General features: G+C 66.6%; 48 protein-coding genes (1 of these 48 cut by a window edge). 20 read left to right on the top strand and 28 right to left on the bottom strand.

Annotation, left to right across the window (positions count from 1 at the left end; translation table 11 throughout):
- The first annotated feature begins 503 nt into the window (after positions 1-503).
- Positions 504-1,478, top strand: coding sequence for an MBL fold metallo-hydrolase (locus G370_RS0110960; RefSeq protein WP_019660637.1), 975 nt, complete (start codon positions 504-506; stop codon positions 1,476-1,478).
- 98 nt (positions 1,479-1,576) lie between these two features.
- Here G370_RS0110960 and yihA read toward each other — a convergent pair whose 3' ends face one another.
- The gene (yihA, locus tag G370_RS0110965; protein ID WP_005411022.1) at positions 1,577-2,179 is read right to left on the bottom strand and encodes a ribosome biogenesis GTP-binding protein YihA/YsxC; all 603 of its coding nucleotides are present in this window, start codon (positions 2,177-2,179) and stop codon (positions 1,577-1,579) included.
- Between the two features lie 156 nt (positions 2,180-2,335).
- On the opposite strand from yihA, the gene G370_RS0110970 reads away from it, so the two are divergent.
- The 4 genes from G370_RS0110970 to G370_RS0110985 all read left to right on the top strand — a co-directional run bounded on the left by G370_RS0110970 (position 2,336) and on the right by G370_RS0110985 (position 5,621).
- A complete protein-coding gene (locus G370_RS0110970; protein WP_019660638.1) occupies positions 2,336-3,136 on the top strand; it encodes a c-type cytochrome in 801 nt (266 codons plus the stop codon).
- A gap of 105 nt (positions 3,137-3,241) precedes the next feature.
- Positions 3,242-3,892, top strand: coding sequence for a thiol:disulfide interchange protein DsbA/DsbL (locus G370_RS0110975; protein ID WP_019660639.1), 651 nt, complete (start codon positions 3,242-3,244; stop codon positions 3,890-3,892).
- Between the two features lie 107 nt (positions 3,893-3,999).
- Positions 4,000-4,830, top strand: a complete 831-nt coding sequence (locus G370_RS0110980) for a thiol:disulfide interchange protein DsbA/DsbL (protein WP_019660640.1) — start codon at positions 4,000-4,002, stop codon at positions 4,828-4,830.
- Positions 4,831-4,883: 53 nt separating this feature from the next.
- Positions 4,884-5,621 (top strand): endonuclease/exonuclease/phosphatase family protein, encoded by a 738-nt coding sequence (locus G370_RS0110985; RefSeq protein ID WP_005411026.1) that lies wholly within the window; start codon positions 4,884-4,886, stop codon positions 5,619-5,621.
- A 111-nt stretch (positions 5,622-5,732) separates the two neighbouring features.
- On the opposite strand, the gene G370_RS0110990 is transcribed toward G370_RS0110985, so the two are convergent.
- Entirely contained in the window at positions 5,733-6,602 is an 870-nt protein-coding gene (locus tag G370_RS0110990; RefSeq protein ID WP_026347087.1) for an EamA family transporter, read from the bottom strand.
- 72 nt (positions 6,603-6,674) lie between these two features.
- Between G370_RS0110990 and G370_RS0110995 the strand changes: the two genes are divergently transcribed.
- From G370_RS0110995 to fhuE, 3 genes are all read left to right on the top strand, one after another.
- Positions 6,675-7,157 (top strand): Lrp/AsnC family transcriptional regulator, encoded by a 483-nt coding sequence (locus tag G370_RS0110995; protein ID WP_019660642.1) that lies wholly within the window; start codon positions 6,675-6,677, stop codon positions 7,155-7,157.
- 77 nt (positions 7,158-7,234) lie between these two features.
- Positions 7,235-7,783 carry a M23 family metallopeptidase gene (locus tag G370_RS0111000; protein WP_019660643.1) on the top strand — a complete coding sequence of 183 codons (549 nt, stop codon included), beginning with the start codon at positions 7,235-7,237 and terminating at the stop codon, positions 7,781-7,783.
- Between the two features lie 172 nt (positions 7,784-7,955).
- Positions 7,956-10,094 (top strand): ferric-rhodotorulic acid/ferric-coprogen receptor FhuE, encoded by a 2,139-nt coding sequence (gene fhuE, locus G370_RS0111005; RefSeq protein ID WP_019660644.1) that lies wholly within the window; start codon positions 7,956-7,958, stop codon positions 10,092-10,094.
- Between the two features lie 132 nt (positions 10,095-10,226).
- On the opposite strand, the gene G370_RS0111010 is transcribed toward fhuE, so the two are convergent.
- Entirely contained in the window at positions 10,227-13,088 is a 2,862-nt protein-coding gene (locus G370_RS0111010; protein ID WP_010480916.1) for a TonB-dependent receptor, read from the bottom strand.
- Between the two features lie 259 nt (positions 13,089-13,347).
- Here G370_RS0111010 and G370_RS1000000121615 point away from each other — a divergent pair, with 259 nt between their 5' ends.
- Entirely contained in the window at positions 13,348-14,235 is an 888-nt protein-coding gene (locus G370_RS1000000121615; RefSeq protein ID WP_152906406.1) for a hypothetical protein, read from the top strand.
- Between the two features lie 53 nt (positions 14,236-14,288).
- Here the strand turns inward: G370_RS1000000121615 and G370_RS0111020 are convergent, their stop codons facing one another.
- Complete coding sequence (locus G370_RS0111020) at positions 14,289-14,696, bottom strand: ExbD/TolR family protein (protein WP_019660646.1); 408 nt, start codon at positions 14,694-14,696, stop codon at positions 14,289-14,291.
- A 151-nt stretch (positions 14,697-14,847) separates the two neighbouring features.
- On the opposite strand from G370_RS0111020, the gene G370_RS0111025 reads away from it, so the two are divergent.
- Together G370_RS0111025 and G370_RS0111030 are read left to right on the top strand one after the other, a co-directional pair.
- Positions 14,848-16,833 carry a transglycosylase SLT domain-containing protein gene (locus tag G370_RS0111025; RefSeq protein ID WP_019660647.1) on the top strand — a complete coding sequence of 662 codons (1,986 nt, stop codon included), beginning with the start codon at positions 14,848-14,850 and terminating at the stop codon, positions 16,831-16,833.
- Between the two features lie 93 nt (positions 16,834-16,926).
- A complete protein-coding gene (locus G370_RS0111030) occupies positions 16,927-18,147 on the top strand; it encodes a multifunctional CCA addition/repair protein (RefSeq protein WP_019660648.1) in 1,221 nt (406 codons plus the stop codon).
- A gap of 342 nt (positions 18,148-18,489) precedes the next feature.
- Here G370_RS0111030 and G370_RS0111035 read toward each other — a convergent pair whose 3' ends face one another.
- The 3 genes from G370_RS0111035 to G370_RS0111045 are packed head-to-tail and all read right to left on the bottom strand — an operon-like array spanning position 18,490 to position 20,349.
- Positions 18,490-18,924: an SseB family protein gene (locus G370_RS0111035; RefSeq protein WP_010480925.1), complete on the bottom strand. Its 435-nt coding sequence runs from the start codon at positions 18,922-18,924 to the stop codon at positions 18,490-18,492.
- Between the two features lie 49 nt (positions 18,925-18,973).
- The gene (locus G370_RS0111040; protein WP_010480927.1) at positions 18,974-19,309 is read right to left on the bottom strand and encodes a hypothetical protein; all 336 of its coding nucleotides are present in this window, start codon (positions 19,307-19,309) and stop codon (positions 18,974-18,976) included.
- Positions 19,306-20,349 (bottom strand): S41 family peptidase, encoded by a 1,044-nt coding sequence (locus G370_RS0111045; protein ID WP_019660649.1) that lies wholly within the window; start codon positions 20,347-20,349, stop codon positions 19,306-19,308. The genes G370_RS0111040 and G370_RS0111045 overlap by 4 nt, the downstream gene beginning before the upstream one ends.
- 411 nt (positions 20,350-20,760) lie before the next feature.
- Here G370_RS0111045 and G370_RS0111050 point away from each other — a divergent pair, with 411 nt between their 5' ends.
- Positions 20,761-21,195 carry a hypothetical protein gene (locus G370_RS0111050; protein ID WP_026347088.1) on the top strand — a complete coding sequence of 145 codons (435 nt, stop codon included), beginning with the start codon at positions 20,761-20,763 and terminating at the stop codon, positions 21,193-21,195.
- 31 nt (positions 21,196-21,226) lie between these two features.
- Positions 21,227-21,595 (top strand): hypothetical protein, encoded by a 369-nt coding sequence (locus G370_RS0111055; protein WP_154081335.1) that lies wholly within the window; start codon positions 21,227-21,229, stop codon positions 21,593-21,595.
- Here the strand turns inward: G370_RS0111055 and G370_RS0111060 are convergent.
- The 6 genes from G370_RS0111060 to G370_RS0111085 form a co-directional block, all read right to left on the bottom strand.
- Positions 21,514-24,540: an autotransporter family protein gene (locus G370_RS0111060; protein WP_019660652.1), complete on the bottom strand. Its 3,027-nt coding sequence runs from the start codon at positions 24,538-24,540 to the stop codon at positions 21,514-21,516. The genes G370_RS0111055 and G370_RS0111060 overlap by 82 nt on opposite strands.
- A 226-nt stretch (positions 24,541-24,766) precedes the next feature.
- Positions 24,767-25,834, bottom strand: coding sequence for an acyltransferase family protein (locus G370_RS0111065; RefSeq protein ID WP_019660653.1), 1,068 nt, complete (start codon positions 25,832-25,834; stop codon positions 24,767-24,769).
- Positions 25,834-26,982 carry an N-acetylglucosamine-6-phosphate deacetylase gene (gene nagA / locus G370_RS0111070; RefSeq protein ID WP_019660654.1) on the bottom strand — a complete coding sequence of 383 codons (1,149 nt, stop codon included), beginning with the start codon at positions 26,980-26,982 and terminating at the stop codon, positions 25,834-25,836. The genes G370_RS0111065 and nagA overlap by 1 nt, the downstream gene beginning before the upstream one ends.
- On the bottom strand, positions 26,982-28,010 hold the full coding sequence (locus G370_RS0111075) for an SIS domain-containing protein (RefSeq protein WP_019660655.1): 1,029 nt from the start codon (positions 28,008-28,010) through the stop codon (positions 26,982-26,984). The genes nagA and G370_RS0111075 overlap by 1 nt, the downstream gene beginning before the upstream one ends.
- Positions 28,011-28,017: 7 nt before the next feature.
- On the bottom strand, positions 28,018-29,085 hold the full coding sequence (locus G370_RS0111080) for a LacI family DNA-binding transcriptional regulator (RefSeq protein ID WP_019660656.1): 1,068 nt from the start codon (positions 29,083-29,085) through the stop codon (positions 28,018-28,020).
- Positions 29,086-29,124: 39 nt separating this feature from the next.
- Complete coding sequence (locus G370_RS0111085) at positions 29,125-30,414, bottom strand: sugar MFS transporter (protein ID WP_019660657.1); 1,290 nt, start codon at positions 30,412-30,414, stop codon at positions 29,125-29,127.
- Between the two features lie 375 nt (positions 30,415-30,789).
- On the opposite strand from G370_RS0111085, the gene G370_RS0111090 reads away from it, so the two are divergent.
- The 3 genes from G370_RS0111090 (at position 30,790) to G370_RS0111100 (ending at position 37,110) form a co-directional block, all read left to right on the top strand.
- Positions 30,790-31,806 carry a glucokinase family protein gene (locus G370_RS0111090; protein WP_019660658.1) on the top strand — a complete coding sequence of 339 codons (1,017 nt, stop codon included), beginning with the start codon at positions 30,790-30,792 and terminating at the stop codon, positions 31,804-31,806.
- A 141-nt stretch (positions 31,807-31,947) separates the two neighbouring features.
- Complete coding sequence (locus tag G370_RS0111095; RefSeq protein WP_019660659.1) at positions 31,948-34,647, top strand: TonB-dependent receptor; 2,700 nt, start codon at positions 31,948-31,950, stop codon at positions 34,645-34,647.
- Between the two features lie 111 nt (positions 34,648-34,758).
- A complete protein-coding gene (locus G370_RS0111100) occupies positions 34,759-37,110 on the top strand; it encodes a family 20 glycosylhydrolase (RefSeq protein WP_019660660.1) in 2,352 nt (783 codons plus the stop codon).
- Positions 37,111-37,235: 125 nt separating this feature from the next.
- Here the strand turns inward: G370_RS0111100 and G370_RS0111105 are convergent, their stop codons facing one another.
- Positions 37,236-37,628 carry a VanZ family protein gene (locus tag G370_RS0111105; protein WP_019660661.1) on the bottom strand — a complete coding sequence of 131 codons (393 nt, stop codon included), beginning with the start codon at positions 37,626-37,628 and terminating at the stop codon, positions 37,236-37,238.
- Positions 37,625-38,809, bottom strand: coding sequence for a class I SAM-dependent methyltransferase (locus tag G370_RS0111110; RefSeq protein WP_026347089.1), 1,185 nt, complete (start codon positions 38,807-38,809; stop codon positions 37,625-37,627). Before G370_RS0111110 ends, G370_RS0111105 begins: the two co-directional genes overlap by 4 nt.
- A 58-nt stretch (positions 38,810-38,867) precedes the next feature.
- Between G370_RS0111110 and G370_RS0111115 the strand changes: the two genes are divergently transcribed.
- Positions 38,868-39,605, top strand: coding sequence for a pteridine reductase (locus G370_RS0111115; RefSeq protein WP_019660663.1), 738 nt, complete (start codon positions 38,868-38,870; stop codon positions 39,603-39,605).
- A gap of 76 nt (positions 39,606-39,681) precedes the next feature.
- Here the strand turns inward: G370_RS0111115 and folK are convergent, their stop codons facing one another.
- Positions 39,682-40,167, bottom strand: a complete 486-nt coding sequence (gene folK / locus G370_RS0111120) for a 2-amino-4-hydroxy-6-hydroxymethyldihydropteridine diphosphokinase (protein WP_019660664.1) — start codon at positions 40,165-40,167, stop codon at positions 39,682-39,684.
- Positions 40,168-40,256: 89 nt separating this feature from the next.
- Between folK and G370_RS0111125 the strand changes: the two genes are divergently transcribed.
- The gene (locus G370_RS0111125) at positions 40,257-41,000 is read left to right on the top strand and encodes a proteasome-type protease (protein ID WP_019660665.1); all 744 of its coding nucleotides are present in this window, start codon (positions 40,257-40,259) and stop codon (positions 40,998-41,000) included.
- A gap of 75 nt (positions 41,001-41,075) precedes the next feature.
- Here G370_RS0111125 and G370_RS0111130 read toward each other — a convergent pair whose 3' ends face one another.
- From G370_RS0111130 to G370_RS0111145, 4 genes are all read right to left on the bottom strand, one after another.
- Positions 41,076-42,587, bottom strand: a complete 1,512-nt coding sequence (locus tag G370_RS0111130; RefSeq protein ID WP_019660666.1) for an ATP-binding protein — start codon at positions 42,585-42,587, stop codon at positions 41,076-41,078.
- A 4-nt stretch (positions 42,588-42,591) separates the two neighbouring features.
- The gene (locus G370_RS0111135; protein ID WP_005411057.1) at positions 42,592-43,032 is read right to left on the bottom strand and encodes a response regulator; all 441 of its coding nucleotides are present in this window, start codon (positions 43,030-43,032) and stop codon (positions 42,592-42,594) included.
- Positions 43,029-44,846, bottom strand: coding sequence for a sensor histidine kinase (locus G370_RS0111140; protein WP_019660667.1), 1,818 nt, complete (start codon positions 44,844-44,846; stop codon positions 43,029-43,031). Before G370_RS0111140 ends, G370_RS0111135 begins: the two co-directional genes overlap by 4 nt.
- A 236-nt stretch (positions 44,847-45,082) precedes the next feature.
- Entirely contained in the window at positions 45,083-45,466 is a 384-nt protein-coding gene (locus tag G370_RS0111145; protein WP_019660668.1) for a BON domain-containing protein, read from the bottom strand.
- A gap of 169 nt (positions 45,467-45,635) precedes the next feature.
- On the opposite strand from G370_RS0111145, the gene G370_RS0111150 reads away from it, so the two are divergent.
- Positions 45,636-46,679: an oxidoreductase gene (locus G370_RS0111150; RefSeq protein WP_019660669.1), complete on the top strand. Its 1,044-nt coding sequence runs from the start codon at positions 45,636-45,638 to the stop codon at positions 46,677-46,679.
- Between the two features lie 350 nt (positions 46,680-47,029).
- Here G370_RS0111150 and gnd read toward each other — a convergent pair whose 3' ends face one another.
- From gnd to G370_RS0111185, 7 genes are all read right to left on the bottom strand, one after another.
- The gene (gnd, locus tag G370_RS0111155) at positions 47,030-47,935 is read right to left on the bottom strand and encodes a phosphogluconate dehydrogenase (NAD(+)-dependent, decarboxylating) (protein WP_019660670.1); all 906 of its coding nucleotides are present in this window, start codon (positions 47,933-47,935) and stop codon (positions 47,030-47,032) included.
- Between the two features lie 10 nt (positions 47,936-47,945).
- Positions 47,946-49,184 (bottom strand): hypothetical protein, encoded by a 1,239-nt coding sequence (locus tag G370_RS0111160; protein WP_026347090.1) that lies wholly within the window; start codon positions 49,182-49,184, stop codon positions 47,946-47,948.
- 17 nt (positions 49,185-49,201) lie between these two features.
- Positions 49,202-49,795, bottom strand: a complete 594-nt coding sequence (locus G370_RS0111165; RefSeq protein WP_019660672.1) for a DUF2242 domain-containing protein — start codon at positions 49,793-49,795, stop codon at positions 49,202-49,204.
- Positions 49,796-49,957: 162 nt separating this feature from the next.
- The gene (locus G370_RS0111170) at positions 49,958-52,135 is read right to left on the bottom strand and encodes a carboxy terminal-processing peptidase (protein ID WP_019660673.1); all 2,178 of its coding nucleotides are present in this window, start codon (positions 52,133-52,135) and stop codon (positions 49,958-49,960) included.
- A gap of 278 nt (positions 52,136-52,413) precedes the next feature.
- The gene (lipA, locus tag G370_RS0111175) at positions 52,414-53,424 is read right to left on the bottom strand and encodes a lipoyl synthase (RefSeq protein WP_019660674.1); all 1,011 of its coding nucleotides are present in this window, start codon (positions 53,422-53,424) and stop codon (positions 52,414-52,416) included.
- A gap of 17 nt (positions 53,425-53,441) precedes the next feature.
- Complete coding sequence (lipB, locus tag G370_RS0111180; RefSeq protein WP_019660675.1) at positions 53,442-54,152, bottom strand: lipoyl(octanoyl) transferase LipB; 711 nt, start codon at positions 54,150-54,152, stop codon at positions 53,442-53,444.
- Positions 54,140-54,418 (bottom strand): YbeD family protein, encoded by a 279-nt coding sequence (locus tag G370_RS0111185; protein WP_005411067.1) that lies wholly within the window; start codon positions 54,416-54,418, stop codon positions 54,140-54,142. The genes lipB and G370_RS0111185 overlap by 13 nt, the downstream gene beginning before the upstream one ends.
- 263 nt (positions 54,419-54,681) lie before the next feature.
- Here G370_RS0111185 and G370_RS0111190 point away from each other — a divergent pair, with 263 nt between their 5' ends.
- Entirely contained in the window at positions 54,682-55,755 is a 1,074-nt protein-coding gene (locus tag G370_RS0111190; RefSeq protein WP_019660677.1) for a lipid A deacylase LpxR family protein, read from the top strand.
- A gap of 238 nt (positions 55,756-55,993) precedes the next feature.
- On the opposite strand, the gene G370_RS0111195 is transcribed toward G370_RS0111190, so the two are convergent.
- Positions 55,994-57,031 carry the 3' portion of a D-alanyl-D-alanine carboxypeptidase family protein gene (locus G370_RS0111195; RefSeq protein ID WP_019660678.1) on the bottom strand. It continues 183 nt past the right edge of the window, so only the last 1,038 of its 1,221 coding nucleotides appear in the window; its start codon lies off the right edge, out of view — the gene reads right to left on this strand; the stop codon is at positions 55,994-55,996.

Raw genomic sequence — 57,031 nt, forward strand, 5'->3', positions numbered from 1 at the left:
GCCCACCCACACCGCCCCACCTTCGACAGGTTCACTCGGCTGTTGGCAACTGCGGCTTTGTTCCGCGCGGCTGTTGGTAGGTGTCGACCTTGGTCGACACATCTGTCAGATATCGAATGAGTCATCCACGCATGGCGTGGATCTACTGTATCGACCAAGGTCGACACCCACCGAGGCAATACGTCGTTCCAACAGATCGCGGAAAACTGTCGAAGGCGGGGTGGGTCCGGTTGCGGGGGCGTGAGCCGCATGGATGCGGCGACCGAGCTTACAGGGACGTACTTGCAGCGGCCCCCGCAACCGGACCCACCCCGCCATCCCACGGATAGCCCGCTGTCGCTGTTGCTGTTGCTTCGGCTGTTGCCGTTGCCTCTGCGTGTGCAGGGCGCAGCCCTGCAGCCCCCCCTTCCCTGAGCATTCCGCGCAGTGGTTTGAGCGCCGCGCACACGCCAGCCACGGCACGCTAGGCCAACGGAACCGCCCGTCATCCACCGAGACCCCTCATGACCCTGCGTCGCCTGCCACTGCACGCCACCCTGCTGCTGGCCCTGTCCTCGTTGCCACTGGCCGCCCTGGCCGAAGCCACCTCGCCCGCCCCCACCCAGCAGGTGCCCGGCGTCTACCACCAGCGCGTCGGTGCGCTGCAGGTCACCGCCCTGTTCGATGGCGTGGTCGCGCTGGGCCGGCAGGAAGTGGTGGACGTGCCGCCCACCCTGGTCAGCCGCCTGCTGGAAGGCCGCTACGTGCCCGAAGACAAGAAAGGCCTGCAGACCGCGATCAACGCCTTCCTGGTGCGCCAGGGCAACCACCTGACTTTGGTCGACACCGGCACCGCGCAGTGCTTTGGCCCCGGCCTGGGCCAGGTGCTGGGCAATCTGCGCGCCTCCGGCGTCGACCCGACCGAGGTGGATGAGGTGCTGCTGACCCACGCCCATCCGGACCACCTGTGTGGCGTGCTCGATGCACAGGGCAAGCCGGCCTATCCCAATGCCACGGTGTGGCTGTCCAAGGCCGATGCCGATTACTGGCTCAACCCCGCCAGCGAGGCCACCGCGCCGAAGGGCGTGCGCTTCGCCTTCCCACTGGCACGCAACGCGGTGGCGCCGTATCAGGCCAGCGGCCACCTGCGCACCTTCAGCCCCGGCGATGCCCTGCCCGGCGGCGCGGTGGCGATGGACACCCATGGCCACACCCCCGGCCATGTCTCCTACCGGTTCCACAGCCAGGGCCAGTCACTGCTGGTATGGGGCGATGTGCTGCACTTCCACGCGGTGCAGTTCGCGCATCCGGAAGCGGCATTTGAGGCGGATTCGGACCGCAAGGCGGCCATCGCCAGCCGTCGCGGGCTGCTGCAGCAGGCCACCGCCAACGGTTGGTGGGTGGCCGGTGCGCACCTGCCGTTCCCGGGCCTGGGCCATGTGCGTGGCGAGGGCAAGGCCTATGCGTGGGTGCCGGCGGAGTATTCGCCGTTGAAATGACCCGTGTAGAGCCGAGCCCATGCTCGGCTACCGCGCTCAGCGTGCCGGGATTCCACAGCCGAGCGTAGGCTCGGCTCTACAGGAAGGCAGGGGATGCCTTACTCCAGCCCCAGCCAGCCGCCGATCACGCCACGGGCTTCGTCCACGCCGGTACGGTCTTCGCCGGAGAACACCTGCACGCTGACGCTGTCACCGTAGGCCGATTGCAGCTCCTTGCGCACCTTCTGCAGGGACTGCATCTGCTGGCTGCGGCTGAGCTTGTCCGCCTTGGTCAGCAACGCGTGCGCCGGCAGGCCGCGCTGCACGGCGTAGGACAGCATCTGCCGGTCGTAGTCCTTCAGCGGATGGCGGATGTCCATCACCACCACCAGCCCCTTCAGGGCTTCGCGGGTGCGGAAGTACTTGTCGATGAAGGCCTGCCAGTGCGCCTGCAGGTCCAGCGGCACCTTGGCGTAGCCGTAACCGGGCAGGTCGACCAGATGCGCTTCCGGGGTGACCTGGAAGAACACCAGCTGCTGGGTGCGGCCAGGGGTCTTGGAGACACGGGCCAAGGCGTTCTGGCGGGTCAGCGCGTTGAGCGCACTGGACTTGCCAGCGTTGGAGCGGCCGGCGAAGGCCACTTCAGCCCCTTCGTCGGGCGGCAGCTGCCGCACGTTGTGGGCCGAAAGGTGGTAACGGGCGCGTTCGATGAGCAATGACATATGCCTAGGATCGCATGTTGCGACGCCGCGCGCCCGTGCCGGCGGCCGTTGCGGGCATTTTGCTGCACTGCTGCGTTGACCGTGTGCTGAAACGGCGTTGATAATCCGGGCGATGCCGGCGGCCGCCGCCCGGCCCGGTCCATACGGAGCTTCAGCATGCGCCACGCTCGCGTTCTTGCCGTATCCGCCCTTGCCACTGCTGTAGTCGTTGCCGCTGCTGCGTTCGCGCAGACCACGTTGACCCCGCTGCCCGACAACGGGCCGATCAATACCGCCTCGCTGGAGGTGGATTTCAGCAAGACCCACTGGGGCGATGCCAAGGCCGGCCAGGCCAAGGCCTCGGCCTGCGCGGCCTGTCATGGCGTCGACGGCAATTCCACGGTGGAGATGTATCCGTCCATTGCCGGCCAGAGCGAACGCTACGTGGCCCAGCAGATGGCGCTGATCGCCAATGGCCAGCGCAGTTCCGGCGCAGCAGTGGCGATGGTGCCGTTCGTGCAGAACCTCACCCCGCAGGACATGCGTGATATCGGCGCCTACTTCGCCACGCAGAAAGCCAACGCCGGCATCGCCGATGACACGGCGGTCACCGAGGGCCCCTACAAGGGCATGAAGTTCTACGAGATCGGCCAGCAGCTGTACCGCGGCGGCGATGCCAAGCGCGGCCTGCCGGCCTGCATGGCCTGCCATGGCCCCAGCGGTGCCGGCAATCCCGGCCCGGCCTATCCGCATCTCGGTGGCCAGCACGCCAGCTATGTCGCGCGCCGCCTGCAGGAGTATCAGGCCGGCCAGACCAACGAGACCGACAAGGCACACTTCCAGATCATGGCCACGGTCGCGCAGAAGCTGAGCGAGCAGGAGGTGCAGGCGCTGTCGAGCTACCTGCAGGGCCTGCACAACAAGGCCGACGACGTGGCCGCTGCAGCTACGCCGACGCAACCGGCTGCCGCCCCCTGACCACCACTGGTCGGCCTGGGCCGCCACGTCGGCCCACGGCTGCGGTATGTTCCTTCACGCCGGCGGCTGCGCCGGCGTTGCTTTTTTCAACGGAGATGCGTGTCGATGAGGTTGATTTCCCGCCTGCTGTTGTCCGTGCTGGTACTGCTGCCGCTGGCAGCCTGCGCCGCCACCCCCGCCAATGCCCCGCTGGTCGAGGGCAAAGACTACGAGCGCATCGCGCAGCCGGGCCCGTTCCAGCCGTTGGCCGGCAAGATCGAGGTGGTCGAGGTCTTCGGCTACACCTGCCCGCATTGCGCCCACTTTGAACCGCAACTGGAAGCCTGGGCGGCCAAGCTGCCGGCCGACGTGCGCTTCACCCCGGTCCCGGCCGCCTTCGGTGGCGCCTGGGATGCATGGGCCCTGGCCTACTACGCCGCCGACGAAGTCGGCGTGGCCAAGCGCAGCCACGCGGCGGTCTTCAAGGCCCTGCACCAGGATGGCTCGCTGCCGATGCAGAACGTTTCGGCCGATGAGCTTGCCACCTTCTACAAGGCCTACGGGGTGACCCCGGACCGTTATCTGCAGGCCCTGCGCGGCGATGCCGTACAGAAGAAGGTCGATGCCGCCCGCGCGTTCGCCCAGCGCACCAGGATCCCGGGTACCCCGGCGCTGATCATCAATGGCCAGTATCTGGTGCGCGGCAACAGCTTCGACGACCAGCTGCGCATCGCCTCGGCCCTGATCGCCCAGGCCCGCGCCGCCCGCGGCCGCTGAACCAACACACACCATCGACACGGCGCTGTCGCCGCCGCATGTCATCATTTCCCCCTGGCTGGCGCCTGGCGCCGGCCCCCACCTTTCCAGATGCTGGAGACGTTTCCATGAAGATCCGTTACGCCCTCGCCCTCGCAGCGCTGCTGCCGATCCTGGCGGCCTGCAAGGCCGACGACGGCAGCACCAACACCACCGCGGCGCCGGCCGAACCGGCTGCAGCTCCGGCGGCCACCGAACCGGCCGCTCCGACCGCGGGCAGCGAAGGCACCGCTCCGGCTGCCGCCGAAGGTGAAAAGGCCCCGGCCGAAGCCGCCCCCGCCGCGGCGCCGGCCCCGACCACTGCCGCGCTGACCGGCCCGGCCCCGGTGGAAGGCGCCGATTACCAGGTGATCCCGAACGGCCAGCCGTTCCAGCCGGCTGCCGGCAAGATCGAAGTGACCGAGATCTTCGGCTACGTCTGCCCGGCCTGCGCCGCATTCCAGCCGCTGGTCGGCCCGTGGAAGGCCGGCCTGCCCAGCGACGTGAACTTCGTCTACGTGCCGGCCATGTTCGGCGGCACCTGGGATGACTACGCCCGTGCCTTCTACGCCGCGCAGACCCTGGGCGTGCAGGAAAAGACCCACGAAGCGCTGTACGCCGCCATCCACTCGCAGAAGACCCTGAAGGGCGAGCGCGGCCGTGACTCGGTGGAAGACATCGCCAAGTTCTACGCCGCCTACGGCGTCGATCCGAAGCAGTTCGCCGCCACCATGGGCAGCTTCGCGGTGAATGCCAAGACCAACTCGGCCAAGCAGTTCGCCCAGCGCAGCCAGATCAGCGGCACCCCGTCGATCATCGTCAACGGCAAGTACCTGGTGAAGGGCAAGAGCTTCCCGGACATGCTGCGCATTGCCGACCACCTGATCGCCCGCGAACGCGGTGCGGCCCAGGCTCACTGATCCAAAGGACGTTGTTCCCGGCCGTGAATTCCCCCCGCACACGGACCCTGCGTTTGCTGACGGCCAACATCCAGGCCGGCTCAAGTACCCGCCGCTACAGCGACTATGTGACCCGCAGCTGGTCACATGCGCTGCCGGCGGGTCGCAAGCGCAGCAGCCTGGACGCGATCGCCACGCTGGCGCGCGACCATGACATCGTCGGCCTGCAGGAGGCCGACCCGGGCAGCCTGCGTTCGGGCTTCACCAACCAGACCCACTACCTGGCCCAACGCGCCGGCTTCAACTACTGGAGTCACCAGCCGAACCGGCGCATGGGCGGGGTCGCATCCAGCGCCAATGGCCTGCTGAGCAAGCTGGAACCGGTTGAAGTGCAGGATCACGCCCTGCCCGGCCGCATCGGCGGGCGCGGCGTGCTGCTGGCCAAGTTCGGCGACGGCGCCGATGGCCTGGCGGTGGCAGTGGCGCATCTGTCGCTGGGCGCGGGCTCGCGGATGTCGCAGCTGGGCTTCATCGCCGAGCTGTTGTCCGACCACCCCAACGCGGTGTTGATGGGTGACTTCAACTGCCTGGCCGAACGCCCGGAAATGCAGGTGCTGTACCAGAAGACCCGGCTGCAGCCCCCGGGCTGCATCGTGCCGACTTTCCCCAGCTGGCGCCCCGACCGCGCCATCGACCACATCCTGGTCAGCAGTGGCCTGCAGACCCGCACCGTGGAAGCCGTACCAGCCGCGTTCTCCGATCACCTCGCCCTGGCGATGCAGATCGACGTCCCGGCCGACGCCCTGCGCTGACTCGCCGTTACGGTAGGTGCGGACCGTTGGTCCGCACGCTCTGCGCCGGGCGCCGCCCGGCGCCCCCTAAATCGGGGCATAAACGACTTAATCCCCTCCGTCCCCTTTTTTTCAGGCGGTGACGGGTGCCTTCAACCGCCGCGCGGTCATCGTGCTGCCCACCGAGGCCAGCACCGTGCAACCGATCGCCAGCCACTGCAATCCATGCAGGTGCTCGTGCAGCAGCAGCATCGCCCACAGCGCGGCCACCGCCGGCTCCATGCTGATCAGGATGCCAAAGGTCTCCTTCGGCAGGCGCTTGAGCGCCATCATTTCCAGCGACATCGGGATCGCGCTGGACACCAGTGCCACCAGCAGGCCCGCCGCCAGGATCTTCGGGTCGAGCAGCGCGGCACCGGCATGCACCACGCCCACCGGCACCACCACCAGCGACGCGGCCAGCAGCCCCAGCGACACCGAGTGCCCAGCGTGCAGATGACCGGCACGCTTGCCGAACACGATGTACAGGCCCCAGCACGCCGCTGCGCCCATCGCATACAGCACGCCAGCCGGATCCAGCGCCGGGCCACCGCCCAGCGGCAGCAGCAGCAACAAACCCACCACCGCGCAGCCCACCCAGACGAAGTCGATGGGGCGTCGTGATGACAACATCGCCACCGTCAGCGGCCCGGTGAACTCGATGGCCACCGCGATGCCGAAGGGAATCGTGCGCAGCGCCATGTAGAACAGCAGGTTCATCAGGCCCAGGGTGAGCCCGTAGCGCAGGATGGTGATCGCGTCCACGCGGCTGGTCTTCCAGCGCCATGGCCGCCAGAACATCAGCAGCAACAGTGCCGAGAAGCCCACGCGCAGCGCGCTGGTGCCCTGGGCGCCGATCAGCGGGAACAGGTGTTTTGCGTAGGAGGTGCCGATGGCCAACGAGGTGACCGAGCCGAGCAACGCCAGCGCCGGCAACATCGGCGCGAGTCGTGAGGTCTGCATGCGCAAAGTCTATTGCGCCGGCGCCGAGCACTTGGCTCAATTGACAGCCTGTTCGTGCAACTTCTGCTCGCCATGGCCATCGCTCCCGTGCTCGACAGCTTCGACCGCGCCATCCTCGACCTCCTGCAGCGGAATAACACCCTGCCGCAGCGCGAAATCGCCGAGGCCGTGCACCTGTCCACCCCGGCCGTGCAACGCCGCATCAAGCGCCTGCAGGACAGTGGCGTGATCGCCGCCAACGTGGCGGTAGTCGCCGCAGCCAAGGTCGGGCGACCGCTGACCATCATCGTCGAGGTGCGCGTGGTCAGCGAGCAGCGCGAACGCGTGGCGCCGTTCAAGCGCCGCGTGCAGGACGACCCGGCGGTGCAGCAGTGCTACTCGATCACCGGCGACGGCGATTTCCTGCTGCTGGTGTCGGCCGCGTCGATGGAAGAGTACGAGGCGATCACCGAGCGGCTGTTCGGTGGCGATGACAACATCGAGCGCTTCCGCACCTCGGTAGCACTGGGCACGCTGAAGCGGAGTTTCGAGGTTCCGCTGCTGCCGGTCCTGTAGCGTCGAGCCATGCTCGACTGCCTTTTGACCGCAAAACTGAAGCAGTCGAGCATGGCTGGACTCTACACTCCGAAACCATGAGCACATCGCCCTCCCCCGCCCACCGCCTGCGCCGCTGGTTGCTGCGCCTGTGGCTGGCCATTGCCGTCGTTGCGATGATGGCGTTGTGGAACAGTCCCTGGGCCGCCGCACCGAAGATGCTGTGGGCAATCTCACGGATGCCGCCAGCCGCCGAACTGCCGGTGCCAGTGGACGGCGTGCGGCCACGCCAGATTGCCGATACCTTCGGTGCGCCGCGAGGCCGTGACCGCTCGCACGCCGGCATCGACATCTTCGCCAGCCGTGGTACGCCAGTGCGCAGCGCCACGGTCGGTGTCATCGCGGATGTCAGCGAACGTGGGCTCGGCGGGCGCCAGGTGTGGGTGATCGGGCCCGGACGCGAGCGCTACTACTACGCGCACCTGGAAAGCTGGGCCGATGGCCTGGCGCGTGGCCAGGTGGTCCAGCCCGGCGACCTGCTCGGCCATGTGGGCGACAGCGGCAACGCCAAGGGCACGCCCCCGCACCTGCACTGGGGCATCTACGGCGCAGACGGCGCCCGCGACCCGCTGCCACTGCTGCGCTGACCGCCATTGCGCACCCGCGCATCGATCTGTTCATGGTTTGTAAATAGGAATAGTTCGTATTACCATTTCTTTCGTTTCCGGTGGCGCCAGGACGGCCTGCCCGCCCTCCCCCTACCCGTAGCGCCTCGCCTTCTGGATGCCGGCCGAGCGCGCGTGCTCGTCCAGGACCCCCATGACCCGTTCCGCCTTCCGTACCCCGCAGCCGCAACGGCTGTCCGTTGCCGTGCTCGCCGTTCTCTGCGCCGTGGCCCCGGCCGCCTTCGCCGACACCGCCGCCGATCCGACCACCCTCGACAAGGTGGTGGTCAAGGGCGAACGCGCCGAAGGCTATTCGGTGCGCCGCACCTCGGCCGGTACCCGCTTCGACCTGGCACCGCGCGAGATCCCGCAGTCGCTCAGCATCATCAGCCACCAGCGCATCGAAGATCAGAACCTGGACGACATCATCGACGTGCTGGCCAACACCACCGGCGTGACCAGTACCCAGTCCGACAGCGAGCGCACCGAGTTCTACGCACGTGGGTTCTACATCGACGCCTACCAGTTCGATGGCCTGCCCACGCAGATGGTGCAGAACTGGAGCTACGGTGATTCCGGCCTGGACCTTGCGCTGTACGACCGCGTGGAAGTGGTGCGTGGCGCCACCGGCCTGCTCAGTGGTGCCGGCAATCCGTCCGCGTCGGTGAACCTGATCCGCAAGCATGCCGACAGTGCCGAGCTGGCCGGCAGCGTGTCGGTGAACGTCGGCAGCTGGGGCCGCACCCGCACCACCGTGGACGTAGGCAGCGCGCTCAACGCCAGTGGCACGGTGCGCGGCCGCGTAATCGGCAGCTACCTGGACACCGATGGCCAGATGGACCGCTACAACCAGCGCAAGACGCTGGGCTATGCCGTCATCGACGCCGACCTGACCCCGGACACGCAGCTGAGCGTGGGCTACGACTACCAGCAGAAGCGCGCCAATGGCGCGACCTGGGGCGGCTTCCCGATGTGGTACGCCGATGGCAGCCCGACGAACTATCCGACCTCGTTCAATCCGTCGCCGGACTGGACCTACTGGGACACCACCAGCAAGCGTGCGTTCGCCACCCTGCAGCACGCCTTCAGCAACGGCTGGAAGTTCAAGATCGGCGCCACCCACGACCGCACCAAGGCCGACGACAAGCTGTTCTATCCGGCCTATACCGCATTCAACAAGACCACGGGCGCCGGCATCACGCCGATGGCCGGCTTCTACAACACCGAGCGCAAGGTCGACGGCATTGATGGCTACATCGACGGTCCGTTCCAGCTGTTGGGCCGCGAACACCAGTTCATGGCCGGCCTGAGCTACAACAAGCGCGAATTCGCCAACTACGGTGACTTCCAGATGGGCGGTCCCGGCACCGGCTGGAATCCCTTCAGCTCCTATCTCGACTGGACCGGCAACATCGCCCAGCCGAACTGGAACCCGCTGGCGCTGGCCAGCCAGGGCACCATCACCCAGAAGGCCGGCTATGCCGCCGCGCGCCTGTCGCTGGCTGATCCGCTGAAGCTGATCCTCGGTGCGCGCTACACCCACTGGAAGAGCGAAGGCGAGAACGACGACCGCGAACACAAGGTGACCACCCCGTACGCCGGCCTGGTGTATGACATCAACGACACCTACTCCGCGTACGCCAGCTACACCGAGATCTTCCAGCCGCAGACCGCGCGCGACCGCAACGACCGTTATCTCGATCCGGTAGACGGCAAGAGCTACGAGGTGGGCGTCAAGGGCGCCTGGTTCGACAACCGTCTGAACGCCTCGTTGGCGGTGTTCCGCATCGAGCAGGACAACGTCGCCCAGGTCACCAGCGAACCGATCATCGGCCGCCCGGGCGAGTTCGCCTCGATCGCTGCGCGCGGCACCGTGAGCCGTGGCTTCGAGTTCGAAGTGAACGGCGAACTGGCCCCGGGCTGGAATGCGACCTTCGGTGCTTCGCGCTATGTGGCCAAGGACATCAACGGTGCCGACATCAACACCAACCTGCCGCAGACCGCGCTGAAGCTGTTCACCAGCTACACCCCGCAATCGCTGCAGGAATTGACCGTCGGCGGCGGTGCCAACTGGCAGAACCGCATCTACTACGCCGCACCGGTGGTGGGCCGCTTCGAACAGGAAGGGTATGCGCTGGTCAGTGCCTTCGTGCGCTACCGCATCTCGCCGAAGTTCAGCGTGCAGGCCAACCTCAACAACCTGCTGGACAAGAAGTACTACTCGCAGATCACCGGCTACGGTGCGTACGGCGATGGCCGGAATGGCTCGCTGACGTTCACCTGGGCGTTCTGATCAGGCGCGGGGCACGATCGCCCCGCACCTGTAGAGCCGAGCCCACGCTCGGCTGATTCTCTGAGCCGAGCGTGGGCTCGGCTCTACACCAGCAAGGCAGCGCCGGAACTGACCGGCACTGCCACCGTTACATCAGAAGCGCAGGTCCGCGCGCAGGTACCAGTAGCGGCCACGCGGGATGTCATAGGTCGAAGCGTCGTAACCGTTCAACGAGCACGACAGGCAGATCGGCGGATCCTTGTCGAACACGTTGTTCAGGCCGGCCGTCAGCTGCAGCCCCTTCATCCAGTCGATCTTGTAGCCCACCTGCATGTCATGGAAGGTGGTGGCCGACAGCGTATTGGTGCCCGCAGCCTGGTTGCTGCAGACCGGAAACACGGAAGCGTCACCGCAGTTTTCGGTCAGTTCGGAGATATGCCGCACGGTCCAGTTGGCGCTCCAGCGATCCAGCGTCCAGCCGATACTGGCATTGCTGGTCCATTCCGGAATCGAGCTGTCGGCCACTTCCACGCCCGGCTTCTGCGGCTGCTTCTGGCCCGCCGCACCGGTGGCTTCGTAGCGACCCACGAAGGTGTTCTTCCAGCCCAGCTTGAACTGACCGATCGAGCTCTGCGGCAACGTCCAGAACAGATCCACATCCCAGCCATCGGTCTTGATCGAACCCAGATTGGTCAGGCGGTTGTTGAAGCTGCTGACCGCGCCGGTGCTGGCACGGGTGATGCCGTTGCAGTAGATCGGGTCCAGCGTGTCCACGCACAGGTCCAGCTGGGTCTGCGCGTTGATTGCCTGGATCGCGCCGTCGATGGCATGGCGGTAGAAGGTCACTTCCACATCGAAGCGTTCCGACCACGAACTGTTGCTGCCAAACCATGGGCTCCACACGAAGCCTGCGCTGAAGCTGCGCGAGCGTTCCGGATCCAGCTCGCGGTTGCCGCCAGTGGTCACCGAGATCTGCGAGTTGGCCTGCTGGAACCCGGCCGGTACGCCCAGCGCAGCACAGTTGGCCGCGCTGCCACGCGGCGGCGTACCGCCCAGGCCCACCGAGCACGGATCGAACAGCTGCAGGTCGGCACGCGCGGCCGAGCCGTACAGCTCACCGATCGATGGTGCACGGAAGCCTTCGGCATAGGTCGTGCGCAGCACGAAGTCATCGGTCACCTGCCAGCGCAGGCCGTACTTGGGCGTGAATTCACCACCGAAGGTGGAGTAGTCCGAGTAGCGCCCGGCCAGGCTCAGGTCCAGCTTCTTGCCGAAGGTCGAATCGGCGAAGATCGGCACGCTCAACTCCAGATACGCCTCGTTGACGTCATAGGAGCCCGAGGTCGGCTGCGACGGCACGCCGTTGTAGTGGCCGGCCACCGTCAGCGGATCGGGCTGGTACGAACCCTCGTACTTGCGATACTCGAAGCCGGTAGCGAACGACACCGGGCCGGCCGGCAGCGTGAACAGGTCGCTGGACAGGTTGGCGGTGAACAGGCTCAGTTCGTTCTGGCTGCGGTCACGCACCACCGGCTGGATCCACTTCAGCATGTCCGGGGTGATCGAACCGACACCGCCGAAGATGTTCAGCGGCACGCAGCCCGGCGTCGCCGCACAGACCGACGGATCGCCCAACGCCATGTTGACGTTGTAGATGTTGTAGCTGCCGTAGTTGGTCTGTTCGGCCTTGTTCTTGCTGTACATGCCGTTGACGTCCCAGTACCAGCTGCGGTCAGCCGCCTGGAAGTTGCCGACGAAGCCGGTGGCGAAATAGGTGGTGTCCACTTCCTGCTTGAACACGCGCGCGCCGCCTTCCACCGGGCGGCGGCCGATCAGGCTCAGGTTGTCACCCGAGACCAGGTCGAAGCCGAACGGGTTGTACGGATTGAGCGCGGACACGGTGATGTTGTCGGCCAGCGGATTGCCGGTGGCGCCATCGGGGCCGAAGAACAGCGGCTCCGGGCCGGCCTGGTTGGTCGACTCACGACGGTTGCCCAGTGCCTTGACGTACCACTGCACGTTGTCGGTGATGTCGAAGCGGAACTGACCGAACAGGCCCTTACGCTCCGAGGGCGTCAGCACCATGTTGTACTCGGCGAAATTGAACCGGTCGGCGCTGGTGAAGCAGTGATAGTCATCGGTGCGCGCGCAGCCGGCGCTGCCGTCGTAGCGCGGGTTGCTCACGCCGGTATTGGGCACGATGTTCTGCACCGCGCCGGTGTTCGGGTCGGTGAACATGAAACGACCCTGCGGAATGCCACCGCTGCCGAACGCCAGCCCGGTGCCGGGAATCGGGAAGCGCGACTGCTCGCGGTCCTTGGCAAACACCGGATCCTGCTTGGTCCAGCTGGCGCCCAGGAACAGGCTGAAGCGGTCGCCGCTCTTGCCCCAGGCCAGGTCCACGCCCTTCTGCGTGCCATCGCCCTTGCTGTACTCGCCATAATTCAGGGTCACCTGGCCGCCATCGAAGTCACGGCGGGTGATGATGTTGACCACGCCGGCAATGGCGTCGGAACCGTACAGCGACGACGCGCCATCTTCCAGCACTTCGATGCGCTCGACGATGGCCAGCGGAATGGTATTGAGATCGGTGGCCGAGCCGACGCCGGATGCGGATGACTCATTGACCCAGCGGATGCCGTCGACCAGCACCAGCACGCGCTTGGCGCCCAGGTGGCGCAGGTCCACCTGCGCCGAACCGGCACCTACACCACTGCCATCGGGCGGGAAGCCGAAGTTGCCGGACGAGTTGAACTTGGCGTTGAGCGCCGAACCGGAACCGGTGAGCTGCTGCAGCACTTCGCCGATCGAGGTCAGGCCGGTGCGTTCGATATCGCCGCGCGTCAGCGTCTGGATCGGCACCTGGCCTTCCACCTCAGCGCGCTTGATGCGGGTACCGGTGACTTCCACCGCATCCAGGTTGGTGGTGGATTGTGCAGCGGCACCCAACGGTGCCAGGGTCATCACGCACAGCGCGACGGCAACCGCCAAAGGGCGGTGGTGCAGGTGATTCATTCGCTCTCTCTCCAAAGGAATGTCGGGACATAGGCTGCCGCACTCCCTCCCTGCATGGCGGCGCCGTCTCCTTTGTAAACAAGTGGTAAAAATCGCGGCGTGACCGGCGACACCTTTTCACGCAATCCTGACGAATGAACCGTCGGCATCCGCAATTAGTTCAGTATCTAGGAATTATTTTAAATTCCAGAATTTTGCCAGCTTGAACCACGAATCCGGCAGAGACTCAGACCTCCGACGCTCAAAGCGAGGTTCAATCGTGAAAGCAACTACTGCCAGACTGCAAGCAGCGATCATCGCACTTGTCTTCTTTTCATTTGCAGGTGAATCCGAAGCAGGCGGCCTCATCGAGTGCAACAATTGCGTATCGCCCAAATCCGTCGCTCTACAGTCTGGATCTGGCCTCACAGTGATAATTGACTTCGAAAAAGCACAACTGACCGCATTCGATGTTGAATATGACCGGGAAATGAGAAAATGGAGAGCCCTTCCGACCCCTGTACCCAGCCAGATCCAAATGGCATTTCTCCGGATTGTGGAAAGTGTATCTGGCGTTAGTGATCAGCCGAGCCGCGCTTTTCCAAATGCGGGGGGAGGCGCAATGGTTCCCCTCCACCCCGACAATCCGGGGAATTCCAATGGGATGCGATTTCCAGAGTCGTACAAATCGTCCGACGCGTTCGAGATCGTCAGCTCTGCGACCATGAGGACGCGACTAGGCCAGTATTTGGCCCTAGAAATCGCAGGAGCCAATACAAGCAACCCAGCGTGGAACAGCTTCGCGCTTTCCATACAGCAATTTTCGCTCAACTGGGCAAGCATAAAAGGGGGCGGATCAGTCAATATAGTAATTACTTGGAGAGACGGATCAAAAACCCTCTATCGAATCACCCCTGATAACGTAGCAGAGGCCAAATACCAGAAAGGTGAGAGCCGGGACGGCACTGGAAACAAAGTCCCAGATGAGACCATTGCAGATCCTGTCACGGCTCCTTCTTACGCTGGACAGTATTACTTCCGCCACGACGGCGATGTCGATAAATGGGCCCGCTCTGCTCAGATGTATGGTGTGCCGGTCCAACGCGGGTCCAGCAGTCGAATTTCCTGCAGCTGGGACGGCCGCACAGTCTATTGCCAGCAATACTGACTAAAGGTGGACGCTGTTGAGGCACACCGCCCCCCAACAGCGCCCCACCCATCTCACCGCACGAAAGCAATCCGCTCCATGCCGGTCGCCTCGGCCGCAGCCAATATCCGCGCCATGCCTTCGTACTCGGCCGCCGGATCGGTGGCGATGCGCAGCTCCGGCCGGTTGCCGGCATGTTCGCCCGCCTGTGCCTGCAGGCGCGCCTGCAGTTCGCCGATCGCCATCGGCTGGCCGTTCCAGCTGAGCTGGTTGGCAGCGTCCAGGCGCAGCTCGATCGGCGGTGGCGGTTCGGGACGGTCGACCACCCGATCGGTGGCCTGCGGCAATTGCACGGCAATCGGCCGGGCCACGATCGGCGCGGTCACGATGAAGATGATCAACAGCACCAGCATCACATCCACCAGTGGCGTGACATTGATGTCCGCCAGCGGGCCGCTTCTTCCTGCGCTACTGAACGCCATGTGCCGCTCCCTGCAGCCGGGCCGTTCGCCCAAGGCCGACGTTACGACGCCTCCCATCCGCTGCGGCAGTGGCCTGCGCGGGGTCATTCAGCTGTCGTTGCCGACGCTCGGCGTGCACGCAATGCGAAACTGAATTCAGCCATCGCCCGCTATGCTGGTCGCCATGACCCGACGCACTTCAACTGCCCTGTCCCTGCTGCCCTTGGCCACCACGCTGCTGATCGGCTGCGCCAACGCCCAGTCCCTCGACGCCCAGAACGCGCAGCTGAAGGCTGCGATCGCTGCCGCCGAACGCGGCCAGTTCGATCCCGGCCAGGCCGCTGCACTCAGCCGCCATCCGGCTTACGGATGGCTGGAGTACGCCAACCTGCGCCGCAACATCGACACCGTCGATACCGCGCAGGCACAGGCCTTCCTCAAGCGCTATGACGGCCAGGCCGTGGCCAACACGTTCCGCAGCGTGTGGCTGCCCTCGGTCGCACGCCGCCAGGACTGGCCCACCCTGCTCGCCAACTGGGTGCCCACCGACAACGCCGGCCTGCGCTGTGCGCAGCTGACCGCGCGTCAGGTGACCGGCAAGGTCGATCCGCAGTGGATCAGCGAGGCGCAGGACCTGTGGCGCAAGAACGGCAAGTCGCTGCCGGACAGCTGTGATGCCGTTTTCGCCGTGCTGCAGGCGCAGGGTGGCCTGAGCGACGCCCTGCGCTGGGAACGCATCGATGCCGCCGCCGACGCCCAGCAGCCGGCCGTGATGCGCAGTGCCGCACGTGGCCTGCCTGCCACCGACCTGGCGCTGGCGAACAATTACGCTGCCTTTGTCGACAAGCCCAATGCCAGCGCGTTGAACTGGCCGCGCAACGAACGCAGCCGGCGCATCGCCACCGATGGCCTGGCCAAGCTGGCCAAGGCCGACCCGGCCGCCACCGAACAGCAGCTGCCGCAGTACGCCCAGGCGCTGGGCCTGAGTGCCGAGCAGCAGGGCCAGGTGCTGTACCAGATCGCACTGTGGACGGTGGCTTCCTACCTGCCCGATTCGGCGCGCCGCCTCAATGCGGTGCCGGAATCGGCGTATGACGAACGCCTGCACGAATGGCGCGTGCGCGAAGCGATGTCGCGCGGCGATTGGCCAGCGGCACTGACAGCGATCCGCAAGATGGCCAGCAAGCAGCGCAGCGACCCGCGTTGGCGCTACTTCGAAGGCCGCATGCTGGAGAAGACCGGCCAGGCCCAGCAGGCGCAGCCGTTGTTCCGCGAGGCCGCACGCGCACCGACCTTCCACGGTTTCCTGGCCGCCGACAAGCTGCAGCAGGGCTACACGCTGTGCCCGTGGAAGCCGAATGACAGCGCGCAGGCACAGGCAGCGGTCGCGCGCGATCCGGCCATCCAGCGCGCGATGGCGCTGTACCAGATCGACCGTGCCGGCTGGGCCGTGGCCGAATGGAACAGCGCGCTGTCGCGCTTCGATGACACCCAGCGCCGCCTGGCGGTACGCGTTGCGCAGGACAACGGCTGGTTCGACCGCGCCGTGTTCGCGCTCGGCAAGCAGCCGCAGGAACAGCGCCTGTACGACCTGCGTTTCCCGCTGCACCACGACGCCACCATACGCCGCGAGTCGGCACGCAATGCCATCGACCCGGCCTGGGTGGCTGCGGAGATCCGAGCCGAAAGCACCTTCACTCCGCGTGCGCGCTCGCCTGCCAACGCCATGGGCCTGATGCAGGTGCTGCCGGCCACCGGTGCCGGTGTGGCCAAGTCGATCGGCCTGACCGGCTACGGCGGCGCCGACAGCCTGTACGACCCGGACACCAACATCGCCATCGGCACCGCCTACCTGCGCCAGCTGATGAACAAGTACGACGGCCTGCCGTACGTGACCATCGCCGCCTACAACGCCGGCCCGACCCCGACCGCACGATGGCAGGGCCAGCGCCCGGGCTTTGATCCGGACCTGTGGATCGAGACCATCAGCTACAAGGAAACCCGCGAGTACGTGGCCCGCGTGCTGGCCTTCAGCGTGATCTACGACTGGCGCCTCAATGGTGATGCGCTGCCGCTGAGCGACCGCCTGATGGGCCGCCTGGTGGACAAGCGCAAGAGCTTCAGCTGCGCGGCCAACGCCGAGCAGGGCGGCGATTGATCACCCGATGACGGTAGCGCCGGGCCATGCCCGGCGGACGCCATGATGTGTCCCGCCGGCCAGCGGCCGGCACTACCGTGCGATCATCCCCCCATGAAGATCTATCTTGTCGGCGGCGCCGTGCGCGACCGCCTGCTGCAGCGCCCTGCCGGCGACCGCGACTGGGTGGTGGTTGGCGCCACGCCCGCGCAGATGGAAGCGCAGGGCTACACCGCCGTCGGCCGCGATTTCCCGGTGTTCCTGCATCCGAAGACGGGTGAGGAATACGCGCTGGCGCGCACCGAGCGCAAATCCGGCCGCGGCTATCGCGGCTTCGTGGTCGATGCCGATCCGGCGGTGACGCTGGAAGAAGACCTGCAGCGCCGCGACTTCACCATCAATGCGATTGCCTGCGACGAAGACACCGGCACGCTGGTCGATCCCTATGGCGGTGTCCGCGACCTGGAACAGCGCGTGCTGCGCCATGTCGGGCCGGCCTTCGTCGAGGATCCGCTGCGCGTGCTGCGCGCGGCGCGCTTCATGGCCCGTTTTGCACCACTGGGCTTCAGCGTCGCCGAAGAGACCATGGCACTGATGCGCGAGGTCGCCGCCAGCGGTGAACTGGACGCGCTGGTGCCGGAACGCGTCTGGCAGGAACTGCGCAAGGCGCTGGTCAGTGAACGGCCCTCCGCCTTCCTGCGCACGCTGCACGATGCGCAGGCACTGGGCCCAATCCTGCCCGAACTGGAAGCACTGTACGGCGTACCGCAGCGTGCTGAATTCCACCCGGAAGTCGACACCGGCATCCACCAGGAAATGGTCAGCGACATGGCCGCGAAGCTCGCCCCCGGCGATGACCTGGTCGGCTTCGCTGCCCTCACCCACGATCTCGGCAAGGGCCTGACCCCGCCGGAGGAATGGCCGCGCCACATCATGCACGAGCAGCGCGGCATCAAGCCGTTGAAGGCACTGTGTGCGCGGTTGAAGATTCCCACCGAACACCAGCAGCTGGCCGAAGCGGTGTGCCGCGAGCACTTGAACGTGCACCGCATCGATGAACTGCGCGATGCCACCGTGCTGGAACTGCTGGGCCGCTGTGATGCGCTGCGCCGGCCGGAACGCGTGGCCCGCATCGCACTGTGCTGCGAGGCCGACAAGCGCGGCCGGCTCGGCTTCGAGGACGCCGACTACCCACAGGGCGAAACGCTCAAGCGCCTGCACCAGGCGGCGCTGTCAGTGCAGGCACGGGATCTGGATACGACACACCTGAAGGGGCCGGCCATCGGCGAAGCGCTGGCCAAGGCGCGGGTGAAAGCCATCGCCTCCGCCCGCTGAAGCACCTGGTGATGCCGGCTGCTGGCCGGCACCGATCGCCCGTCTATCGACGACGCTTACGCGAGAAGTGGTCGACAGCATGAGCACCCAACAAGATGGGTTGCATCAAGAGGAACAGCCATCCACCCAGCCGGAGTGTCTCCACCGGATTGAACCGGGTGATGAACGCAGCTACCAGTGCCAAACCCGCAACAAGGCCGACCTCATAGACCCACAGCGATCGGTTAGAACGCCTGCCCACGATGCTCCTCTCCATTGAACAGGACGCACTTGCAAGCCATCGCCGCCGTCCGGCACCACGGGTAGTGCCGGCCGCTGGCCGGCAACCAGACACTCGCGGGATCAGTGCGCCATCCCACGGGTGATCGCCGCAGCCCGCTGCTTCAGCTGCGCCACCGCATCGGGAATCATCTCCATGCCCACGTCCAGGCCCGGGTTCAGCACCAGGCCGACGCCGTCGCCGATACCGGCCAGCAGCGCGTGCACCGCGATCGGCATGGCATGCGCAAACTGCGGCAGCTGCTCGTGCCACAGGCCCGCGCGCTCGGGGGCGGTGAACACCGCGAACATCGGCTCGCCGCCCTCGCTGGTCAGCACCAGCGGCGAGATGCTCTCGTCCCAGGCGCCATCTTCGCCAATGGCCTTGTCCAGCAGCACGAACGCCGTCGAGGTCAGCAGGCCGTCGAGGAACTGCGACGCGGTCAGCGTGCCGTCCTGGGCCTGCAGCAGGCGCTCCTCGAGGTCGTTGAGGGGTTCGAACGGGGTGTCGTGGTCCATGGTCGGTTCCGGTACGTGATTGCAGGGCAGACTTTAACAGGCCCTGTCCTCAACCGAGGAATCCGTGCCGCCACAGCCAGCCCAACGCCGCCAGACCGGCCACCACCACCAGCATCAGTGGCAGGCCGAAGCGGTGCCGCCACGGGATCGGCACCCCACCCAGCTGCTGGTCCATGGTGTCGGTGTCCAGCACCCAGCCGTGCCCGCACCGGGTGCAGGCCAGCTCGTAGCGGCGATGGTAGGTGAAGCCGAACAGCAGATCGATGCGCGCCATTTTGTAGCGCAGCTGCGGGGCGAATTCGGTTTCCGTCTGGCAGCGCAGGCAGTGGTGGGCTTCGGTGGGGCCGACGATCAGCACCCGTTCCTGTTGGCCGATCAGGATCATGACCGGGTGCCCTGGCAGGCGGGCTGGGCCAGCAGCCAGGCTTGGGCGGCGGCCACGGTGGCGGCGTCACCCTCGACGCGCTGGTCGGGCTCGATCTTCAAGCCGTCGCCACGATCATTGCGGTCCCGCATCACGCTGGTGGTCAGCAGCAGGCGGCTGCCATCGGCAAGCGTGTGCACGACATTGCCAGTGGAGACACCCGCAGTGGGCTGACCGAAACTCCGCGTCTGCGGACGACCACGCCACGCCAGCGCCGAGGCCTCGCCCGAACTGCCGGTGCGCGGTCCGAACAGCACTGCCACCGGCGCGCCGGGCTGCCGCAGCACATACCCGGACTGGCCGAAGTCCAGCACCGACTTGCCTGCACGCTGCACGGCGGTCGCGGTCAACGTCCAGCGCTCCGGCCCCTGTGCGGTTTCGAACGCCCCCACATCTTCGTTGTTCACCACCGAGGTGCGCAGCAGCGGTGCCATGCCCAGCAGCATCGGCCACATGTTGCCACCGCTGTTGTCACGCAGGTCGACGATCCAGCCACAGCGCATGCCGTCGTCCTTGCTACGGATGACCTGCTGCCACCGCGCGGCGCGCTGGATGTTCTGGCGGAACGCTTCCTGTGGCGTCGCGCCGGGCGTGGAGGCATATCCCTCGATGACCAGCCAGCCGATGCGCGCATCCACCGCATCGGCGGCCTTGGCCCTTTCCACGGCGGCGGCGCCGACCTGCTGCGCGCGCGCAAGGGATTCGCTCTGGCGCTGGGTCGTCGTCCATACGCCATGATTGCCCGTGCTGACCGCAATGGCTTCGCGCAGTAACGCCAGCCGCTTCACGGGGTCGCCCTGCACCGATTGCAGTCGTGTGCGGGTTCCAGGCCAGTCCACCCGGTCGCGATACAGCGCCTGCCGTTCAAGCAGGTCGAGGATCTCGGCCTCCGCCTCCGGTGAGGGCACTTCGATTGCCTTGGGCGTATCGGCCATGGCGTTGGCAGCCACCAGCGCGATCACCAGCGCACCAATGCGACGCACTCCCTTGCGAACCTGCATGTGACGTTTCCTTGTCGTTGAGGCAGGCGCACAGCATAGCCCGCAGGTGATGGCTTTCGCCATGCGCGAACTGTCGTATCTGGCCCCGCCGCGGGTTGCAGCAAGACAGCGTGCACGCGATCAGTAAATTGCAACTTTGCCCATGTCATTGCCATGTAGAACGCGAGAAGGTTGCCTCCGTCGGCGCCTCCTGCGCTGGCCGGGATTGGCGTCCTGAATCAAACATCAAAGAGAACGGGTTGCCGTCGTTGCGGCAATCACGACAATGCACCGGCTCGCCTATGGCGGGCGGTGCGTGGGGATCCTCGTGATCCGTCGGCTTTTTTTCTCTTTGATTTTGACCGGCACGCCAACCCGCACCGCCCGCCACCTTGCATGCCGCAGGTGGCCTTGCTCCGTGAGGTTGCCGCCATGAACAAACCCTTCCCCACCTATCCACGCCTGCATGCACTGCTCGGTGCTGCACTGCCCGGCCTGCAGCTGTCCACTACGGCAGCCGAAGCGCTGGAAGATGCGCTCACCGAAGCCCACGAACAGGCGCCGCCCTCCTCGTTCTTCGCGCGGTTGCGCGGCATGGCGCGTGGCCACGCAGCCGATGATCAGGTGTGGCGCGAACGGCAACTCAGCGGGGCGCGCGGTCGGGAACTGGCCGAAGCGACGCGCTGCCTGGCGGCAGTGTCTGCGTGTGGGGGCGTGTTGCTGGCGGCGCAGTCGGCGCGCGAGATGGATGATTTGCAGGCGCAGTGTCCGCCACAGGTGGAGGAAGGGTTGCTGCATGCGGTGGTGGTGCTGGCCGATCATGCCGGGGCGCTGGTGGAACCGGATGCGTGCGCACCACTGTTGTAGAACCGCGCCTATGCTCGGCTGCGCGGAGGTCATGGCGTCGGTGGGATTCGTGCCGACCAAGGTCGGCACCTACCAGAGCAACGTCGTGGTGTCGGTGGGATTCGTGCCGACCAAGGTCGGCACCTACCAGAGCAACGTCATGGCGTCGGTGGGATTCGTGCCGACCAAGGTCGGCACCTACCAGAGCAACGTCATGGCGTCGGCGGGATTCGTGCCGACCAAGGTCGGCACCTACCAGAGCAAGGCATGGCAGCGGAGAGAGTCGTGTCGACCAAGGTCGACACCCACCAGAACGAGTCATGACATCCGTACCGCGCGCTACCAGTCCGCGCGCAGGCCGATGTTGCCTTCGATGATGCGGCGCTTCTCGTTGCGGTCACCGCCCAGCTCGCGCGTGTAGTCGGCCACCGCGTACGCGCTGATGGTGCGGTTGAAGCGCCCTACCACGCCGACACCGGCTTCGAGCGCGCGTGAGCGCTGCGAATTGATGATCGTGTCGTCGTCGAAGCGGATGCGGTCCTCGCCGGAACGACCATGCCAGTAATTCAGCTTGAAATACGGCTGCCAGCCGTTGTCGGCCAGCTGGTAGTCGCCGGCCAGACGCAGGCCGATGCGGCCGGTCCAGGCGTTGTCGTTGTCGAAGCGCACGCTCGATACCTCATCGCGGCGGTCGTCCAGCGAGGTGCGCTGCCAGATCACCTGTACCTGTGGCTCCAACCACCACGCCGACTGCCCAAACCGCAGCAGCGGCTTGCCGGCCTCCACCGACACGCTGGTGCCATCACCGCTCAAGCCGAAGCCAAGCCCGCGCGAGGAACGCACGCGGCCGTCGTAACGGCTCTGCATCGCCACGGCGTCGATGTAGCCACCGCTGCTGTCGGTGAAGGTCCAGTACAAGCCCACGTGCTTGTCGTCCAGGCGGTTCTGGCCCACCTGCACGTTCTCCCAGCCCAGTGCCAGGCCGGTGGTCTTGCCCTGCGCGCGGGTGCGGCCAACGAATACGCCGATCTGGTTGCGGTGGTTGTCAGGCGCCGCAGCCCACACGTCGAGGCCGGCCTGCAGGCCCATCACATCGCCATCGAAGCCGGGCTGCGCATCCCCCTTCCAGTGGATCTCGCTGCTCTGCCCCACCAACCGGCCCCAGGCGGTGCGGAATGCGCCCTGGTTGTACAGCAGGCGCTGCTCGCCCTGGCGCTCGTGGAAGGTACCCAGGCTGGCCAGCGAGGTCTCGCGCAGGAGCGGCGGCACCACGGCATAGGTGGCAGTCTCCACGCGGTACAGCGGCACCACTGCGCCCTCGGCGGGGCGTGCACCCGGCGGCGGCGGCGCACCGGTTCCGGGCAGCGCACCGCCGGCCACTGGCACGTCCGGCACGGCCGGATCGCTGGGTGGCGCCACCGGCGCGGGTTCCGGTGGCGGTGGTGGCGGCGCGGTCTCGCCCGCGGTCAGATCCGGATCGGTGGCGCCTTCGGGCGGCGGCGGCGGTGCCGGGGTGATCGGCGGCGGTGGGGCCACTGGAGGCGTCAGCGGTGGCGGTGTCGCGCTGCCGCCACCGTTGGGTGCCGGCGTCGGCCCGGTCACCAGCGTCGAACGCAGGTACCAGTTCTCGGCGGTACCGGCACTGACACCGCCCTTGAACAGGAAGTACTCGTAGGCACCGGCCGCAACCGGTGCGAACAGCGAAAACGCACCCGGCGCGGTGCGGCCGCCATTCAAGGCCTGCACCACCAGGATGCCATCGGCCAGCGTGGCGGCGCCGCTGCCGCCGGCATTGAGCACGCCGATGCCGGTGGTCCCGGTGGCAGTACCGCCGTCGATCACCAGACGGTCGCTGGTGGAGTTGTCCGCGCCCAGCACGGTACGCAGGTACAGGCCACCACCGTCTCCGCGGTAGTTGCCACGCACGGTGAACACGTCGCCCGCGCCGGTACCGTTCAGGTCGATGCGCCCGGCATTGACCATCTCCACCAGTGCGCCACTGTTGAACGGACGGATGGCATGGCCGCCACTGCCCGCATACACGGTACTGGTGTCATCAACGGTGAGCGTGCCGGTGTCGGTTGCGCTGTCGCCCAGCACCAGGTCGCCATCGAAGCTCAGCTCGGTGCTGTTGGTCAGGCTGATCGTCTCCCAGTTCTGGAAGCGGCCCACGCCCGTGGTCTTGACGTTGCTGAGGTTGAGCTGGTCGATGCCACTGCCGCCGTCGAACAGCGGCACCGCACCTAGGTTGCCCTGGTTGAGGTTGCTGAGGTTGGCCACGTCGTTGTCCGGGCCCATGTCGATCGCGCCGTAGACGATGCCGCCGCCATTCCAGTTGAAGGTGTCATCGCCGGTACTGAGCAGTACCTGCCCGCGCACGGTGCCGTCGGTAATGGTCACGCTGTCGTTGCCGCCGCTGACGCTTATGTTGCCGCCGATGTAGGCGGTACCCGAGATGATGATGGTATCGGTGTCGAAACCGGTCACCACATTGCCATCCACGGTGCCGCCGGACTGGTCCCACAGGTTCTTGTCCAGCTTCATGTTGACACGGCCGATGCGGCCACCAGTCATCCACGCCTGGTCGCCATCCTCGAACGCGCCGATGATGCGGCCACCACTCATGCGGAAGGTATCGATGTTGTCGCCCTGCTGCAGCGCGCCGATCGTGCCGCCACTCATGACGAAATCATCGCGGCCACTGCCTTGCGCTACCACGCCGGTGACGGTGCCGCCGGTGACGGTCATCTGGTCATCGCCGTTGCCCTGGTCGACGCTGTCGATGGTGCCATTGCCCAGCAGCAGCACATCGTTGCCATCCCCTTGCAGGACGCCGCCGCTGATGCTGCCGGCCTGCATGTCCAGGCGGTCGTTGCCTGAATCGAACTGTACGCCGGTGCGCCCGCTGATCGTACCGCGGTTGACCAGCACGCTGTCGCCCGCACCGACGAACTGCAGGGCGGTGTTGTTGCCGGTGCTGATGCTGCCCGCATTTTCGACACGGCTGCCGCCACCGAGCTGGACCGCCACACCGCCCACCGAACTGATCGTGCCCAGGTTGGACAACAGATGCCCACCGGCACCAACAAGCGAAATCGCGCTGCTGCCACCGCTCTGCTGCAGTTGTGCCGTGTTGGCGATATTGATGGTGATGCCGGCCGCGCCATTGGCCGTGATGGGAACAGTCTGCGGGTTCGGCGCATTGGCATCGCAGGTGACCGTCTGGCCGGCGACGGGGGCGGCGCTGTCACAGCCGGCCCAGGCGACGCTGGCACTCAGCAGCATGACGGACGGGACAGCCAGGGCCTGCAGCACGGAAACGGTGAGGCGGCGCGGACGGAAAGCGCGCGGAACGGCACGGGACATACAGCACTCCTGGACAAGGGATCAGGAACTGCGGATATGCGGTACTGCGCAGGCAGTCTGCCGTGTGGTGAACGGTTTCGATAGGTGAAATTGCGTGGCGGCCATCACAGTTCAGTTGCGAACTTGATCGGCCATCACCCCACCTCCACGTGGCTGAAATTATTCATCTTTGCAGCGGTCACAGGCCGCGCGGAGAGCATCCACGCATGGCGTGGATGAGGTGCCATCAGATCTTCAGATAGATCTTCCGCCGGTCCAGCCACCATGCTACGCCCCACCACAGCGCGACAAACACCAGCGCCTGCAGCATGGACGCCAGCTCCAGCGCCTGCGGCATTGCGGTGGCCAGTCGCTGCCAGACCCACCCCCAAACCCCGGTAGCCATCAGCACCACCGACATCACCGATGCGCCCAGATACGCCGTGATCGCATTGACGCCGAAGCGCCGGCCCAGCGCCGGCCAGCCCTTCTGGTCGATCAACAGGTGGCCCAGCCACAGCGCCAGCGCCGCCAGGCCACCGGTCCACAGCACGTAGCTGGGCGTCCACAGCTGCTTGTTCAACGGCAGCACCACCGCCAGCAGCAGGCCCAACACCGCAGTCGCCACACCCAGCCCAGCCAGCGCCGCGGCACGTCCGCTGCGCAGCAGGCCTCCGGCCAACAGCCCGAGCACGGTACTGGCCAGCGCGCCCAGCGTGCTCAGCAATCCTTCCGGGTCATGGCCCAGCCCGGCATCGGCGTGCCATTGATAGATCCACGGCGCGAACAACGCGGTATCCAGGCGGCTGGCCGGGTTGGTCCATGGCGCCAGGTCACCGATGCCCAGCAGCAACACGGTGTACCCCACCAGCAGCGCGATCAGAGCGCCCACCTGCACGCGCGGCCGCGCGTAGACCGCCAGCACGCCCACCAACGCCGCACACACCGCGATGCGTTGCAGCACGCCCCAGATGCGGAAGTGATGGGTATCCAACGCCCACCAGATCAGCAGGTGCAGCAGCGCACCGGCCAGCACGATGCGCAGCGCGCGCTCCAGCACGCCGCGCGCCAGTGCAGGTCGCGCCGACACGTCCAGCGCGCGCGGCGCTACGCTGAACGCCATCGACACGCCCACCAGGAACAGGAAGAACGGGAACACCAGATCGGTGGGCGTGCAGCCATGCCATTCCGAATGGCGCAGCGGTGCGAACACCGCACTCCAGTCGCCCGGGTTGTTGACCAGCAGCATCGCCGCCACGGTGATGCCACGCAGGGCGTCGATCGAGCCCAGTCGGCGTGGCGGCGTCGCGTTCATCAGGCGGCCTCGTACTGTCCGGCAATCCAGGTGCCACGCACCTGCAGGGCATCATCCAGCAGCACCAGGTCGGCCTGGTAGCCCTCGGCGATGTGGCCCAGGCGATCATCGACGTTGAGGAACTGCGCCGGGTAGGTCGAGGCCATGCGTGCCGCTTCGGCCAGTGACTGGCCAAGCAGCTGCACGGTGTTGCGCACCGCCGTGGCCATGTCCAGCGCCGAGCCCGCCAGCGAACCGGCGGCATTGCGCACCACGCCATCAATGGCGGTAATGGTTTCGCCATACAGCACGTAACTGGGATCGTCGGCACCGACCGGCGGCATCGCATCGGTCACCAGCAGTAGGCGACCGCGCGGCTTGGCAGCCAGCGCCACGCGCAGGCTGGCCGGGTGCACATGCACGCCATCTACGATGATGCCGATCCAGCTATCGCGGTCTTCCAGTGCAGCACCCACCGCGCCCGGCTCGCGGCCCTGCAGCGGCGACATCGCGTTGTACAGATGGGTAAAGCCACGCACACCGGAATCCAGGCCGGCGCGGATCTCCTCGTAGGTGCCTGCAGTGTGGCCAGCGGCAACGATCACGCCACGCTCGACCAGCGCGCGGATCGTCTCCAGCGGCACGCGTTCCGGCGCCAGCGTCAGCAGGGTCACGCCGTTGTCGAGCGATGCCGCCAGCGCGATCTCGTCTTCATCCGGCACGCGGAACTTGCTGGCATCGTGCGTGCCCTTGCGCGCCGGCGCGATGTACGGGCCTTCCAGGTGGATGCCGATCACGCCCGGCACGCCCTGCGCGATGGCCTCGCGCATCGCAGCGATGGCTTCGCGCATCACCGCCACGTCATCGCTGATCAGCGTCGGCAGCATCGCGGTGGTACCGAAACGACGATGCGCCTGCGCAATGGTGCGCAGCGCCGCCACGTCCGGCGTGTTGTTGAACAGCGCGCCGCCACCACCATTGACCTGCACGTCGATGAAGCCGGGCAGCAGCCAGCCACCGCCCAGGTCTACTTGCTCGGCAGCGTGGCCGAGCTGCGGCGCGGCATCGGGCAGCAGCGCGCTGATGCGGCCATCTTCGATCACCACTGCCAGATCGTCGCGGAACTCATCTTCCGCCAGGATGCGGGCATTGCGCAGCACGGTTGCCATCACACCGTCTCCGTCACCTTGTTCAGGTGCGGCGGCAGGTCCGGGTTGAAGCCACGACGCAATGCCAGCGCATTGATTGCGCGGTAGAAGCTCTGCACGGTCAACAACGGTGCGCACAACGGATGCGGCGCTGCAGCCACCGGCAGGTTGCCGCCGGCCCCGGCCAGCCACACCTGCGCGCCCCGGGCAGAAAATTCCTCGACCACCGCGCGGGTGCCGGCGCCGGTTTCATCGGGCTGCGCGAAGGCCAGCACGGGGAATCCACGGTCAACCAGCGCCATCGGGCCGTGCTTGACCTCGGCCGAGCTGTAGGCTTCGGCATGCAGGCTGCAGGTTTCCTTGAACTTCAGCGCCGCTTCCTGGGCCGCGCCCAGGCCCAGGCCACGGCCGAGCACGAACAGGTTGGTGGCCTCGACCAGGCCTTCGGTCACCGCACTCCAGTCGCACTGCCAGGCCTCGCGCATCGCGTCCGGCAGCAGGTCCAGTGCGGCGCGAAGGCTGCTGTCCTGCTTCCAGTACGCAGCCAGCTGCAGCAGTGCGGCCAGCGACGCCAGGTAGCTCTTGGTCGCCGCCACGCTCTTTTCGGCACCGGCATGCAGCGGAATGACCGTATCGGCCAGCAGCGCCAGCGGCGAATCCTCGACGTTGACCAGCGCGATCACGCGCGCACCGGCGGCCTTGGCGGCCTCGGCGTTGCGCAGCAGGTCCGGGCTCTTGCCCGACTGCGAGATGACGATGAACAGTGCGCCGCGCAGCTGCAGGGGTGCGGCATAGACCGACCCCACCGACGGCGAGGCCGATGCGACCACCAGGCCCAGCTGGGTTTCCAGCAGGTACTTGCCATAGGTGGCGGCATGATCGGAACTGCCGCGTGCGCAGGTGACCACGAACGGGGGCGGCGCAGCACGCAGGCTGGCGGCCAGGGATTCCAGGGTGGCGTGGTTGCGCGAGAACTGGCGGGCAACCACGTCAGCCGCTTCAGCGGCCTCGGCGAACATCAGGGTGGACGTGGGGTCTGACAGCGACATGGCAGGCTCAGGCAGGATCGGAAGGAAGGGGGCGTGCGCCGGCCGGGCGCATCGGCGCGGTCGAACCGCGCACCACCAGCTGCGGCACGAAGCCCTGGTTGTGCAGCGGTGCCGGCGCATCGTCGTAGGCGTCGCTGCGCAGCTGCGCGATCAGCAGGCGCGCGGCATGGCGGGCGATGTCCTCGGTGGCCTGCTTGGCGGTGGTCAGCGGCGGCCACGACTGGCGCGAGAACGGGCTGTCCTCGAAGCCGGCAATGGACAGGTCGTAGGGCACGTTCATGCCGGCCGACTTGGCGGCGGCCAGCACGCCGGCAGCGATTTCGTCGTTGGAACCGAAGATGGCGGTGGGCGGCTCGCGCAGCGCCAGCAGGCGGCGCGCGCCGCGGAAACCATCGTCGAAGGTGTAGTCGCCCTGCACCACCAGATGCTTGTCCACGGTCATGCCGTAGTCCTTCAGCGCGGCTTCGTAACCGGCGTAGCGTTCGCCCGAGGAGCGGTGCGAGCTGCCGCCCCAGAGGAAGCCGATGCGCTGGTGGCCCAGCTGGATCAGGTGCTCGGTGATCTCGTAGGCCGCCTCGCGGTCGTCGACGAACACGCAGGCGCCGTCGGCCGGGTCTTCAGTGGCGGCGATGATGCGCACCAGCTTGATGCCACGCGCGCTCAGCGCCTGGATCAGGTCGCGGCGCTCGGACATCGGCGCGGTCAGCACCAGCCCCGCCAGCCGCGAGCGCTGCACCCAGTCGGCCAGTTCATCGGCCAGCAACGGCGAGCTCGAATCACAGGGATGGATCTGCAGGCCGAAACCGGTCTCGCGGCACGCGGCCAGTACGCCGTTCTGCACGCCGATGATGTGGTACGGGTTCGGGTTGTCGTAGACCAGCCCGATCACGAAGGTAGTGCCGCTGCGCAGGTTGCGCGCGGACGGATCGGGTTCATAGTCGAGCTCGGCAATGGCACGCAGCACCCGCGCGCGGGTGGCCTGCATCACCGAGGGCTCGTTGTTGATCACGCGCGAGACCGTCTTCAGCGAGACCTTGGCTTTCTCCGCAACGTCCTTGATGGTCGCTCTGCGCATGGGTTTTCCCTGGGGTTGGCTGCCGTCCATCATCGCCGATCAGACCTTATCCTGCGGCAGGCCGGCGCGGTGGCCGACCACCGAATAGAACAGGATGTACAGGTAGCACGGCACCATCAGCAGCACGAACACCAGCTGGAAGTCGATGTGCTGCTTGAGCACGGCGAACAGCTGCGGAATGATCGCACCGCCGGCGATGCCCATCACCAGCAGGGCCGAGCCGGTCTCGGTGAAGCGGCCCAGGCCGCGGATCGCCAGCGGGAAGATCGCCGGCCACATCATGGCATTGGCGAAGCCCAGCAGGGCCACGAAGGCCACCGATACGTAGCCGTGGGTGGCCCAGGCGCCGAGGCAGAACACCACGCCCAGCACCGCCGAAATGGTCAGGTAGCGCGACTGCGAAACCACCTTGGGGATCACCAGCAGGCCGACCACGTAGCCGATGAGCATCGCGCCGAGGGTGAGCGAGGTGAACATCTTGGTCTGGTCCAGCGGCAGGTCGAAACCATGACCGTAGGTACCGATCGCATCACCGGCCATCACTTCCACGCCGACGTAGACGAACAGGCAGAGCACGCCCAGCCACAGGTGCGGGAACTGGAAGATGCTGCTGCGCTCGGCTGCGCCGGCGGCCGTCGGGGTGGCGTTGGCCTCGGAGGACTTGATCTCCGGCAGCGGCGAGAACAATACGGCGACGGCCAGCAGCACCAGCAGGCCCGCCATGGCCAGGTACGGCGCATGGATCTTGGCGGCGAACTCATTGAGCAGGGCCACTTTGGTGACCGCGTCGGCCGCCTGTACCTGCTTGTCCAGGTCACCGATGCCATGCAGTACCAGGGTGCCGATCAGCACCGGTGCGAGCATGCCGGCGATCTTGTTGCAGATGCCCATCAGCGCGATGCGGCGTGCCGCAGTTTCAATCGGGCCGAGGATGGAGATGTAGGGATTGATCGCCGTCTGCAGCAGGGCCAGCCCGCTGCCGATCACGAACAGGCCGCCGAGCGCACCCGGGTACCAGCGCTGGGTCGCGAACTCACCGAACAGCGCGGCCCCCCCGGCCATCACCAGCAGGCTCAGGCTCAGGCCCTTCTTCATGCCGGTGCGGCGCAGGATCCAGGACGCCGGCAGGGCCAGGAAGAAATAGGACAGGTAGAACACCATCAGCACCAGGAAGGCACCGACCTCGCTGAGTTCGAAGGCCAACTTGACGAAGGTGATCAGCGGGCCGTTGAGCCAGGTGAAGAAGCCGATCAGGAAGAACAACACGCCAACGATGGCGATGGAGGTGGCCACGTTCGGGCGCGCGCTTGCAGCGGGGACGGCGGACATCAGGAGGGCTCCTGCGGCGACGGCCGCAGAACGCGGCGTCGAAGAGTGGCTGGGAACAACGTTGTCACATTCTTTCGATGGACAGCCGCGGTTTGTCAACTTCCACGCGCAGCCCTGTGAACCTCGTGCTGCACTGCGCAAGTCCGCCGCGGTACGCGCCGCTGATTGCGCGGCAGTCCTAGAGCCACGTGCGGCAATGGTTCCCACGTGAAACCCGCACTCACACCATGTAAACGTTTACTGCACGCCGCGTTCGTTGCAACGCAGCAACGAAAGTGTCACGAACTCGTTGACATCGTTGTCAGCGCGGTTACAGACTCCGCCACAATCGCCGCCCCGGTTCCGGGCCGGCCCCACCTGACAGCAGGAGCCCGCGTGACCGCCAGCCACCCCGCCCCGGCCCATGTCCTGTCCCGCGTTGCGCGCTCGTTCCTGGCCGCCGACGTCGGTGGCACCCATGTGCGCGTGGCCCGGGTCCAGGCCAGCGGCGATGCCGCCCACCCGGTGCAGGTGCTGGAGTACCGCAAGTACCGCAACGCCGACCATGCCGGTCTCAGCGCGATCCTGTCCGACTTCCTGGGCGAAGGCCCGCGGCCCACGCACTGCGTGGTCGCCAGCGCCGGCTACGCCCGCGAGGACGGCACCGTGATCACCGCCAACCTGCCGTGGCCGCTGTCGGCGCGCCAGGTGGAAGCCGACGTCGGCCTGCAGCGGGTCTACATCGTCAACGACTTCGAAGCAGTGGCCTACGCCGCCGCGCAGGTGGACGCCAGTGGCGTGCTGCACCTGTGCGGGCCGGAAAGCGCCGCACGCGGTCCGACCCTGGTGGTCGGCCCCGGTACCGGTCTGGGCGCCGCGCTGTGGATCCCCACCGCGCACGGCCCAGTGGTTCTGCCCACCGAGGCCGGCCAGCCGACTCTGGCGGCCAGCACCGAACTGGAAATGGCCATCGTCCGCCACATGCAGCGCGACCGCGCGCACGTGTCGATCGAGCATGCGATCTCCGGCCCCGGCCTGATGAACCTGTACCGAGCCGTGTGTGCACTGCAGGGGCAGGCGCCGACCCTGGCAAGCCCCGACGCAGTCACCGCCGCCGCCATGGCCGATACCGATGCGCATGCGCGCCAGGCGCTGGACGTGTTCTGTGGCCTGCTCGGCAGCACCATCGGCGACATGGCGCTGTTCTACGGCGCCCACGGTGGCGTCTACCTGGCCGGCGGCATCCTGCCGCAGATCCGCGAATACCTGCACGCCAGCACCTTCGTCGAACGCTACCTGCAGAAGGGGCCGATGGGCGAAGCGCTGGCACGCATCCCGGTGAAGGTCGTCGAACACGGCCAGCTGGGCGTGGTCGGCGCTGCCAGCTGGTACCTGCAGCAATCGGCCGCCTGACACCGCAACAGGCTTCAACGCAATCGCAGCACGCAGTACGTGGCACGCCAACGCGGGACTTCGCCGCCGCCCCGCGCATGTCAAGGCAACCGTAACCGAACACCGCCGCCGGCACCCAATCGAATGATGAGGAGAGACATCATGAACACCCGCAAGACCCTGCTTTCGGCCGCCATCGTCAGCTGCATCGCCTTCAGTGTGCACGCGCAGCAGGCGGCCCCGACCGCCACCGATCTGGACACCGTGACCGTTACCGGCATCCGTGGCTCGATGGAAAAGTCGCTGGACACCAAGCGCGAAGCCAATGCGCGCGTGGAAGTGGTCACTGCCGAAGACGTGGGCAAGCTGCCCGCGCATAACGTGGCCGATACCCTGCAGCGCCTGCCGGGCGTGAACATCAGCTCGTCCAGCGCCGATGAAGGCGGTTTCGACGAAGCCGACCGTGTCAGCCTGCGCGGCACCAGCCCGAGCCTGACCCAGACCCTGATCAACGGCCACAGCGTCGGCTCGGCCGACTGGTTCGTGCTCAGCCAAGGTAGCAATGTCGGCCGCAGCGTCAGCTACACCCTGCTGCCGTCGGAACTGGTGCGCTCGGTGGAGGTGAACAAGTCCTCGCAGGCCAAGCTGCAGGACGGCGGCACCACCGGCACCGTCAACATCCTCACCCGCAAGCCGCTGGAATTTTCCAAGCAGATCACCGCTGAAGCCTCGATCGGCGCGGTGCGCTCGGACCAGGCCAAGTCGACCGACCCGCAGCTGTCGGGCCTGTTCAACTACAAGAACGACGACGGCACCTTCGGCGTGATGGTGCAGGGGTTCAGCCAGAAGCGTGAACTGCGTCGTGAAGCGCAGGAAATCCCGTCGGGCTTCTTCAAGATCGACCCGAACGGCACCGTAGCCAAGTCCAACCCGGACCTGGCCGGTGTCTATGCGCCCGCCCTGCTCGGCTCGACCCTGTTCGAGCAGACCCGCGAGCGCAAGGGTGGCCTGATCTCACTGCAGTTCAAGCCGGCCGACAATCTGACGCTGGGCCTGGAAGGCTTCAGTTCCAAGATGGAAGCCAACAACTACAACCGCAACTTCATGTTGTGGGGTAGCAAGATCATGGGCGACGACAAGGACGACGCCGGCGTGATCACCCGCCCGGGCCAGGCCCCGCTGCCAGGCTATGTGGTCAAGGATGGCGTGCTGACCAACGCCAACTTCGCAGGCGTCGCCGGTACGCCGTACGCGGTGTACGACATGATCTATCGCGAGGCCACCGCCAAGAGCAACTACATCACCCTCGATGCCGACTGGCAGATCAACGACAGCCTCAACGCCAAGATCCAGGCCGGCAGCACCAAGGGCACCGGCACCACGCCGCGCCAGTTCATCGCGGAAGTGACCGTGGCTGACGGCGGCGGCGCCAACTGGACCACCCACGGCAACGGTTCGCCGGTGGACTGGAACGTCGGCGGCGACATCAGCCCGAACGGCGTGACCAGCTTCGGCACCTGGGGCAACCAGGAAGTCACTGCCGAAGACAAGGAAAAGTGGTTCACGGCGGACTTCAATCAGTACTTCAACGATGGCGGCGTGCTGAACTCGCTCGACTTCGGCGTGCGCTATGCCGACCACAAGCGCGAGGCGCTGTCGCCGGAAGGCGCAACGCCGGGCGCGATCTGGGACGCACTGAAGGGCGCCCCCACCGGCAGCTTCCCGGGTGGCTTCGCCGGCGGCATCGGCGGCAATTTCCCGCGCAACATCTGGTACTACACCCCCGGTGCGCTGAAGGACGCAGTGCTCAACAACTCCACCTGGCTGGCCGGCAATGACGGCCCGACCGGTCGCCACAACTATGGCGCCGAGTGGAAGGTGGCCGAAAAGAACTTCGCCGGCTATGTCCAGGCCAACTTCAGCGGCGACCGTTGGAGCGGCAACGTCGGCCTGCGCTACGTCAACATCAAGCAGGACATCGACACCTACCAGGCGGTCAGCGATATCGCCAACGCCGACGTCAGCAGCCTGTTCGGCAAATGGAAGGCGCTGTCGTTCGAAAACAAGCACGACCGCATCCTGCCCAGCGCGAACCTGAAGTTCGATCTGGCCGATGACCTGGTGTTCCGCTTCGCCGCGTCGCAGACCCAGACCCTGCCGGACTTCTCGGCACTGGGCGCATCGTCCTGGGGTTCGGACCTGACCAAGGTCGGCGGTGGCGGCAACCCGAAGCTGAAGCCGGTGCTGTCGACCAACTTCGACGCCAACCTGGAGTGGTACTTCATGCCGCGCGGCCTGGTGTCGCTGGGCGCGTACTCGATGAACCTGAAGGACTACGTGGCCTTCGGCACCCAGACCCAGATGCTGTACAGCGAGCTGAGCAACCAGCTGGAGGCCTATCAGGTCGCCGTGCCGGTCAACGCCGACGGCAAGGTCTACGGCATGGAGTTCGCCTACGAACAGCCGCTGGGTGAGAACTTCGGCCTGAACGCCAACTACACCTACGCCGACGGCAGCACCTCCCACACCTGGGAAGACGGCAGCAACAACCTGCTGGGTACCTCGAAGAACACCTACAACGTGGGTGCCTACTTCGAGAATGATACCTTCGGTGCGCGCGTCAGCTACACCTACCGGTCCTCGTTCCTGATCGGTCTAAAGGGCGCGAGCCCGTACTACCAGGATGATTTCGGCACACTGTCGCTGTCGCTCAGCTACAAGGCGACCGACTGGATGAGCGTGAGCTTCGATGCGCTGAACCTCAACAACCCGACCCTGAAGTACTACCAGAGCGCCTCGATCCCGAGCGCGTTCTATGAGAACGGTCGCCAGTACTACCTCAACTTCCGCTTCAAGTACTGATCCAGCGGCGGCATCATCGCCGAGTCGTGCACGCACGCCGGGCCTGGGTCATTCCGGGCCCGGCGTTTTTCATGTATAGCGTTCATCGCACCGTTCCAAGGAGTCGTTCCGATGGTCAAGCCTTCCCGCGCCCGGATGCGCAGCGCGCTGCTGGGCAGCCTGATTGCCCTGCTGCCGGCACTGCCGGCGCTGGCCGCCGATCCCACGCCGGCCACCGAAGCACCCGGCCCGCAGCTACGCACCGGCAGCCTGATGCTGATTCCCGCGCCAGCCACCGTGCAGCGCGGCCAGGGCAGCGGCATCACCGTACGCGCCGATACCGCGCTGCACGCCGAAGGCGAAGCCGCGCAGCGCGTCGCCACCCAGTTCGCCGACCTGCTGGCGCGCAGTGGCGGTCCGCGCCTTACGCCGGCCAAGGGCAAGACGGCAGCCGCCCCGGGCGGCATCCGCTTCCAGATCGTGCCCACCTTCCGTGACAGCGGCGAGAGCTACACGCTGGAAAGCACCGCGCAGGGCGTGGTGATCCAGGCCGGCAACGAAACCGGCCTGTTCTACGGCGCAACCACGCTTGCCCAGCTGGCCACGGGCGGAAGCAACGGCGTGCTTCCCGCAGTGCAGATCCAGGACGCGCCGCGCTTCAGCTGGCGCGGTTTCATGCTCGACTCGGCACGGCATTTCCAGAGCCTGGACGAGATCAAGCGCGTGCTCGATGCGATGGCCGCGCACAAGCTCAATACCTTCCATTGGCACCTGACCGATGACCAGGGCTGGCGCATGGAGATCAAGCGCTACCCGAAGCTGACCGACATGGGCAGCTGCCGCCTGCCGGCCGGTGATGGCGGCATCGATCCGGTCAGCGGCCAGGAGCATCCGTACTGCGGCTTCTACACCCAGGAGCAGATCCGCGAAGTGATCACCTATGCCGCCAAGCTGCATATCCAGGTGATTCCGGAAATCGATGTACCGGGCCACGCGACGGCTGCGATTGCCGCGTATCCGGAGCTGGGCACCATCGATACGCCGCTGAAGCCGATCAGCGAATGGGGCGTGTTCCCGAACCTGTTCAACGTGGAAGACAGCACCGTCACCTTCCTCGAGAACGTGCTGGAAGAAGTGATCGCGCTGTTCCCGGCCAGGTACGTGCACGTCGGTGGCGACGAGGCGGTGAAGGACCAGTGGGAAGCGTCGAAGCAGGTGCAGCAGCGCATGCGTGCGCTGGGCATCAAGGATGAAATGGCCATGCAGAGCCACATCATCAAGCGCTTGGAGACCTTCCTGGAGAAGCACGACCGGCGCCTGATCGGGTGGGATGAAATCCTCGAAGGCGGCCTGCCACCGCAGGCCACAGTGATGTCGTGGCAGGGCACCGAAGGTGGCCTGGCCGCGGCCAGTGCTGGCCATGACGTGGTCATGTCGCCGGTGGGCTACCTCTATCTGGATTACCTGCAGACGGCCTCGCCGAACGAACCGCCGGGCCGCCCGGCCCAGGTCAACCTCGGCAAGTTGTACAACTACGAGCCGGTGCCGGCCCAGCTGGCGGCCGACAAGCGCCAGCACATTCTCGGTCTGCAGGCCAACATGTTCACCGAGCACACGCGCACCTACGCACGCCTGCAGCACAACCTGTTCCCGCGCCTGGCGGCAGTGGCCGAGACCGGCTGGAGCACGCCGGAACATCGCGACTTCCGCGATTTCCTCGCGCGCCTGCCCGCGCAGCTGCAGCGCTACCGCGCCTGGGGCCTGGCCTACGCGCAGACCCCGTTCGAAGTGGGCGTGGACTACACCAACAACCGCGCCGCCAACACGGTGACCGTGTCGCTGGCCAATCCGCTGGGCTATGAAGTGCGCTACAGCACCGATGGCCAGCCGGTGACGGCGCAGTCGCCGCTGTACCAGCAGCCGCTGACCGCGCAGCTGCCCGCTACCGTGCAGGCCGCCGCGTTCTACCAGGGCCAGACGCTGGCGGCGAAGCCGACGGTCGCCGCGTTCAGCGCACAATCGCTGCTCAGCCGCCGCAGCGATGAGCTGCTCAGCTGCGTGGGCAAGAAGGGGCTGGTGCTGCGCCTGGAGGACGATGGCCCGCGCGAAGGAAACCGCGCGGTGTTCAACGTGGATATCTTCCAGCCCTGCTGGCGCTGGCCGCAGGCGCAGCTGGACGGCGTCGGCAGCGTGGAAGTCCGTGCCGGGCGCATCCCCTATTACTTCCAGCTGGCCCACGACGAGCCGAAGCGTCGCTTCGAAAAAGCGAGGCGCGCGCATGGCGAGATGCAGGTGCGTCGCGGAGATTGCAGCGGCAAGGTGCTGGCCGAAGTACCGCTGCCGGCCACGCCCGATGCCGATGGCTTCGTGACGCTGCGTGCGGCGCTGCCGAAGGGGACGCAGGGCACCGGTGACCTGTGCATCAACTTCACCGGCGACACGCGCCCGGCGATGTGGGTGCTGGATGAGGTCACACTCAGGTAGGTGCCAACCTTGGTTGGCGCTTTGCGGCCGGATCCACGCATGGCGTGGATCTACTGTAGAGCCGAGCCCATGCTCGGCTTTCCGGTTGAAAGGCAGCCGAGCATGGGCTCGGCTCTACAGGAACCTCACCCGCGCCAGCGCAGCAGCACGTCGCGCAGCGGGGTCAGGGCCGTGGCCATGCCGACCAGCACGCCCACCGTGTTGGCGATGGCGTCCATCGGGTCGGCCATGCGGTTGCTGGTCAGTGCGCCCTGCGCGAACTCGATGCCGATGCCCATCAACACCAGGGCCACGCCCACCCACAGCAGCGGCCTGCCGCGGCGGAACAGCTGCACGGCGCTGCCGGCCAGGATGAAGTAGGCGACGAAGTGCTCGCCCTTGTCGCTGTTTTCCGGCAACGGAATCGGCGGCGGTGGAATCAGGCAGACCACGATCACCAGCAGTACTGCCGTCGCCCACAGCCCGGCCCACAACCGCGGCCGCCGCAGCGGCTTGATCGCCGGCAACGCCTCGCTCACAGGCGCCAGCTCAGGTCACCCAGCTCGAAGGCCGGTTCGAAGTCGACGCCACGCTGCAGGCCGATGGCCTGGAAGCGCTCGCCCATCTCGGTCGGCAGGGTCAGCTTCTTTACCTGGTCGCGCAGCTGGATGCGGCCGACCTCGTCGGTACGCTCCTCGGCCAGCAGCAGCACCTGGTCCAGGCCGTTACCGAGCAGGAAGCTGGCCTGGCTGCAGTAGCCGGCCAGCTCGAAACCGCCGTGCATGCCGGCCTCGGCCATCGCGGTGAAATCCACCGACGCGGTGATGTCCTGCAGGCCCGGCCAGCGGTGCACGTCGTTGTGCACGTGATGGCGGTAGAACGCACGCACGGTGCCCTCGTCGCGGTCGTGCTGGTAGAACTCGCTGCGACTGTAGCCGTAGTCGACGAACAGCATCGCACCACGCTGCATGCCACCAGCCACCGCCTGCAGCCAGTACGGCAGCTGCGGCAACACTTCGGAACGGTAGCCCTCGGCGAAAGGCTTTTCCAGGTAGCGCTCGATATGGCGCACCGCACCGTTGAGCAGGATGTCGGCCGGCTGCGCGCCACGGATGAAATTGCCTTCGGCGTCCAGCTCGACGGTTTCCTCGTAGACCTCGCCATCGCGGATCAGGAAGCGCGGGGTCGGCAGCGCGTCGATCACCTCGTTGGCGAACACCACGCCTTCCCAGTCCTCGTCGAACGGGCGGTCGACCCAGTCCACGCGCGCGGCCAGCTCGGCCGGCAGGTTCTGCTGCAGACGCTGCTGCTGGCGCTCGCGCAGATCGGCACTGGGTTCGAGGATGGCGTAGCGCGACGGCAGCGCATCCAGCTCGGCCAGGCGCAGCAGCACTGCCTCGGCGAAGGCGCCGGTGCCGCCGCCCAGCTCCAGCATCCGCGCCTGCGCGCCGAGCTGGGCGAACACCGGTGCCAGCGCATTGGCCACGCTGCCGGCAAACAGGCTGCCGAGCTCGGGCGCGGTGGTGAAGTCACCGCCGCCACCGAACTTGCTGGCGCCGGCGCTGTAATAGCCCCAGCCCGGGGTGTACAGGCACAGCTCCATGAAGCGCGAGAAGGGCATGGCCCCGCCCTGCGCGAGGATTTCAGCACGCAGGGCGGCCGCCAGCTGGTCGCTGTGGGCCAGGGCATCGGCTTCGGGCAGGGGGAAGGTGGGCTGCATGGCGTGTTCGAATGCGGTGACAATGTGCACAGGATAGCTGAGCCTTGGAGGACCCTCGATGAGCGATACCCACCCCGTGGTCCTGATCACCGGCAGCGCGCGCCGGATCGGCGCGGCCATCGCCCGCCAGTTCCACGCCTGTGGCTGGTCGGTGGTACTGCATGCCAACACCTCCAGCGCCGAACTGCAGCAGGCCGCGTTCGATTTCGACAATGTGCGGCCGGGCAGCGTGCTGGCCCTGCAGGCCGACCTGCGTGACGCCGACGCCCTGCCCGACCTGGTGGAACAGGCCGTCACCCACTTCGGCCGCCTGGACGCGCTGGTCAACAACGCCTCCAACTTCTTCCCCACCCCGCTCGGCCAGGTCACCGCCGAGGCGATGGACGCACTGTATGCAGTCAATGCACGTGCGCCGCTGCTGCTGTCACAAGCGGCGGCGCCCTACCTGCGCCGCCAGCAGGGCTGCATCGTCAACCTGACCGACCTGCACGGCACCGATCCGATGCGCGACCACATCGCCTACACCATGGCCAAGGCCGCGCTGGAGATGGCCACCCGCGCACTGGCACTGGAGCTGGCGCCGAAGGTGCGGGTCAACGCGGTGGCGCCGGGTGCGATCCTGTGGCCGGAACAGGGCAAGGACGATTTCGCGCGCGAGGCGCTGCTGGCGCGCACGCCGCTGGCGCGGATCGGCACGGTCGAGGAGATCGCCGAAGCGGTGTACTGGCTGGTGGCCGAAGCCAGCTTCGTCACCGGCCACACCCTGCGCGTGGATGGTGGGCGCACCGTCAGCTGAAATGTTGCCGGCCAGCGGCCGGCACCACCGGTAGCGCCGGGCCATGCCCGGCGAGCGCAGCGGCAACAACAACCGATCATTCCAGGTCCACCACCTCGAACGCCTCGCCAAACTGCGCGTGCGCCCGCCACAGCGTGGCCAGGTCCTGCCCGCTGACCGGGTCGATGAAGCCCGGCGCGATGTCCGCCAGCGGCTTCAGCACGAAGGCATGCTTCAGTTCCGGGCGCGGAATGCGCAGGTGGCCGGGGCCTTCCACCACCAGGTCGCCGTAGAACACCACGTCGATGTCCAGGGTCCGGTCGGAGAAGCGCGGCCCGCTGCGATCGCGGCCGTGCGCGTCTTCCAGCGCATGCAGCCAGTCGTCCAGTTCCTGCAGCGGCAGATCGGTCTCGATCGCCGCCGCATTGTTGAGGAAGGCCGGGCCATCGAAGCCGACCGCGGCAGTACGGTAGGCCGGCGAGACCTGCAGCGCGCCGAAGCGCTCGCGCAGGGCCGTCACCGCGGCGTGGAGGTAGCGGCGGGGCTGGACGTTGCTGCCCAGGCTCAGGAGCACGGTCGTCATGCGGTTCAGGTGGCAGCGATGGGGGCGTGGACATGCCGTCGTCACGGCGGCCTGCCTACAATCCGGGACGCACATGATAGGGCACCGACATGACCTATTGCGTTGGAATCGAGGTGGACGAGGGCCTGGTCTTCGCTGCCGACACCCGGACCAATGCCTCGCTGGACGATGTGCGCGTGCATCGCAAGCTGCACGTGTTCGAATATCCCGGCCAGGCAGCCTACGTGCTGATGGCGGCTGGCAACCTGGCCACCACCCAGCTGCTGGTGTCGCGCCTGGGCCGCGACGCCGCAGAGCGGCGCGTGCCCAACCTGCGCGACATGACTCACCTGTTCGAAGCCGCCGCGTATGTGGGTCAGCTGCTGGTGGACAGCCAGGTGCACAGCAGCCACAGCGAACACGGCCATGACGGGGTCAACACCCAGGCCACGCTGATCTTCGGCGGCCAGATCGCCGGCGAGCGGCCCGGGCTGTACATGATCTACCCGCTCGGCAACGCCATTGCCGCCTCGCCGGAGACGCCCTACCTGCAGATCGGTGAATCCAAGTACGGCAAGCCGATCCTGGATCGCATCCTCAGCCCGACCACGCGGCTGGAGGACGCCGCGCGCACGGCCATCGTCTCGCTGGACTCCACCATCCGGTCCAACCTGTCGGTGGGCCTGCCGATCGACCTGGCGCTGCTGCGCGACGGTGAACTGCGTATCGGTCGGCAACTGCGGCTGGGCGCGGATTCAGCGCTGTATGCCGATATCCACCAGAACTGGTCACGGCGCCTGGAACAGGCGGTGGACGCCCTGCCGCGGTTCCCCTGGGAAACCGACGAACGGTAGTGCCGGCCGCTGGCCGGCGACCGCGTTGATACCAGCACACAGGGATGCCGGCCAGCGGCCGGCGCTACCGGGGCATCAGCCCAGCGCTTCTGCCACGGCGCGGAATACCTGCTGCATCTGCAGCGGCTTGTGCAGTACATGCACCTCCACTCCGGCCGGGAAGGCGTCGGCCGAGACCGGCACCGCAGGGTCTTCCAGCACCAGCGCCGGGCCGCGGTAACCGAGCGCAGCCATCTCGCCCAGCAGCTGGCTGGCCGGCAGCAGCTTGGAGCCGGCATCGGCAATCACCAGCGCCGGCATTGCCTCCTGCTGCATCCAGCGCAGCGCCGCCGGGCCATCGGAGGCCAACTGCAGCTGGTAGCCCTGGCTGGACAGCGCGTTGCCGAGCAGCGACAGGCGCGTGGCTTCCCCATCGACCACCAGGATCGACTGGCCGCTACCCAAGGCCACCAGCTGTTCGATCGGCTCGCTGCCGTCGATGATCTCGTGCATCGGCAGGCGCAGTTCGAAGCAGGTGCCCTGTCCCGGCTGGCTGCTGACATGGATGCTGCCACCAGCGCCCTCAACAATGCGCTTGCAGGAGATCAGGCCCAGGCCAGTGCCATCTGCCTTGGTGGTGAAGAATGGATTGAACAGGTGCGACAGCGTGTCCGCATCCATGCCAATGCCTTCATCGGCAACGCAGATACGCATCCAGTCCACGCCATCGCGCTGGCCGGCATGGCTGGCGGTCAGGCTCAGTCGGCCGCCGTTGGGCATCGCCTGGATCGCATTGAGTGCCAGGTTCAGCATGACCTGCTGCAGTTCGGTGTAGTTCGCATCCACTACCAGGCCTTCGTCCTGCACCTGCAGTTCCAGGCGCACGGCATCGGGCACGTTGCTGCGCAACAGCAGGGCCACCGCATCGAACAGGCCCTTGATCTCGATACGCTCGCTCGGCTTGCGCGAACCGCGCACGAACGACAGCATCGATTCGGCCATCTCGTGGCCGCGGCGGCCACACTCGGCAATTACGTCGGCCAGGTGGTGCAACTGCGGATCGTCGGTACGCGCCTTCAACAGGTCCGGCATGATCAGCAGCGGCTGCAGGATGTTGCGCAGGTCATGGCTGAGGCCGGCGGCGAGCAGCGACAGGCTTTCCAGGCGCTGCGCGCGCATCAGTTCGGTCTCCACCCGTGCGCGCTCTACGGCGCTGCGGGCATCGCGGATCGCACGCGCCACCGCCGACGGCAGGCGCGCCGGCTGGTGCTTGATGATGTAATCGTTGGCGCCTTTCTGCAGCGCCGCCACCGCGTTCTCCTCACCCATGGTGCCGGAGACGAAGATGAAAGGGACTTCCGGCGCCGTCTCGCGCACGATGCGCAGCGCATCATCACCGGAAAACCCCGGCATGCTCAGGTCGGACAGCACGATGTCCGGCTGGAACGCGGCCAGTGCCTGGCGCAGCTCCGCCTCGCTCTCGACGCGCTCGAAACGAGCGTCCAGGCCCGCATCGAGCATCTGTTCGGACATCAGCTCGGCATCTTCCGGTGAGTCCTCCACCAGCAGGATGCGCAGCGCCCCCAGGGCAGGACCGGTCAGGGGCATGGGCTCACTCGAGTTCCGGTGCCTGGTTGATCAACGCCCAGAACTTGCCCAGGGTCTGCACCGCACCGAAGAACTGGTCCACGTCCACCGGCTTGACCACGTAGGCATTGACCCCCATGTCCCAGCTGCGGGCCAAATCACTTTCCTCGCGCGAGGACGACAGGATCACCACCGGCAGGCGCTTGAGTTCTTCGTGCTCGCGGATCTGCCGCAGCACTTCCAGGCCGTCCATGCGCGGCATCTTGATGTCCAGCAGCAGCACCGCCGGCAGGCCTTCCTCGCGGTTGGCGAAGGCGCCGCGGCGCAGCAGGTAGTCCATCACTTCCACGCCATCCTCGACGTGCACGATGGGATTGGCCAGACGCGCCTCTTCCAGGGCGTCGATCGCCATTTCGGCATCGGCCGGGCTGTCTTCGGCGAGAAGAATGGTGCGCAGAGTCGTCATGCAGAGGGACCTTGTTTGTCCGCGTCGGTCGCGGGGGGCAGGTAGAAGTGGAAGGTGGCGCCGACGTCCGGTTCGGCCTCGGCCCAGATACGGCCGCCATGGCGGGTGAGCACGCGACGGACGCTGGCCAGGCCGATACCGGTTCCGGGGTAGTCGCTGGCCTTGTGCAGGCGCTGGAACACACCGAACAGCTTTCCGGCATAGGCCATGTCAAAGCCTGCACCATTGTCGCTGACCGTGAACTGATGGCCGCCGTCGGGCTGGGGCTGGTAATCCACGCGGATCTTCGCCGGTTCGCGGTTGCCCGAGTACTTCACCGCGTTGCCAAGCAGGTTCAGCCAGACCTGGCGGATCATGTTCTCGTCACCCACCACGATCGGCAGCGGCGCGATGTTCCACTCCACCTGGTGCACGTGGCCGCTGGCCTCAGCCTCGGCCTGCAGATTGGAATCGAGCATGGCGCGGGTATCGGCCACCAGCGACTGCATGTCCACCGCCTGGTGCCGCATTGCCGCACGGCCCAGCCGCGAATAGACCAGCAGGTCGTCGATCAGCGCGGCCATGCGCCGCGCCGAACTGGAGATCACTTCCAGGTAATGGCGGCTCTTGTCATCGGCCGCATCGCCGAGATGGCGCGACAGCTTGTCGGAGAATCCAGCCACGTGGCGCAGCGGCGCCCGCAGATCGTGCGAGACCGAGTAACTGAAGGCTTCCAGTTCCCTGTTGACCTCGGACACCTGTGCAACCTTGCCTTCCAGCTGGCGGTTCAGTTCCTCCACACGCAGCTGCACCGCACGCTGCACGGTGACGTCGCTGACCGTGAGCAACACCACTTCGTCATCGGTGTCCGGCAGCGGCATGCGCCGCGCGTTGAGCAGCATGTAGCGCACCAAGCCATCGGCGGTGCGCTGTTCATGCTCGAAGTCCCAGAGTTCCCGGCCGCGCAGCAGCACATCGGACAGTCGCTGGCGCATCACCGGGTCTTGCCACGCACCGTTGCCGACGTTATCCAGCACCAGGCCCTCGGCGCGCTCATCCTGCAGACCATACAGCTCGGCGAAAGCAGGATTGTGCAGCTGCACGCGCAGATCGCGGTCGAGCAGCACGATCGGCTCGCGCACCGTCTGCAGCACCGACGCTGCACGCGCGGCCGAACGCAATGACTGCCGCTCGGCGTGCAGGCGGCGGCCGATCTGCCGCTGCAGCAGCCACAGCACCAGGCCGAGCAACGCCAGCTGGACCACCAGCGAACTCCACGACACCAACTCGGTCTGCTTGCGCTGGCGGGCGGCCTGCTCGGCGCGCTGTGCCAGCAGCTTCTGCTCGCTGGCCTGCAGTTCCTCCACCAGCCCGCGGATCGGATAACGCGTGCTCAGGTCCTGCACCAGCTCGCGCTGGTCACTGTTGGGCTCTGACTTTGCCAGTTCGCGGGCAAGCGCCATGCGCCCTTCCAGCATCGACTCGATGCGGCCGATGCGGATCAGCTGCTCAGGATTGTCGCGGGTCATCCGGCCCAGTTCAGCCAGGCGACCGGGAAGTTCATTGGCTTTGGCCATGCGCTCGCGCAGGCCAGGCGCGTCCACGCCCTTGGACAGGGTCAGCGCGGCCGATTCGACATCGCGTACATCGGCCTGCAGCTGCTGCAAGGCCACGCCGACAGCCTGGGTATGATTGACCCAGGCCATCGCATCTTCGCTGTCCTGCTGCAGGTGGCGCAGTGTCAACCACGGCACCACGATGATCGCTGCGGCGGCCAGCGCCAGGGCGGGCATCCGCCAGCGGTCCCAGATGTCATCACTGAAAACCAGCGCCATAGTTCCTCATCAACACGGCCGCAATGCATGGGCCGTACCCGGCCCCAGTGCGGCGGAACCGGCAATATAGCGCAGGCGGGTCAAAACTCTGGAGTTTCCAGCGCCGCTGGCTGAACGGCTGGTACTTCGGCGCTGTACGGCCGAGCCCACGGTCGACTGGAACCCAACGGCAGCCGAGCACGGCTCGGCTTCACGCGGGAGTGGGCGCCCCATACCGGGGCGCCCACTCCGCCAGGTCAGCGCTTGGCAGCAGTGCTGACCTTCAGTGCAGCGGCATCGACGCGGGTCACGCCCTTGATGCCCTTGGCAGTGGCAACCGCCTTGTCCTTCTCGGCCTGGGAGGCCACCGCGCCGCTCAGGCTGACAACGCCGTTCACGGTTTCCACCTTGATCTCCGTGCCCGGAACGTTGCTGCTGGCCAGCAGGTCGGCCTTCACCTTGGTGGTGATCCAGGTATCGGTCACAGGCTCATTGGAGTCATGGCGATCAGCATGCGTGGCCGGATGGCTGCTGGTCGGCGGGCTCTTGGCAGCGGGATCCTTGGCAAATGCAGCCGAGGAGGACAGCGCCAGGCCCAGCGTCAAGGCAGAAGCAATCAGTGTGCGGGAGGTATTGCTCATCGTGTCGTACTCCTTCGGGATGTGCTGCCAGTCTGGACAAGCCGCCGTAGAGCAGGCGTGGCGCTGCGGTCATGCCGCCGTGAATCGGACTGTTCCCTGGGGCAACGGTTCAGTTTGGCCTGCCACCACCCGTCGTATACCCTGCCCTTCCCACAGCCGGAGCTCTGCCATGCGCCCCGACCTGCAACTGGCCCTGATCGGCTACGGCGTCGCCGGCCGCGTCTTCCATGCGCCGCTGATCCAGCACACACCCGGGCTGGCGCTGCACAGCATCGTCAGTTCGCAGCGCGACACATTGCTGCGCGCGTTCAGCGACGTGCACGTGCGTGCGATGCCGCAGGACGTGTTCGACGATCCGGCCGTGGACGCAGTGGTGATTGCCACACCGAACGCGCAGCACGCGGCGCTTGCAATCGCGGCGCTGGCCGCCGGCAAGCACGTGCTGGTCGACAAGCCGTTTGCACTGGATGTCGCTGAAGCCGAAGCGGTACTGGCTGCGGCACGCAGCGCCGGCCGCATCGCCACCGTGTTCCAGAACCGGCGCTTCGATGCGGATTTCCTCACCCTGCAGGCACTGCTGGCCGAAGGCGCACTGGGCGACGTGGTCGAGTGCCATGCGCATTTCGACCGTTACCGGCCGCAGGTGCGCGATCGCTGGCGCGAGCAGGACGGGCCCGGTAGTGGCCTGTGGTACGACCTGGGTCCGCATGTGCTGGACCAGATGCTGGTGCTGTTCGGCTGGCCCAAGGCGATCGATGCGGATCTTGCCGTGCTGCGCCAAGGCGGCAGCGGCATCGATTACTTCCACGCCGTGCTGCACTACCCGCGGCATCGCGCGATCCTCCATTCCGGTTCATTGGTCGCGGCACAGACCCCGCACTTCAGCGTGCATGGCAGCAAGGCAAGCTGGATCAAGCACGGCCTGGACGTGCAGGAGGCGCAGCTGCGCCGCGGTGTGGCACCCGGTGCGCCAGGCTGGGGTATCGATCCGCGGCATGGTGAGCTGGTGCGCTGCGATGCCGAAGACAACGTGCAGCGCACGACGGTGGACAACCTGCCTGGCGACTACCGGCGGCTGTATGCGCAGTTCGCCGCGGCGATGCACGGCGACGGCGAAGCTACGGTCAGCCCGGTGCAGGCACTGCAGTTGATGCGGTTGCTGCAGGCGGGCATGGACAGTGCGCGCGAAGGGCGGCGAATCGCGTTGGGGTGATCGGCAGGGCTGCGCCCTGCACCCGCAGAAGCGGTAGTGCCGGCCGCTGGCCGGCAACCTCAACAGCAAAAGCCGGCTATCCGTGGGATGGCGGGGTGGGTCGGGTTGCGGGGGACGCCGTAAATCCGTCCCTGGAGGCTTGGCCGCGGCATCCATGCCGCAGACACCCCCGCAACCGCCCCCACCTGGCCTTCGGCACTTTCCCGCGATCTGCCAGTAGATCCACGCCATGCGTGGATGACGTGCAAACAATCGGAAAATGCTTTTGCAGAGTCGAGCCATGCTCGACTGCCCCTGGCGCCATGGGGGTCAGCGCCCTTTCCTGCGGAAAGGGGTCCGACCCCGATTGCTTACGACTTCTTGATGGCGTGCCCACCGAACTCGTTGCGCATCGCCGACAGCAGGCGGTCGGTGAACGAGTTGGATTCGCGCGAACGCAGGCGTTCCAGCAGCGACAAGGTGATCACCGGGGCCGGCACGTCCAGCGCGATGGCTTCGGCGACGGTCCAGCGGCCTTCACCGGAATCCTCCACATACGGCGCGATGCCATCCAGCGACGGATTGCGCTTGAGTGCTTCGGTACTCAGGTCCAGCAGCCACGAACGCACCACGCTGCCGTGCCGCCAGACTTCGGCCACCTGGGCAAGGTCCAGCTCCATCTCCTGCTTGCGCTCCATCAGCGCGAAGCCTTCGGCGTAAGCCTGCATCATTCCGTACTCGATACCGTTGTGCACCATTTTGGTGAAGTGGCCAGCGCCGGATGGGCCGACACGCGCCCAGCCGCGGTCCTCGGCCGGTGCCAGCGTACGCAGCAGCGGCGCGATCTGCTCCACCACCGGCGCTTTGCCACCGACCATCAGGCTGTAGCCTTCCTGCAGGCCCCACACGCCTCCGCTGGTGCCGCAGTCGACGTAGCCCAGGCCGTCCTCGGCCAGCGCCTTGGCGCGGCGGATCGAGTCCTGATAGTTGGAGTTGCCGCCGTCGATGACGATGTCACCCTCGGCCAGGTGCGGGGTCAGCTGGCCCAGCGTCTGGTCGACGGTTTCGCCGGCCGGTACCATCAGCCACACCACGCGCGGCACCGGCAGCGCGGCCACCGCGGCGGCCAGCGAATCAACCACCTCCAGGCCGGCCTCGGCGGCGCGCTGGCGGGCGCCTTCGCCCGGGTCGTAGCCGACCACGCGGTGGCCGCCGCGATGCAGGCGCTGGGCCATGTTGGCGCCCATGCGGCCGAGGCCGATCATTGCAATATCCATTGTTTCACCTTCAGTTGGGGTCTAGGGTCAGGCTGCCTGGCCTGCCGGTAGCCGCGCAGTGGCGCAGCTGCGCCTCGCGCCAACGCCGGTAGAGCGTGGTATGCAGATTGTGCACCGCCAGGTCGATCGAAAAGGGGGTTCGCGGGTTGCGGTCAAGCAGGCGGGCGATGTGGTAGCCGATGGGACGTATACCGCGCGGATGCACATAGATCACGAACTGCTGGTAGAACGGATCGTCCAGCAGGCGGTCCATGCGTGCCAGCGTGGCGTGGTAGCGCGGCGCAAGCGCCGCGCGCACCTCAGGGTCGCGCTCGAACAGCAGGCGTTCGAAGTAGCGCTGGCCGGTGCGCGGGATGTCCTGCGCGAGTTTCCATAGTTCGACGTTGCGCTGGTCGTACCAGGCCAGGCCGCCATGCGTGGCCAGCGCCCGCGCAGCGTCCTCGCCCACGTCGACCACCACGAAGTTCTCGGCCTGGTTGCTCAGGTCATCCAGCGTGCCCTTGTCGTATGCATGCTCGATGAAACCAGGCACACCGACGAACGCCTGGCGCCCCATCGTCGAGGTACGCACTGCCTTGCCATCGGCGAAGAAATCGCCGGCATGCGCGCCAAGCAGGATGCTGTCGGTCCCATGCAGGGCGAGAAAGGTGCCGATCGACAGCTCATCCGCAGAGAACTCCGTATCGAAGGCAGCATCGCCATACAGCTCGCGCTGGGTGGCCAGCTGCGCGACCTGGCGGCCGACACCGCATTCGGCACGCACGGCACCGTTGTAGAACGCCTGCAGCGCCTTGCTGTTGCCCGCGCTGGGAACGAAACCGCGGCCAAGACTGTGCGTACGCTGCCAGCCTTGAGCGCGCGGGCCCTGCAGGCCGAAACCGATCCAGCCCATCTGCAGGCCGGAGAAGCGGAAGCGGGTGTTGGCCTGCAATGCCGAGGCGGCGCGTTGCGTGGCCGCCCCCAGCTGGAACGCATAGGCGCAGATCGTGGCCGGATCGTCCAGCAACTGCTGCAGCAGCGCCTGGCGTGCAGCAGTGGGCATGTGCGCCGGCCAGCGCACGTGCAGATCGCCTGCTGCCTGCGCCTCGGCCAGCGACGCACGGGTGCACACCGCGCCACCATGCACCTGCGGCTCCTTCAGCGCGGCCTCGTCGAAGCGCCAGCCCAGCTGCAGCAGCAGCCCCTGGGCGCAGTCGCCGGCTGTGGCCGCCACGCCCATCACAGGCGCGAGCAACAGGGCCGCGCCCATCAGCCAGCCGTGCACGTTCACCCTTGGTCCGTGCGGACCGGCGCGGGCTCAGGAACTGCTGCGGGTGGTGGCGGCGGTGGCGTGCCCGCAGCCTGTGGCAGGTACTGCTGCAGGCGCTGGAAGAAACGGCGATAGAAATCGGCGTCGGTAACCGTGCTGCTCGCCACTTTCACCAGCGAATCGTCATTGCTGCCGAACGGCAGTGATACCGAGCCCAGTGCACCGACGCCGACACTGGCGGACGTCGGGCTCTTCTTCAACGCATAACGGTCCTGCACGGCGCTTACGAACACCAACGCCTGATCGCCCCGGGGCGCACAGGAGATGCGCAGCACCAGCTGCTCATGGTCGTCTTCGCGCGGCTGGAAGTTCTTGTTGCCTTCCACCTGTGCGTCATCGGCACGGGCGATGGCGTACCCCTGGCTGAGCAGGGTGCGTCGCGCCGCTTCACAGGCATCGCCGGGGCGGCCATCGACGGTACGCGAGAACGTGTCGCCGGAATCGAAGGATTCGCGCAGCAGCGTGCTGTCGGCGGCACGGCCACCACAGGCCGACAGGATCAGGGCGCTGCCAAGCGCCACAACAGCACTGGAAACGAGGGAGGACCGCATGGGTGCTCCTGCGAGGACGGTACCGGCAAGGGTAGCCCCGTTGCTGTGTGCGGCAGGTCGAAAGCACCCGCGTCAGGCGGCCCCGTTTGCAGCCGGTTCATGCACGAAAAAAGCAGAAGGGCCGGCAATGCCGGCCCTCGGGTATCACATACCGTGTCCGGCTCAGTCCGCCCAGCGACCGGCGCCGGTCGACTGCGGCAGCACCTGTGCCGACAGCGGGCGGTCGTTGGCCAGCAGGTTCACCGCATCGGCCAGGATGGACGCCGACTCGCGCAGCAGCGGGTCCGGGCGCTTCTCGGCCGCCTTCTCGCGCGCGGCGTCCTTGACGATGTCGCGCTCGTTGCCCGTCAGGCCGTCATCGCTGCTGTCATCGGCCAGCGGGTCCAGGGCCAGGCCCAGCTCCTTGCGCTGCAGCTGGCGTTCCTTGCGCTGGGCATCCTGGCGCTCACGCTCGGCGCGGCGCGTGGCCTCGTTGAGCGAGATGTACTTCTTGGCCGCCTCGGTGCGGAACTGTTCCACGTCCTCGTTCCACCACTGGAACTCCTTGTCGGTGGCGATGCGTGCGTCGTGGCGGGTTTCCAGCTTCGGCAGCAGCGGCGCGAAGTTGCCGTACTGGGTGTGCGGCACGGCGGCGATGCGGGTCCACGGCAGGGCGTTGTCGTAGGTGCTCTCGCCGAACTCGGTGGCGTCGACACTGGCCGGGAAGGCCAGGTCGGGCACCACGCCCTTGTGCTGGGTGCTGCTGCCGCTGATGCGGAAGAACTGGGCGATGGTCAGCTTGACCTGGCCAAAGCGCTGGGTCTCGCCGCTCGGCCAACGGTCGAGGTCGACGATGTTCTGAACGGTGCCCTTGCCGAAGCTGGTTTCACCGATCACCAGGCCACGACCGTAGTCTTGGATGGCACCAGCAAAAATTTCCGAGGCCGAGGCCGAACCGCGGTTGATCAGCACCGCCAGCGGGCCATCCCACGCCACGCCCTGGTTGCGGTCGCTGTTGACGGTGACGCGGCCACCAGACTCGCGCACCTGCACCACCGGGCCCTGCTCGATGAACAGGCCGGTCAGTTCGATGGCTTCATCCAGCGAACCGCCGCCGTTGTTGCGCAGGTCCAGCACCACGCCGTCCAGCTTGTCGTTCTTGAAGCCGGCCAGCAGCTTGGCCACGTCGCGGGTGGCCGAGGCGTAGTCGGCCGCATTGCGGCGACGGCCTTCGAAGTCCTGGTAGAAGGTCGGCAGCTTGATCACGCCGATCCTGCGTGCCGGCTCGCCATTGGCGGCCGGGATGGTCATGGTCTCTCCCTTCGCGGCCTGTTCGGCCAGGCGCACCTTCTGGCGGGTCAGCACCAGGGTGTGGTGCTTGCCGTCGGCACCCTCGGCGGCCGGAATGAATTCCAGCTTCACCTGGGTATCCTTGGCACCGCGGATCTTGGCCACGACGTCGTCGATGCGCCAGCCGATCACGTCCTCGACCAGGCCGGACTTGCCCTGGCCGACGCCGACGATGCGGTCACCCGGCTTCAGCGTGCCATCCACTGCAGCCGGGCCACCGGCGATGATCTCGCGGATCACCACCATGTCGTCCTGCCGCTGCAGCTGCGCACCGATGCCTTCCAGCGAAAGCGACATCGCCTGGTTGAAGTTCTCGGCGGTGCGCGGGGTGAAGTAGTCGGTGTGCGGATCGACAGCGCTGGTGTAGGCGTTCATGAAGAACTGGAAGACATCCTCACCCTTCAGCTCGTTGACCGACTTTTCAAGCGTGGCATAGCGCTTGTCCAGCGTCTTGCGGATGTCATCGGGCTTCTTGCCGGCCAGCTTAAGGCGCAGCCAGTCATTCTTCACCGACTTGCGCCACAGCTCATCCAGCTCGGCGCTGCTGGCGGCCCACGGCACCTTCTTGCGGTCGTACTCGAAGCGCTCGTCGGTGGTGAAGTCCGGTTCCTGCTTGAGCAGCTTGCGCGCGTAGGCCACGCGCTCGCCGACGCGCTGCTTGTAGACCGCAAACACCTGGAATGCCGGCTCCAGCTCGCCGCCGCGAATGGCGGAGGAAATGTTGGCTTCGAACGGCGCAAAGCGCGCCACGTCGGCCTGGGTGAAGTACTGCTTGCCGCCGTCCAGCGTCTCCAGGTAGCGCTTGAACACGTCCTTGGACGTGGCCTCGTCCAGCGCGCGCGGGCGGTAGGCATAACGGCTGTCGGACAGCAGGCCGTACACCAGCTTGGAGGTGGTCACCTGATCGGCGGTTACCGCAGCGGGCAATGCCGGCGAGTCGGCCTTGGCCGCCAGCGCCAGCGGCGCCACCAGCGCCAGGGCCATCAGGAATGCGGGGGCTTTGAATTTCATTGACGTGCTCGAAGGCGCCTTGCCAAGGGGGAGACTGCGGGGTGTTAAGACACCACGACAGTGCCGAAAGTTGCCGGGTTTGTCACCCGGCCGCGCTCGGTGGAAAACCAGCCTAGCCGGGCCGGTGTAGCAAATTGTGAATGCATGTAGAGCCGAGCCCATGCTCGGCTGGCCGGCAGCAAGCAGCCGAGCATGGGCTCGGCTCCACGGCAGGCAGAGGTGTGCGGATCAAGGGTCCGCACCCACAGGAGAAGTAGCTCCCACCCACCGGCAGGGTGTCAGGAAATGCCGGCGCCCTTGGCCTGGACGTCGGCGTGGTACGACGAGCGCACCATCGGGCCGGAGGCCACGTGGCTGAATCCCAGCTCGTAGCCGTAGTCCTCCAGCGCCTTGTAGTCCTCGGGAGTCCAGTACTTCAGTACCGGGTGGTGATGCGCGGTCGGCTGCAGGTACTGGCCGATGGTGATCATGTCCACATCGTGCGCGCGCAGGTCGCGCATGGTGGCCTTGATCTGTTCGAAGTCTTCGCCCAGACCCAGCATGATGCCGCTCTTGGTCGGCACGCCCGGGTGCTGCGCCTTGAAGTTCTTCAGCAGGTTCAGCGACCACTGGTAGTCCGCACCCGGGCGCACATTGCGGTACAGGTCCGGTACGGTTTCGATGTTGTGGTTGAACACATCCGGCGGGTTCTGCGCCAGGATCTCCAGCGCGCGCTCCATGCGGCCCTTGCCACGGAAGTCCGGCGTCAGCACTTCGATGCGGGTACCCGGCGACTTTTCGCGGATGGCGGTGATGCAGTCGACGAAGTGCTGGGCACCGCCGTCACGCAGGTCATCGCGGTCGACGCTGGTCACCACCACGTACTTCAGGCCCATGTCGGCCACGGTCTGGCCGAGGCTGGCCGGTTCGTTGGCATCCGGCGGCTTCGGGCGGCCATGGGCCACGTCGCAGAACGAGCAGCGGCGGGTGCAGACCTCGCCGAGGATCATGAAGGTGGCGGTGCCATGGCCGAAGCATTCGTGGATGTTCGGGCAGCTGGCTTCCTCGCATACGGTCACCAGGCGGTTTTCGCGCAGCTTGGCCTTCAGGTTCTGCACGGCATTTCCCGAGGGAATGCGCACGCGGATCCATGACGGCTTGCGCAGCACCGGCGCGTCGGCGAACTGCACCGGCGAGCGGTTGATCTTGTCACCGCCCAGCTGCTTGACCCCGGCCTGCAACGGCGCGGCGGATGGGGAGTCGCCCTGCACGATCTGCAGGGGAATGGAACGGGCGGTGGTTTCAGTCATGGCAGTTCCGGGAGCGGTCAGGCGGCCGCAGAAAGATCGGGCAGTTCGTGCGTGGGCTGGAGCAGCAGGCCGAACTGGCGGGCCAGGTGCTCCAGCAGTACCGGCTTGACGGCCTCCATGCCGGAGGGCCCGCCCAAGTCTACTACCGAGGTCACCTGCAACCCCTGATAGCCACAGGGATTGATGCGGTGGAAGGGTTCCAGGTCCATGGCCACGTTGAAGGCCAGTCCATGGAAGGTGCAGCCGCGCCGCACACGGATGCCGAGCGCAGCGATCTTGGCACCACCGACGTAGACGCCCGGGGCGCCCTCGCGGCGTTCGGCACCGATGTTCCACTCGGCCAGCGTATCGATGAGGGCCTGCTCGATGCGGCACACGTAGTCGCGGACCCCGATCCCCAGCCGCGGCAGGCGCAGCAGCGGATAGACCACGATCTGGCCGGGACCGTGGTAGGTCACCTGGCCACCTCGGTCCACGTGCAGCACCGGGATCTCACCCGGTGCCAGCACGTGCTCGTCCTTGCCGGCCTGGCCCAGGGTGAACACCGGGTCGTGCTCGACCACCCACAGCTCGTCGGCATCGTTGTCGCTGCGCTGGTCGGTGAAGCGCTGCATGGCGCGCCATACCGGCTCGTAGGCCTGGCGGCCGAGGTCACGGACCACCGCCGGACGCGGCGCGCGGTGTTCCGGGGCGGCTTCGGCCGGGCAGCTGTCGGCTACAGCGTCCACTTCACTTCCGGGTGGTCGCGCAGCGCCTGGTGCGCCAGGTCGTACTGCTCGCGGCTTTCGGCCTTGAACACGATGCGGACGGAGACGTACTTGCCGTTGGAGGAGTGCTTCCAGCTGATGCGTTCGTTGACCACATCGATGCCGGCAGCCAGCAGCAGGCGGGGGAGCTCATGTTCCAGGCCGCGGTTGGCCGGGCCCATGGCGCTGAGCTCGAACTGGCCGGGGAACTGGAAGCCGTGGTCGGGGTTGTCGGACTTGATTTCCATGGAGCCATTATCGGGCCGCAGGGCAACAAACCCAAGAGTATTCATCAACGTCAAAGGGCGCACTGGTGAGTCGCTGCGTTGCAGCTGAACAGACGTTCAGCATTGGTCATTGCCCCGAAGCCCGCTACAGGAGGGTTCAGAATTGTCCTCACGAGACAATGTCGTTTTCGGAACAGACAAGTGATTCGAACGCGCTCGTTCCGTCACGTCCCCGCGAGTACCGTGTCGCGGCATATAACGACAGACAGAACAAAGCCCTCCCAATGAGTCCCCCTTCCCACCGCCGCCTTGCGGCCCTCGGCCTGTACGGCCTGCTGGCTGCTGCCCTCCCGCTTGCCGCCCAGGCGGCCGAACAATGTGGCCCGGACGCGATGCGCGACCATCCGCCGCAGGTCAATTTCCGCGTCGACAACGACCTGTTCGGCGGCCGCCACCAGGATCAGGGCTATACCAACGGTGCGCTGTTGACCCTGGTCTCCCCCAATCTGGTCGATTACACCGACGACCCCTGCCTGCCACGCATGGCGCGCTGGGTGAACCGGTACCTGGAAGGGCTGCATCCGGGCAGGTTCGAACAGCAGAACATGATCTTCAGCATCGGCCAGGGGATTTTCACCCCAACCGATTTCAGCCGCAGGGACCTGATCGAGGACGACCGCCCTTACGCCGGCGTGCTGATCGCAAACTTCGGTTTCAATGCGCGCAGCGGCAACCGCCTGCAGACCACCCAGCTGACACTGGGCGTGGTCGGCCCGTGGGCGCAGGGCAAGCAGGTGCAGAATGCCGTGCATGAAGTGTTGGGCGACGAGAAATTCAAGGGTTGGGACAACCAGCTGCACAACGAACCACTGTTCATGCTGACCCATGAGCGCATGCGCCGCTGGCCGGGCGATGCCAGCGTCAATGCCGACGGTTGGGGTTGGGACGCGATCAGCCACTACGGCGGGTCGATCGGCAACCTGGAAACCAAGGCCAATTTGGGCGGTGAAGTGCGCTTCGGCTGGAAGCTGCCGGATGACTTCGGCAGCACGCCGTTGCGCCCGGCAGGTGAGAACACGGCGCCGACCCGCGGCGGCCGCCCAAGCGGGTGGTCCTGGCACCTGTTCGCGACCTCCGACGCTGCCTGGGTGATCCGCGACATCACGCTAGATGGCAACACCTTCCGCAACAGCCACAGCGTGGACAAGCGCCATGTGGTGGCCTACGGCGGGTACGGCGTGGCGGTGATGTACGGCCGCTGGAAGTTCGCTGCCGCGCGCTACCACAGCACGCGCGAATTCAACGGCCAGCGCCAATCGCCGGTGTTCGGCAGCTTCACCATCAGCCGCTCGCTGTAGGCGAGGGGCTGAGGGTGAAGCGGGTAGGTGCCGACCGTTGGTCGGCACACCGGTTACTGCATCGCTCGCTGCAAGTGAGGCGCTGCCGGTAGTGCCGGCCGCTGGCCGGCTCTCGCATTTCCGGATGGATTCATGGGGAGCCGGCCAGCGGCCGGCACTCCCCCCATCCGCATCCGACATCCCGGAACGAAAAGGCCGGCATACGCCGGCCTTTTCATTCACCACGCCGGGGCGTGGATCATTCCGATTCCCACCACATCCAGAAGCTGTCCCACAGGCGCTTGAAGAAGCCGGCCTGTTCGACGGCAGTCACGGCGACCAGCGGCGCTTCGGCGACGACCTTGCCGTCCAGCGTGACCTTCACGGTGCCGATCTGCTGGCCGGCAGTGAACGGTGCCTCCAGGGTCTTGGGCACGTCGATGCTCGGCTTCAGGTCGTTGTAGCGGCCGCGCGGCACGCTGACCAGCATCGGCTGCGCCACGCCCAGCTGCACCTTGTCGGCGGTGCCCTTCCAGACCTTGTGCTCGGCCACGGGCTTGCCCGGCTCGTACAGGCGGTGGGTCTCGAAGAAGCGGAAACCCCAGTTCAGCAGGGCCAGGCTGTCATCAGCGCGCTGCTTTTCCGACGCACCACCCAATACCACGGCGATCAGGCGCTGGTCGCCGCGCTGCGCCGAACTCATCAGGCAGTAACCGGCTTCGGAGGTGTGGCCGGTCTTGATGCCGTCGACGCTGCCATCTCGCCACAGCAGCAGGTTGCGGTTCGGCTGCTTGATGTTGCCGACCTGGAATTCCTTGATCTTGTTGTACGCGTAGGTTTCCGGGTAATCACGCACCATCGCGCGGCCCAGCAGTGCCAGGTCATAGGCGGTGCTGTGGTGGCCTTCGGCGGTCAGGCCGTGGGCGTTGACGAAGTGCGAGTTCTTCATGCCGATCTTGGCGGCGTAGCTGTTCATCAGCGACGCGAAGGCTTCTTCGCTGCCGGCCACGTGCTCGGCCAGGGCGATCGCGGCGTCATTGCCGGACTGGATCGCCATGCCCTTTTCCATGTCTTCCAGGCGTGCGGTCTGGTTGACCGGGAAGCCGCTGTAGCTGCCATCGGTGCCGGCGCCGCCTTCGCGCCAGGCGCGCTCGCTCATCATCACCTGGTCATCCGCACGGACCTTGCCGTTCTTGACCTCGGCGGCAACCACGTAGGACGTCATCACCTTGGTGATGCTGGCCGGGGCCAGCTGCTCGTGGATGTTTTCGCCAGCCAGCACCTGGCCGGTGGCGTA

The organism is Stenotrophomonas hibiscicola ATCC 19867, from assembly GCF_000382065.1.
Taxonomy (GTDB): Bacteria; Pseudomonadota; Gammaproteobacteria; order Xanthomonadales; family Xanthomonadaceae; genus Stenotrophomonas; species Stenotrophomonas hibiscicola.

What these genes read in the sequence shown, in the direction of transcription:
- yihA (WP_005411022.1), bottom strand. Translation starts at nt 2,179, where the DNA reads ATGTCATTGCTCATCGAACGCGCCCGTTACCACCTTTCGGCCCACAAC.
- G370_RS0110995 (WP_019660642.1), top strand. Translation starts at nt 6,675, where the DNA reads ATGGCCATCGCTCCCGTGCTCGACAGCTTCGACCGCGCCATCCTCGAC.
- G370_RS0111040 (WP_010480927.1), bottom strand. Translation starts at nt 19,309, where the DNA reads ATGATCCTGATCGGCCAACAGGAACGGGTGCTGATCGTCGGCCCCACC.
- G370_RS0111135 (WP_005411057.1), bottom strand. Translation starts at nt 43,032, where the DNA reads ATGACGACTCTGCGCACCATTCTTCTCGCCGAAGACAGCCCGGCCGAT.
- G370_RS0111020 (WP_019660646.1), bottom strand. Translation starts at nt 14,696, where the DNA reads ATGGCGTTCAGTAGCGCAGGAAGAAGCGGCCCGCTGGCGGACATCAAT.
- lipA (WP_019660674.1), bottom strand. Translation starts at nt 53,424, where the DNA reads ATGACTGAAACCACCGCCCGTTCCATTCCCCTGCAGATCGTGCAGGGC.
- G370_RS0111045 (WP_019660649.1), bottom strand. Translation starts at nt 20,349, where the DNA reads ATGCAGGTTCGCAAGGGAGTGCGTCGCATTGGTGCGCTGGTGATCGCG.
- G370_RS0111025 (WP_019660647.1), top strand. Translation starts at nt 14,848, where the DNA reads ATGCTGGTCGCCATGACCCGACGCACTTCAACTGCCCTGTCCCTGCTG.
- G370_RS0111060 (WP_019660652.1), bottom strand. Translation starts at nt 24,540, where the DNA reads ATGTCCCGTGCCGTTCCGCGCGCTTTCCGTCCGCGCCGCCTCACCGTT.
- nagA (WP_019660654.1), bottom strand. Translation starts at nt 26,982, where the DNA reads ATGGCAACCGTGCTGCGCAATGCCCGCATCCTGGCGGAAGATGAGTTC.
- G370_RS0111030 (WP_019660648.1), top strand. Translation starts at nt 16,927, where the DNA reads ATGAAGATCTATCTTGTCGGCGGCGCCGTGCGCGACCGCCTGCTGCAG.
- gnd (WP_019660670.1), bottom strand. Translation starts at nt 47,935, where the DNA reads ATGGATATTGCAATGATCGGCCTCGGCCGCATGGGCGCCAACATGGCC.
- G370_RS0111115 (WP_019660663.1), top strand. Translation starts at nt 38,868, where the DNA reads ATGAGCGATACCCACCCCGTGGTCCTGATCACCGGCAGCGCGCGCCGG.
- G370_RS0110975 (WP_019660639.1), top strand. Translation starts at nt 3,242, where the DNA reads ATGAGGTTGATTTCCCGCCTGCTGTTGTCCGTGCTGGTACTGCTGCCG.
- G370_RS0111075 (WP_019660655.1), bottom strand. Translation starts at nt 28,010, where the DNA reads ATGTCGCTGTCAGACCCCACGTCCACCCTGATGTTCGCCGAGGCCGCT.
- G370_RS0111140 (WP_019660667.1), bottom strand. Translation starts at nt 44,846, where the DNA reads ATGGCGCTGGTTTTCAGTGATGACATCTGGGACCGCTGGCGGATGCCC.
- G370_RS0111145 (WP_019660668.1), bottom strand. Translation starts at nt 45,466, where the DNA reads ATGAGCAATACCTCCCGCACACTGATTGCTTCTGCCTTGACGCTGGGC.
- G370_RS0111130 (WP_019660666.1), bottom strand. Translation starts at nt 42,587, where the DNA reads ATGCCCCTGACCGGTCCTGCCCTGGGGGCGCTGCGCATCCTGCTGGTG.
- G370_RS0111085 (WP_019660657.1), bottom strand. Translation starts at nt 30,414, where the DNA reads ATGTCCGCCGTCCCCGCTGCAAGCGCGCGCCCGAACGTGGCCACCTCC.
- G370_RS0111000 (WP_019660643.1), top strand. Translation starts at nt 7,235, where the DNA reads ATGAGCACATCGCCCTCCCCCGCCCACCGCCTGCGCCGCTGGTTGCTG.
- G370_RS0111160 (WP_026347090.1), bottom strand. Translation starts at nt 49,184, where the DNA reads ATGGGCGCGGCCCTGTTGCTCGCGCCTGTGATGGGCGTGGCGGCCACA.
- G370_RS0110990 (WP_026347087.1), bottom strand. Translation starts at nt 6,602, where the DNA reads ATGCAGACCTCACGACTCGCGCCGATGTTGCCGGCGCTGGCGTTGCTC.
- G370_RS0111055 (WP_154081335.1), top strand. Translation starts at nt 21,227, where the DNA reads ATGGCGTCGGTGGGATTCGTGCCGACCAAGGTCGGCACCTACCAGAGC.
- G370_RS0111100 (WP_019660660.1), top strand. Translation starts at nt 34,759, where the DNA reads ATGGTCAAGCCTTCCCGCGCCCGGATGCGCAGCGCGCTGCTGGGCAGC.
- G370_RS0111110 (WP_026347089.1), bottom strand. Translation starts at nt 38,809, where the DNA reads ATGCAGCCCACCTTCCCCCTGCCCGAAGCCGATGCCCTGGCCCACAGC.
- G370_RS0111010 (WP_010480916.1), bottom strand. Translation starts at nt 13,088, where the DNA reads ATGAATCACCTGCACCACCGCCCTTTGGCGGTTGCCGTCGCGCTGTGC.
- G370_RS0111095 (WP_019660659.1), top strand. Translation starts at nt 31,948, where the DNA reads ATGAACACCCGCAAGACCCTGCTTTCGGCCGCCATCGTCAGCTGCATC.
- G370_RS0111150 (WP_019660669.1), top strand. Translation starts at nt 45,636, where the DNA reads ATGCGCCCCGACCTGCAACTGGCCCTGATCGGCTACGGCGTCGCCGGC.
- folK (WP_019660664.1), bottom strand. Translation starts at nt 40,167, where the DNA reads ATGACGACCGTGCTCCTGAGCCTGGGCAGCAACGTCCAGCCCCGCCGC.
- G370_RS0111190 (WP_019660677.1), top strand. Translation starts at nt 54,682, where the DNA reads ATGAGTCCCCCTTCCCACCGCCGCCTTGCGGCCCTCGGCCTGTACGGC.
- G370_RS0111165 (WP_019660672.1), bottom strand. Translation starts at nt 49,795, where the DNA reads ATGCGGTCCTCCCTCGTTTCCAGTGCTGTTGTGGCGCTTGGCAGCGCC.
- G370_RS0110960 (WP_019660637.1), top strand. Translation starts at nt 504, where the DNA reads ATGACCCTGCGTCGCCTGCCACTGCACGCCACCCTGCTGCTGGCCCTG.
- G370_RS0110980 (WP_019660640.1), top strand. Translation starts at nt 4,000, where the DNA reads ATGAAGATCCGTTACGCCCTCGCCCTCGCAGCGCTGCTGCCGATCCTG.
- G370_RS0111125 (WP_019660665.1), top strand. Translation starts at nt 40,257, where the DNA reads ATGACCTATTGCGTTGGAATCGAGGTGGACGAGGGCCTGGTCTTCGCT.
- G370_RS0111185 (WP_005411067.1), bottom strand. Translation starts at nt 54,418, where the DNA reads ATGGAAATCAAGTCCGACAACCCCGACCACGGCTTCCAGTTCCCCGGC.
- G370_RS0111035 (WP_010480925.1), bottom strand. Translation starts at nt 18,924, where the DNA reads ATGGACCACGACACCCCGTTCGAACCCCTCAACGACCTCGAGGAGCGC.
- fhuE (WP_019660644.1), top strand. Translation starts at nt 7,956, where the DNA reads ATGACCCGTTCCGCCTTCCGTACCCCGCAGCCGCAACGGCTGTCCGTT.
- G370_RS0111050 (WP_026347088.1), top strand. Translation starts at nt 20,761, where the DNA reads ATGAACAAACCCTTCCCCACCTATCCACGCCTGCATGCACTGCTCGGT.
- G370_RS0110970 (WP_019660638.1), top strand. Translation starts at nt 2,336, where the DNA reads ATGCGCCACGCTCGCGTTCTTGCCGTATCCGCCCTTGCCACTGCTGTA.
- G370_RS0111065 (WP_019660653.1), bottom strand. Translation starts at nt 25,834, where the DNA reads ATGAACGCGACGCCGCCACGCCGACTGGGCTCGATCGACGCCCTGCGT.
- G370_RS0111080 (WP_019660656.1), bottom strand. Translation starts at nt 29,085, where the DNA reads ATGCGCAGAGCGACCATCAAGGACGTTGCGGAGAAAGCCAAGGTCTCG.
- G370_RS0111170 (WP_019660673.1), bottom strand. Translation starts at nt 52,135, where the DNA reads ATGAAATTCAAAGCCCCCGCATTCCTGATGGCCCTGGCGCTGGTGGCG.